The sequence below is a fragment of the Paractinoplanes ferrugineus genome (assembly GCF_016862195.1).
GTDB lineage: Bacteria > Actinomycetota > Actinomycetes > Mycobacteriales > Micromonosporaceae > Actinoplanes > Actinoplanes ferrugineus.
This window is the reverse complement of sequence record NZ_BOMM01000052.1, coordinates 115344-173014: the sequence shown is the minus strand read 5'-3', so window position 1 is coordinate 173014 and position 57671 is coordinate 115344. Positions and strand designations below refer to the sequence as shown.

Below are 57671 nucleotides of genomic sequence, written 5' to 3'. Positions count from 1 at the left end.
TCGCCTCTTCTGGCTCTGGGGCTGCGGCAGCCAGTAGAACCTTCGCGCGATCTAAGCGAACAAGTGACCTACTCCAAACTGAGTCCGATGCGTCAACCGTTGGCGCAAGTTCCACTAGAAGTTCGTTCACCTCCACTGGCAGACCAAGCGAGGAATAAGCAGTCACAGCATTAGCCATAGTTCGCGCATCGCTATACGCGTCGAAGGAAAGGCACGGCGACATGCCGCGCTTGATGCCATGGCTGGTGGCAATCGCGAACGCCTTGTCAATGGCGCGCCGGGTCTCGTGTGTATCACCAAGTTTCGCCAGAGCCCGAGCCTTACCGTTGATAATCAGCCGGATTGACTGTGGACCTTGCCGAGCGTATTTTTCGCCATCAACGGCCAGTTCATACGCTCGCTTAAAATCGCCCTCATAATATGCGCAGAAGCTCTCGGTCCCGCGGACCCAAGCCTGCAAGTCCATATCTCCAATGAACTCGGCCAAGCCGAACGACTCAACACAGTAAGCGCGGGCTAACGCGAACCTCCTCAGATTCACTGCCATGTACGCAAGCATTCCCGTCAGCCGCGCGCTTTGCCTGTAAAGTGACTCTATGTGACGTGGACGTTCGTAGCCAGAAAGGGCGGCGTTGGTCCAGGAGAGTTGACGACGAACGCGTGGGATAACATCATGCGGTCCGGCCGTCTCATATTCCTCGATAAATCCGCGGAGCATACGATCAACGTTTTCCAACCTTTGGTCGGTAACTGTCGAGTCGGTTAATTCCGCTAACCGTTCCAGCGGATCCAACGCGCTTTCGAGCGACGTTCTGGCCTCAATCCGCTCGTCGGCATCCCGAGCCGCGCTGATCGCGTTGCGACGCATTACCGGAAGCCTGCCCGCAGAAGCTGTGGCCGCCGCCGAGTCTTCTAATGGTACGTTCTCGTCGGCGGGTAAGGTCGGAGACTGTTTGCCGGAGAAACCCAGCTCGGCGTCTGAGTTGGCATGCAGAACCAACCGCAGAGCGGCTCTTCTAGGTGGCCGAGGGCATGTGACCACACCACGCTCAATCTTTCCAATATCGTTTGCATTGAGAATGAACGCCGCGCCGAGATGGGCGTTCGCGGCGTCTGCGAGTGCTTCACGACTGCCAAACAGACGTACCCGGGCATCCTTGAACAGCTTATTCGGCGTCAACCGAGGATTCGCCATCACATCTCCCGCGCTCTGCTGCCGTGGCGGTTGGCGCCGCTGGGTGACGTTCACTGTAGGCCACCGTCACGTCACAATCGAGGCCGCGTTCACGAATCGTCGCCAGAAGAGATGTGACCGCGGCCTTCGACCGCGGCTACGGCCTGGACCGCGTCGACCCAACATCGAGGAACCTCGGAAGGCGTCACATCAGCTTACTGCGCAGTCGTGGGAGGCAGTGGCACGGCCGAGTCTCCATCGGGACGGCGGGTAGCCGCCGTGTGGGGCGGGACCAGAAATTGGGCACGCTCCAACATGGCAAGTTCCGAGAGCGAGTCAGCAATAACTTGCTCCGCGACTACACCAACACCGTGTTGTACACCAACACCGTGTTCATACCACCCAATCAGCGATGTCTTGGATGGCCGCCGCCTGCCACGCCTGCGTCTGCGGATCCGAGTATCCCGGGTCATCGTGGACAGCGATGCCGTGCTGTGCCCCATCGACCTCGATCAGCCGGGTATCGGCGGGGATCCTCGTGACGTGTTCGCGGGAGCTCTCCACTGGGATGAACGTATCGGCGGTACCGTGCAACACCAACGTGGGGGCGAGGATTTGTCCGAGTGCCTGGTCTGGTCGTAGGTAGAAGACCTCGTTGAGGAGGGGGCGCCCGAGCTTGAAGGTGGGCGAGTGGGCCAGGAAGCCGTTCTGACTGAGCTCGAGGCCGGCAACCTCGTCGATCTGGTCGTTCGACCAGTAGGGCTTGTCGTCGACGAAGCGCTTCTTGTAGTTGATGAGGGGGTTGATCAGGACGAGCTTTGCGACGTCGTCTGGGTAGTGCGCCGTGAAGTAGGCGCAGATTCCGCCGCCGAAACTGGCACCCAGAACGTTCACCGGAACGTCCCCAGCGAGGCGACGTAGCTCCGTAACCGCCGCGTGGATGTCGTTCACGACACCCGACAGCGTTAGATCCTCCTGCCGGCCTGCGCTTTCTCCGTGGCCACGCAGGTCGAACCGCAGCGACGCCACCCCGCGCTCAGCGAGACCTCCCGCCAGCCGGGTGAAAAAGCCGCCTTCCTCCCGGGTGGCACCGCCACCGTGGACCAGCACGATGCTGGAGGTTAGGCGTGTCCCTGGCGAGTCAAAGGAGCCGCGCAGCAGCAGGCCATCGGCGCTTCGAAAGCTGGTCAGCGCAGTCTTGCTCACGTCGTCGTTGTCGCTCATCCCCGGTGTCCTCCAGCCGCGATCAGGTCAGCGACGGTAGGGTACCGCCGCCGAGCCGGTAACTTTCGAATCACATCGGGCGTTGAGTGACCACCGTAGGCCCCCACGCGTGCCTGCGAATTTGGTGGCTCTTGGAATCCGGGTCGATTGCCTACACTCATGGTTCATACGCTTCCGCCAAGTGTTGATGACAGGGGCCATGACTTCATCGCGACGGCATCCCAACGACCTCTTCCGCGCGGCCCGGCTCCGCCTGAAGTCTGCCCACGGCGACGGCCCCATGTCGCGAGAAGAACTCGCGGACCTGGTCAACGATGTTATGGACCCGCGTGATCATGATGGGCCGGTCTCCGCCAGCGACATCGGCAAGATCGAACGCGGAATCGTGTCGTGGCCGCGTAAGTGTCGGCGTCAGGCTTACCGCACGATCTTGAACGTGAGAACGGATGCGGAAATTGGCCTGATGAACCGCAGGATCCGACCAACCGACCAGATGCACAGCACCCAGCCCCTCCAGGCCATCCGATCCCGCACCGAGGGCGACGACACGCTGGCGTCGCCGCATCCCGCGCCGATCGATGACCAACGTGAATGTGGGGAAGCGCTCGCCGCTGGGGCTTCGTTGGAGCTGCCGGCTGCCGGGCTCATTGCCATCAGGGCGGCCTTGGACACCGCCGACCTACCACCCGACGGTCCGCTGCGTCCCGTCGCAGACTTGACGGCAGACGTCGCAGGGGTGACGCGACTGCGACTGGCGTCGAACTACATGCGTCTGTGCGCGGTGCTTTCGGATCTGCTTGATGACCTGCATCGCGCATACTCGTTCTGGCAAGGGCAGCGCCGAGTCGTGGTGGCCGCCTTGCTGGCCCAGACCTACCGGGCGGCCGACGCGCTAGCCGACAAGTCCGGCCGCTACGACCTGTCCGCCCGGCTCATCGGCATGATGACCGAGGCCGCACGTCAGTCCGGGAATGAGGTAGTTCTGGCCACTGCCTCGTACGTACGCGGCGAGTTGTTCTTCGCCAACGGTCGACCGGACCTCGGCCGAACCCTGCTGGAGCGCGCAGCGGAGCGGCTCGATCCAGACACGGACGCCGCCAGCAGCGCCGCGTACGGCTCCTTGCATATGCGAGCCGGCGTTCTCGCCGGCCAGGCGCGGCAGCTCGAGCATGCCCGTGATCACTTGGCCGAGGCAGCGCAGTGGGCGACCCGGGTAACCGAAGGCGAGTACAACGGCACCGCCTTCGGCCCCTCATCGGTGCGCATCCACGAAGTGACCCTTGCCGTAGACACAAATGACCCGGACACCGCCCTGCGTGTGTCACGCGACTGGGACCCATCCGAGAAGTTGTCGGCCGAGCGCCGCTCACACTTCTACATCGACGTCGCGCGTGCCCAGGCACAGCTCGACAAAGTCAACGCGGCCGTCATCGCCTTGTTCCAGGCACGGGCGGTCGCGCCTGAGCACACCCGGTTTCATCCACAGGTGCGCGAAGTGGTAACCCGCCTGCTCGACAAGCGTGCGGTGACTCCGCAAGTCCTGGAGTTCGCCCGATGGACCCGCATATCCGCTGAGATCAGCTGAGCGGTGGCCTGACCAGATCGGGGAGTTCGGCCAGCGAGTCGATCACCCATGTTGCGCTCTCGTTCACGGTCGGGTCGTCGGCCCACAGCCGACCCCAAGGTCCGCGCTTGATCAGCGCGGCCTGTAGGCCGGCGTCGCGGGCGGCCTTCACGTCGTAGTCGCGATGGTCACCGACGTAGACGATCTCGTGCGCGTCGCCTTGGGCGAACTCGACTACCCGCTTGAAAAAACCAGCCGCAGGCTTGGCTACACCCCATTCACCCGACGTAGCCAGATCATCGACCGGCAGTTCCAGTCCCCGCAGGAGCTGGGCAGCCCGCACAGTCTGGTTACCGGCGACGCCGACCCACACGCCGCGCCGGCGCAGCTCGGTCAAAGCCGGACGGACGTCGGGGTAGAGGTCGTGTTCGTCGATCTGTTCGCCAACGCCGGCCTGTTCGCGACGCTCGCGCTCGGCGATGAGGTCAAAACCCGGCTGCACGTACTGGAACGCTTCAGCATTGTCACGTCCTTGCGCAACGACGATCCCGATCAGGGCGGAGAGGGTATGCGGAGGTACACCGATCCAGTCGGCCCAGGCGTTGAACTCTCTGGTGTCGTCAATCAACGTTTCGCCGACATCGAAAACGACCGACCTGATCACTACTTGCATGCCTTTCGTTGAAGCGTCTCCCCCAGACGGTGCGAACCGCCGGGCTACTCGTTCTGCCGCTCGGTGGACTATGTCCGCGCCTACCCGGGGATCTTCGCACACCAGTTGGCAGCCACCAGTGCGCAAGCCACCGGACACCGCGCGACGACCTCAGTCGCTCCCGTGGCTAACAGGCCGTGCCCACGTAGTTTGTGGTGGCCTTGCCCGGCATGCCATTGAGCGACTTCCCGCTCGCGCTCCGGCAACACCATCCTTGCCTGGATCAGTCACTCTGCTCCTGATCCTGTGTTTCCGGTCGCCGCGGCGACCGCCGCCGTCAGTGATGCGCGGTCGTCCGTGGCAGCGAGGAGGACCTGCAAGAGCAGGCGGGCTTTGTATGGGTCGAGGATCCCGGCGGGGATGAGACCTCTGGCAATCAGGTCGCGTTCGGAGCCGGCGAATCCGTACGTGTTGGTGGCAGTGAACCCAGCGCCGGTACGGGAAGCGAGCACCACGGGGATCCTGTCGGCGATCTCCGCAAGGTGGGCTACCCACGTCTCCGGGACGTGGCCGACGCCGAACGCGGCGATGACAAGGCCGTCGATCTGGCTGGCCAGCAGGGGCAGGAGGCTGCCGTCGTCGCCGAGGGTCGCGGAGTAGAGCCCGACGCGCGGCAACGGCCGCCCGCGGTCTGGTGTGGCCGGGCGGTAGTGGTGCGCCGGCCGGTTGACGAGGCGTACGTGGCCCTCGACCACGTATCCAAGCGGTCCACCGTTCGACGAAACGAACGTCGAAGGGCTCGTGGTGTGACTTTTGCGGACCCGAGCTGCGGCGTGAATCTCGTCGGCGAGCACCACGAGGCAGCCCAGCCCGCGTGCGTCCGGGCTCGCGGCGACGGTGACGGCAGCCAGCAGGTTGGCGGGACCGTCCGCTCCGGCCAGCGTGGGGTTACGCATTGCCCCGGTGACGACGATCGGCGAGCCGGCGGCATTGAGCAGGTCCAGCAGGTAGGCCGTCTCCTCGATCGTGTCGGTGCCCTGCGTGATCACAGCGCCGACGGCACCATCGGTAAACCGCCGCATGAGGGTGTCTGACAACTCGAAGATGTCTTCGACCGTTAGTGACGCGCCCGGCCGACTGCAGAAACTGTGCACGTCCAGGTCGACGCCGAGGCCGGCAAGTCCCGGGACGGCGGCGACGAGGTCCTCCGCGGACAAGCTGGGGATGACGCCCCCACTACTTCCCTGAGCCATCGCGATCGTGCCGCCGAGACCAACAACGGCGACTCGCGGTGCCGTGGCGCTCTGAACAAAAGACACGAAGGTCTCCTTAAAGCTCCTAACACGATCTCTGGTCGGTCCAGTTGATCAGTCGGCGCCAGCAGATCAGAGCGCACGCGAGGCTGACGAAGCCGTCGTGGATGTCGAGGTGGCGTTCCCAGCGCACGGCCAGGCGACGGAACTGGTGGAGCAGGGCAAAGGTCTGTTCGACGACGTAGCGCAGCTTGCCCAGGCCTTTGATCCCGCTGGTCCTGGGCTTGGGAATGATCGGTTCGGTGCCGCGTTCGCGGCAGGCCTGGCGGAACGCTTGGCTGCTGTAGGCCTTGTCGGCCATTAGCGTCGTGAAGCGGCGTCGGGGTCGGCCGCGGCGGCCTGCGATTGGTGGGTAGCCGTCGAGCAGGTCCAGAGCACGGCTGATGTCGGGCACGTTCGCGCTCGAGGTGAGCACGTAGATCGGGGTGCCGTTCCCGTCGCAGATCAAGTGGTGTTTGCTGCCGGGCTTACCGCGGTTGACCGGCGACGGACCTGTTCCGGCGCCCCCTTTTTGGCGTCGATGTGACTCCCGTCCATCGCCGCCCTCGACCAGTCGATCCGGTTCGCCGCGTTCAACCGGGCCAGCAGGATCTGATGCAACTGGTCGAACACACCCGCATCGGTCCACCGCTTGAGCCGGCGCCAGCACGTCATTCCCGAGCCGAAGCCGAGCTCCTGCGGCAGGTCTTCCCAGCCGATGCCGGTATGTAGCACGAACAAGATCCCTTGCAGGCACTGCCGGTCCGGCACCGGCCGTGGCCCAGGCGACTTGCCCGGCCACGGCGGCAGCAACGGCTCGATCAGGTCCCACAGGTCATCCTCGACGATCCATGCCTTGCTCATGTCCGAGCGAACGAGACTGATCTTCACCTCGTTGCGCTGATCAACATCGATTCAACAGATCGTGTTAGGAGCTTTTAGGAGGGGCCGCATGGCGAGGTGTGGAGTCGAACGCGTCAAAAGACGAACTCCGTAGGTGTTCGGCGGGCTTAAGGAGGTTATTCAATCGGGAGGACGCCGGCTAGAGCTGCGGTAGCGATACATTCCGTAAGACTTCGATGACAGATTGCCATCGAAAGGGGTCGTTGGGTACCTGGGGGCGTAGTGCCTCTACATCGGTGAACCTGACGCCTGCGGAGCGCAGTAGTCGGAGGTGCTCAGCGAACGCGGGGTGTGATACGAGAGTCGCCTTGGCGTACACCGAAGCGAAAACGGGGACCTTGGCGCTCAGCGCTTCGTTGAGGATCGCCAGAGCAAGGGTGTCATTGATGCCGTTCGCCCAGGCGTTAATAGTATTGAATGTTGCTGGAACAACGGCGACAGCGTGAGCGATGGGCAGGGATTTCGGCGCGTTTGGATGTCGCTGCTGATGTAGAACCGGTCGGCCGGTCCGTTGCTCGATCTCGAGTTGCGAAATCCACGTCATTGCGGTCGGGGTGGCGATGACGTACACGTCCCATAGATCCGCGTGCAGCAGGTCGATCAGTTCGGTAATGCTCTGAGAGGGCGGCGCCGCGCAGACGACCAGGTGTAGGACGCGACGGGATTTGTTCGTTGTCATGCGGCTACTCCGGCCCGAATTGCGAGAGCACGCAGCCCTGGCGTCGCGGCTCTCCGCTCACGTGCCAACAGATTGATGATGAGCGACCTCGCCGGCGGATGCACCCGAAGCAGCTGCGGAGCTAGTTGCTCGGCCTCTAGCAGATGCAAGACAGCGGAGGCGTCCCCGCCCAGCTGCCGCCCAAACGCTGAGGCAAGATCGAGATGCACCTGACTACGACGACTGGCTAGAGCGACATGCAAACGAGTGGTGTCGAGTTTCTCGCCGAGGGCTATCGCGCGCTCGGGTTCGTGGCGGGCTGCGATGCCGATCTGGTGGATAAGCACGTTGGTGGGTCCGAAGGCGGTCCATAGCTCGTTGCGGTCGCCACCGAGGTCGACAGCTAACTCCCTGGCCACACGGATGTGCGCCCGCGCCTTCGGCCGATCGTCCAATCGAGCGGCGATGACGGCGGCGAGCAGGTTCAGCGCGCCGAGGGCGGAAATTTCTCTGGGGCCACGACGCCCCGGTGGCGTCACTTTGGACAGGCCGCGTTCTACGAGGCTTGCGGCGTCCTGTCCCCTACCGGGCATAGAAAGTAGCGCACATCCGATGGAGACAAGAGCAACCTGTAGGGGAGCGAAGCTGTTCGCCTCTACCACGCAGGCGCGAGCACGGTCAGCGGCTATCCACGCCAGCTCGGCATCGCCGAACTTGAGTGTCAGTTTCGAAACGGCCAGGTGTGCGGAGGCAACAGTCGTGTCCACGAGGTGGCGGTCGTCGTGTCGGGCCTTGGCCGCTAGAGATGACGCCGCACTCATCAGCGCGGGCACTAACGCAGCTGCCTCGTTGTACTGGGCTCGCTGGTATGCCTCATGTATTTCAGTAACCGCCTTTTGCACCTCAAGAATACCGGCCACGTCTCTCTCCGCAGCGGGTGTGTCTGCAGCAAGCACCGCTATGCGGACAGCTTCGGGAAGGCTCGAACGTGGACCCTCCTGATGCTCGGCTGGGCGCGCTAGTTCCTGTCGGAACGAAGACGAACCAAGTCCGAGAGAAGCCCCCATCACCGAGCCCCGTAGCAACGTCCGACGGTCGATATCAGCATCCTTTCCGTCGCTATCGCATCTGGCCGCATCCGCTAGATCCCGAGCATGAGTGTCAAAGAGTCCGATCTCCGCATCGGTAGCGACTTCTAACACCTTACGCAATGCGGCTCGCCTCGGGGCCCGCGGATGGGAAACGACGCCCCGTTCAATCTTGCCGATGTCGTTCGCGGTTATAAGAAACGCCGCAGCTAAATGCTGATTCGCGGCCTCAGCAAGCGCCTCGCGTGTACCGAATAGGCGTACTCGAGCGTCTCTGAAGAGTTTGTTGGGCGTATAGGGAGGCTTCTCCATCCCGTCTCCTGCCGTCTGCCGCTACCGGTGGGCCAAGGGCGCTATGTAGCGTTCACTGTAGGCGAACTACCGGTAGGCACAGGCGTGCGCCAGACGGTGGCGCCACGAACGACGCAGTTCCGGCCTCTTGCTGACGTGCCGCCCGCCTGATCACACCACCGGCCGACGAGTTGTTGAGCTGCCGAGTACGCGGAGCCCAGCCGAGCAGTGCACGACAAGCTCGCTGTGCCATGAATCGCACCGTTACGATCAGGCGAATGAACCTTGTGGCTTGGGACCTCGACGGGACGTTGATCCCTGCCGATCTGCGATGGCTGCGCCGCGCTATCTCCAGAACCTATGAGCTGGCAGAGTCCGCGGTCGTGTTTCCCGAGGCGAAGGTGCACGGGTACACGGACGATTCGATCGTGGTCGACACTGCCATCAGGTCGGGAGTGGAACGCGGAGCAGCAGAGGCAGGGATACCGCAGTTTCACCAGCTACTCAGCCAGGTCATGGCTGACGGACGCGACGAACTGGCCCGCGACCAACCTCCCTATCCTGGCGCGCAGGAGACAATCCGCTCGTTGCACGATGCCGGCTTTATCCAAACCGTGCTGACAGGCAACCTGCGGTCGGCCGCCGAGATCAAACTCACGGTGGCCGGCCTGGACGACGGCCTCGACCTCCGCATTGGCGGCTTTGGGTCCGACGCTCGCGACCGTTTCGACCTGCCAGCCGTTGTCGAGCAGCGCTTCTCGGCCGTGTACGGTCGCCGTCTGCGACCGAGCAGCACAGTGATCATCGGCGACGCGGTGAACGACATCGCCTGCGCACGCCATGCCGGCTTCCACGTCATTGTCGTCGCGCACCGCGTGACTCGCGAAGAGCTGGCCCACCACCAACCGGACGCGATCCTCGACAGCCTGAACGCTCAGCAGGTCGTCGCGGCCGTGACCGAGCTGACCAATCCGACCTGACGGTCTGGCTCCGTTGAGCCGCGCGGCGATTCGTCATCCGCTCGTTCGCCTCATCAGGGGTTGAGCACTCGCACGCCGGCGCCATCGATCGGCGCCGGCGTGCCCGTCACGACCGGCGGACAGCGATCAGCGAGCTATCGGTCGAAGTCGCCATCTTTCGCGCCGCCCACCCACGCGTCGAACTCGGAGTCAGTGAACTGCAGCGTTCCCGCGTCGGGACGCTTGGAGTTGCGGACCTTGACGCCGCCGCCCTCGAGGTAGCAGACCTCGACGCAGTCCGAGCCGCCACCGGAGCGGCCGGACTTGAACCACTGCCCGGGCTGCCGCCGCTGACCGGAATCGGCCGTCTCGTTGTTGGCGTTTTGGAATGCTGGTTGCAATGCGTCTTTCATTTCATCTCCTACTCAGGCACGCCTCAGCCGCTGCGGCGAGGCGATCAATGGAATCAGCTGGGCTCAGGGCTGACTGCCGCAACTCGGCTGCGAGATCGGTATAAACGGCTACCTTTTCCCGGTCATCCTTATTGCGGTTTTGAAAGATGAGGTCCTCAACGTTCGTGTCGACCACGACAACAGCCGGGTCCTCGGGGTCGGGGTAGGTGTATCGTGAGAATGCTGTACGAGGTTGCGAATGCTCGCTGAGTTCCGCCTCGAACGGTAAAACTCGAACCATGACCGAGCGCATGTTCAGTGCCGCGCCAATGAGGTGCTCGAACTGCTCGTGCATGATCTCTGCGGGTGCTGAACGGCGATGCAAGACGGCCTCATCGAGGATCACCTCGAGAGGCGTTGCTGACGTCCCGGAAAGGATGGCCTGCCGGCGCGTGCGTGCCTCCAGCATGCGCGCCGTCGAGAATCGGCGCGAGTTTGCACGCCTATCCGCATCGGCTCGGATGGTGGCGAACTTCTTCGTCTGGAGCAGCCCTGGGACGAGGTTCGGGTGATACTGCCAGATGAGTTTGGCACCTTGTTCGAGGTCGGCGGTACGCGCCTGCCGTGGGCCCATCTCGTCGTCGAAACGCTCCCACCAGCCCGGCTCAGCAGACCCGTTCGCCAGATCCATGACTTTCGCCAGTCGGTCTGGCCGGACATCGAGGTGTACCAAGAGTTGCTTAATGACTCCAGGATCTACCCGCTGTTTAGCGGTCTCAATGTGACTAATTTTCTGTCGCTGAATTCCCGTCTCGCGTGAGAGATCCTCCGTTTTGAAGCCAGCCTGTTGCCGGGCGTCGAGCATTTCTTCGGCAAGTCGCAGCCTGCACACGTACGGGCTGAGCGCCACGACCACACCTCCGATGACCAGTCTGGCGTGCATCTACCCAGATTCTTAGCAGACTTCAACGGCAATAGCGTAGTCACCTCGCCGCCAGTGATCTTCGGCTGACCAGGGCCTTATCTGCGTCTCCGCAGGTCAACAAGCAAGATTCCCCTCAGCATTCCCTTTTAAATTCCCCTCCAATTCCCTCGTTTCTGACCTTCCCACCCCGCTGGGGATGCGTGATCGTGGAGGCACACAAGCACTCATAGTCGGCAAGAACACACTTCCCTGCCGCAGTTGCTTTACCTAAGCCACGTACCTCTGCCTTCCATAGCCGCTCCGGGGCGGGCGTGCTTCAACGTGCCGCCCGCCTCGGAGGTTAGTCCTAAGCGAATCCGCTTCCTGCACGTCGATACCGGCAACGTCCCCCGCGAAGCGACGTAGACCGAAGGAGGAGAAGCCGATGCACCCGAAGCAACCAGCCCATCAGCTTTTCCTCGGCGACGTGCAGTCCCGCGGTGGTACTCCGGCCCAGCATCCGGCCGTGCCCGGCCGGAGTACCACCGCCTGTCCCCGTCCCGGATCCTCCCGACGAGAGACTCCCTCATCCATGCCTTCCCCCGCTTCGGCGAACACAGTTGCACCGCCAATCCGCTACCAATCGTTGTGGCGGACTGCTCACCAGATGACGTCGCGACACCAACGGTCGTCATCCGACGCGACACAGTGCGCCAACCCAGCATGTGACCTGGCCTTGAAATATCCCTGTGTCCCCGCTCGGACCGCAGCACGCCTTGCTGCCGTCAGCCAGGAACCGTGGCACCGCCGGTACACGGCGTTGCTCGACGCTCGATCATGTGAGACGGCGGGCAACCTCGACCTTCTCACCAGCGCCGGCGCCATAGGTAAGTCGCAGCAAATTCCGGACGGAACACCGTCCCGCTTCGCCGGCACCGAATCTCACACGGCGACAGTGCTGGCGGTGAGTGCATGAGCAGCACCGTTGTACCGGGCCAGGCGCGAATTCCGACGCGGCGTCGGTGGTTACGGCTGGCGGACCGACGGATCCGTACGAAGTTGATGCTGCTGGTGACGCTTCCAGTGGCGCTGGTACTGGCACTAACGGCGTTCACGGCGGTGACGAGCCTGTCGGCCACAGCGCAGACGGGCGTCGCCCGGCAGCTTGTCGATGTCGGGGTGACCGGCAGTCGGCTGTCGGAGCAGCTGCAGCGGGAGCGGGCTGCCGCCGCGTTGGTGTTCGCGCAGGCCAGCTCCCCTGAGGCGATCGAGGCGTACCGGCAGCAGGGCGAGGTCACCGACCGTGCCCGCGCCAGCTTTGTGGCGGCGGAAGTCGGACTGGACACCTCGACGGGCCCGGCCACGGTGTTGCGGCGCCTCGATACACAGTTGGCAGCGTTGCCGTTGTTGCGGGAGCAGGTCCGCAGCGGTAGGGATGCGACGCAGAGTCTGGTGGTGTTCCGGTACGGGGCGTTGATCTCCGGGCTGCTGGGGTTCGGGCAGGCATTGAGTCAGACGGACGTCGACTCCAGCACCGCGGACCGGTTTCGGGCGGTGTCGACGTTGGCGCGGAGCATCGAGGCGCTCGGTGTTTTGCAGGTGACGGTGGTCCCGGCGCTCAGTGCGGGTGAAATGACGCCGGCGGCACAGCAGCAGGTCATTGCCGCGGACGCGGCTTTCACCGACAGCCAGGAGAGTTTCCGGCAGCTCGCCCCGCCGGTATGGCAGGCGCTGCTGACGTCCCAGCCGGGCGGCAAGCAGATCCTGGCTGGGGAGCGGCTGCAGGGCGTGGTGGTGCAGACCGACGCCTCCCAGCCGCTGGACCTGGGGGTGCGGCCGGCTGGGTGGGTCAACGCGATGAACGCGCGCATGCAGCAACTGCACCAGCTCGAGGATCAGCTGCTCGGCGAAGAGCTGGCTGCGGTGACCCGCGAGCGTGACCGGCAGCGCCGAGACACCCTGGTGCTCGGCATTCTGGTGCTGACGTGTCTGGTGACGGTCGCGGTGATCGGCTGGTGGGTGACCCGCTCGATGACAGCACCGCTGGTGCGGGCAGCCGGTGAGGCGACCGGTGTCGCGTTGAGCCGGCTACCCACGATGGAGCGCCGGCTCAACGAGCGTGGCGTCTCCCGCCAAGAGCTGGACGAAGCGATCGAGGTGGCAGCCCGGCCGCTGCCAGTCCCTGGCCATGACGAGATCGGCGTTGTCATCGCCGCGTTCAACGACGTCCTGGCCATCGCGGCGCGGATCGCGGCGGGACAAGCGCAGTACCGCGAGATCGTCGCCGAGGCGTTCAAGACGCAGGCGTATGAGCAGCAGCGTCGTATCGACGCGATCACGGCGAGCCTGGACGTGCAGGAGAAGTCGGAAGAGGATTCCCAGCGGTTGCAGCGGTTGTTCCAGCTCGACCAGCAGGTCACGACACTGCTGCGCAGTATCGGCACTCTGCAGTTGTTCGCCGGCGGCCGGGTCGGACGGCCACGTCAAGAACCGGTACGACTCACGGACGTGGTCACCGCCGCGGTCGGCCGCGTCGAGGGTTACGAGCGGGTGGAACACGCCAAGGTCGAGCTGGAAGTCATGGTCTCCGGGGACCTGGTCGATGAACTGATCCACCTGCTCGCGGAACTGCTGCACAACGCGCTGCGGTACTCCGCGAAGAACCGGCCGGTCGAAGTGACGGCGAGGCCGAAACAGGACCGCCTGTATTTGGAGATCCGCGACTACGGGCTGGGCCTGAACGCCGAGCAGCAACAGGACATGCAGCACAGGATCGAGAACTTCACCCTGGACGAGTTCACCGCCCGCCACTACGGGCTAGCGACGGTCGGGCTGATCGCCACACGACGTGACATCACTGTGCGGCTGAATTCGCTGGCCAAGGACGGGACCAGCGTGGAGATTGCGGTCCCGTCGCCGTTGTTCTGGCGCCAACCCGTCGCGCTTCCCCCGCCCCCGCCACCCTCGCCCCCGCCTGCGGCACCTCGCGCCGTCATGAGCAGGCCCGAAGTCACCATGCAACTGCCCGCGGTGTCCCCGCGGACCCGCATGCCGACGGCCGTGGATGCCGCAACGCCATCGCAGGGCCTAGCCGTCGCCGAAGGCCCGCAGCCGGACTGGCCGATGCCGAGAACCGCCGCGCCGATCTACGACACAGTCGCTGCCGGTCATCCCCTATTCAACCCCGGAGCATCGGCAGATCAGGTCTTCAGTCGACCGGTCACAGTGGAGTTCCTGCCGGCCAAGCCACCGCCGCCGCGACAGGCGGCGACCACGGCAGGAGGCCTGCCGGTCCGTGTACCGGGCCGCACCGCATATGACCCACCGCCTGCCTCGGCCGTCATCCCGCAGCAGCGTGACCCCGAAGCGGCAGTCGCGCAGTGGTCATCGTTCGGCGCCGGCTCCGCCGACGCCTTCGCCGTCCCAAAATAGCCGCCATCCTCACAGATTGGTTGTGTCATGACCCCCGCGACAACCGCACCGATCGGCCTTCGCCCTGACCTGAGCTTCCTGCTCACCGATTTCGAACAGATGGTCCTCGGAGCGTCCCGCACGGTCGCGGTGTCCGTCGACGGTCTGGTGCTGTGCACCAGCGACACGGTCGACTCGCGGGAGCAGGCCGAGTACCTGGCTGCCATCTGCTCGGGTATGGCATCGCTGGTCATCGGCTTGGCGCAGCAGCTGGGCGCCGCCGCGGCCGCCGACATCGGTGTCCGTCTGAGCATCGGCTTCGTGATGATTGCCGGCCCGTTCGGCAACGCCTATCTCATGACGCTGGCCCAACCCCAGGCCGACATGGGCGCGGTCAACCGGGACCTGCTCAAGCTCGGCGAATCCGTGCGTGCCGCGCTGAGCCCCGAGCAACGCCGGTAGTCGCTGACCCCACACCGATGGCACGGACTTCGACGCTTCCCCTAGCAGGGCCCGGTTCCCGCGAGCCACAAGTACCCGGTTCCACCCACCCCTCGCATCTGAACAAGGAGACACCGTGACATCGCGAACCCCTCGGCGAACTCGGCTACGGCCACGCGGCGCGGGACTGCCCCGCATGGCCGCCGCCACCGTGGCTGTGCTGGCGCTCACCGCGGCGGCGGGCTGCTCCGGCTCGAGCCTCGACGACAGCACCGCCAAGACCGACAACGTGATCACCATCGGACTGATCTGGCCGAAGACTGAGCCGTACAAGTCCCTCGGCGACGACATGGCCGAGGGATGGGATCTCTACCTTGCCCTGCACGGCGGCAAGCTCGGCGGGCACACCATCACCACGGTGACCGCCGACGAAGGCAACGACGAGGCGACCGCCCGAAACTCGGCGCGCAAGCTGCTCGACGCCGACAAAGCCGATGTACTGGTCGGTACCGCGTCGGCGGTGCCGAGCGTGGCCATCGCCCCGGAGGTCACCAAGCGCAAGGTGCCGTTCATCGGCACCGGTGGGCGGCCCTCCACCCTCGCCGACATCTCGTACGTATGGCACACCTCGTGGCTGTCCCGCGAGACCGGCGCGGCGGTCGCCCCGTACCTGGCCCAGACGGTCAAAGGCCCGGTGTACGCGATCGGCCCGGACTACCAGGGCGGCAAGGACCAGATGGGTGGCTTCACCGACGCCTTCGCCAAGGCCGGCGGGAAACTCGCCAACCCCGACGGCGCCACCGCCTGGACTCCTTTCCCGGGTACGAAGGACTACAAGCCGTTCCTGGCCAAGGTCCGCAGCAGCGGCGCCAAAGCCGTGTACTGCTTCTACGCCGGTGGCGACGCGGTGCAGTTCGTCAAGGACTACCGCGACTCCGGCCTGGGCAACATCCCGCTCTACGGGGCCGGATTCCTCACCGAAGGCGACGCTCTCACCGCCGAGGCCGGCACCGCCGACGGGATCTACACCGTGCTGAACTACGCCCCGACCGTCCCGGGCAGCGCCAACGCCGCGTTCGTGCAGGACTTCCAGGCCAAGTACAGCAAGGCCCCGACGCTGTACAACGTCACCGCCTGGGACGCCGCCCTGCTGCTCGACCAGGCCATCGCCGCAGCCGGCCCAGCCCCGACCGGTGCGTCGATCAACGCCGCGATCGCGAAGATCGGGCAGCTCAACAGCCCGCGCGGGCTGTGGCGGTTCAACGCCAACCACGAACCCGACGATCAGTTCTTCCTGCGCCAGGTCAAGTTCGACGGCCGGGCCCGCGGCAACGTCGTCATCACCACGCTCAACCCCCAGAGCTGAGGACCCCATGAGCAGCACGACCAGCACCGCATACACCTTCGACAACAGCACCCGCGACGCCCGCGACCAGGTCCAGCATCTCGCCGGCATCCTCGACCCGCACACCTTCGCCGTCCTGGACGACCTTGCTCTACCGGCCAGGGCCGTCTGCGCCGACCTCGGCGCGGGAGCCGGCACAGTCGCCGCACGACTGGCCGAGCGGACCGGCCCGGACGGCCACGTTGTCGTGATCGACCTGCAGCCGCAGCACGTGCCCACCCACCCGCGGATCACGATCCGGCAGCAAGACCTGGTCACCGCCGATCTAGAACCTGACAGCTTCGACCTGATCCACGCCCGGCTGCTGCTGATGCACCTGGGCCAGCGCGAGCAGATCCTGCACAAGCTGGCGGCCGCCCTCAAGCCAGGCGGCGCGATGGTCATCTCCGACTGGGCCACCGACCATCTCGACGACATGTTCGTCGACGGCCCCGATCCGATCCGTGAGGTCTTCTCCGCGTTCCAGCACACGATGATCGCCGTCTGCGAAGGCAACGGGATGGACTCCACCTGGGCCCGCCGTGTCCCCGCGGTGATGCGCCAAGCCGGCCTGACCGGTATCCGCGGCGAAACCTACAACCGGCTCTGGAACGCCGGCGAGCCCGGCATGGCGCTGCACGCCTCCAACAGCCGCCAACTCGAGCCGGCACTGCTGGACGCCGGCATGACCCGAGACCAGCTCGCCCTGCTCCGCGACGCCATGACAGCGCCCAAGACACCGTCGAAGGTCATGGCCCGCAGCTGGCCCATGCACACCACCGTCGGCTTCCGCCCCGCCGCCTAACCACGCTTCGACCACAGGAAAGGAGAGCGCCGCGGTGTCCACCCTGGCGTCCTACGCGGTGACCGCGCTCGGCGGGCTGGCCTACGGGCTCCTGCTGTTCGTACTCGCCGCCGGACTGGCGCTGATCGTCGGCGTCATGAACGTCATGAACCTGGCCCACGGCGCCTCCTACCTGGCCGGCACCTACCTGGCGTACCTGCTCACCGACGGCACCCTGGCCAGCCTAGGGATCGCCGTACTCGCCGGGATCACGGTCGCCGGATTGGGCGGAGCCGCCCTGAGCGTGCTGATGCGCCCCCTGAAAGGGCACACCGAGCAGGCCGTGGTCACCCTCGGCCTCGGGTTCATCGCCGCCTGGATCTTCACCCGCGTCTCCGGCGGGACCACCCTGGTACCGCCACGGCCGGCGATCCTGGACGGGCACCTGAGCGTCGCCGGGCACGGCTACCCCGTCTACCACCTGAGCTTCATCGCCGTCGCGGCAATGCTCGCCGCCGCCATGCACGCCATCCTGCACCACAGTCTGACCGGAATCCGGCTGCGCGCGGCCGTCGACGACCCGCAGATGGCCGACGCGACCGGCCTGTCAGCGGCCCGCATCCGCACCGCCGCCCTCGCCGTCGGCACCGTCCTGGCCGTCACCGCCGGAGTGCTCGGCGCGCCGGTCCTGAGCCCCGGTCCCGGCGTCGACAGCACCGTGCTGACCTTGTCCCTGATCGTGCTCATCCTCGCCGGACCCGGGGTTCGCATCCGTAACCTGCTCATCGCCGCGATCAGCGTCGGCATGATCCAGACCCTCGGCGTAATTACCTTCCCCACCCTCGCGTCGTTCTCGCTGCTCCTGGCCGTGATCGCCGCCCTCATCATCCGGGGACGCCACGGCCTGCAGGCGGTGGCCACGGCATGACCACCATGACCAACCCCGCCCCCGACACCTTCACCACCGGGTCCGCAGAGCGGCGGGCCACCGCTGACCGGGCCGCTCGCCGATGGCGCCACGCGCGCCGGGCTCTCGGCGCCGTCGCCGCGCTGGCAGCCATAGCGCTGCCCGCTCTCACCGGGCCTTATCTGATCACCCTGGCCGCGACCGCGATCGTGCTCGCCCTCCTGGCCATGAGCACCCAACTCCTCGCCGTCGCCGGCCTGCCATCATTCGGGCAGACCACGTACCTCGGCATCGGTGCCTACACCGCCGCCCTGCTCGCCGCCGCCGGCATCACCAACGGGCCGGCGCTCCTGGCCGCCGCGGCCGGGACCGCAGCGCTCGCCGCCGCCGTCCTCGCGCCGTTCGTGCTGCGGACCCGCGGCGTCACCTTCCTCATGGTCACCGTCATGATCCAAGGCCTGGCCGTAGCCGTGGCCGTGCATTGGACCTCGGTGACCGGCGGCGACGAAGGCCGGCACACCCCGGCCGTCACACTCTGGCCTGGAGACCCCCTTACCAGCACACCCGTCATCTACTGGTACACCCTGACCGCATTCGCCGCCGTCGGCGTCGGCACCGCCTGGCTGATGCGGTCCCGGCTCGTCCTGCTACTGCGCGCGCATGCCGGCCACGAGCCACGTATGACCGCCCTCGGTCACCGCGCCACCCTCGAACTCGGCGCCGGATACGCGGCAGCCGCCGCGATCTCCGGGGCCGGCGGCGCCCTGCTGATCACCATCAACACCTACGTCTCCCCCGCAGACATCAGCTTCGGTGTCGCCGCCGCCGGATTCGCCGCCGCCGCCCTAGGCACCGCCTTGGCCGGGTTCCCCACCATGACCGGTGCGCTGGTCGCCGCGGTCGCGATCGTCGTGGTGCGGGACTGGGCCGGCAGCGACGGCACCGGCCCGCTGCTGCTCGGCCTGCTCCTGCTCACCGTCCCCTACCTACGCCCCGCCGTCCTGCGCCTGCGGGCACGACGGGTCAATCGGCCGGGGGCAGCCGCATGAGCACCGTGCTGCTGCACCTCGACGAGATATCGCGGCGCTACGGCGCGGTGACCGCCCTGCACCCGCTCAGCCTCACGATCCCCACCGGCGCCCGACACGCGATCATCGGCCCCAACGGGGCCGGCAAAACCACGCTGCTGCACCTCATCGCCGGCACCCTCGCCCCTACCGAGGGCCGAATCGTTTTGAACTCCCGGCCCATCACCCGGCTGAGCCCCGCCGCACGCGCCGACCTCGGCGTCGGGCGCACCTTCCAGCACCCCGCCGTCGTCGACCAGCTCACCGTCGCCGACAACGTCGCCCTCGCCATCCGCCGGCGCCTCACCTTCGCCGTCCACCAGCGGGCGGGACACCGCGCCCTGCGCGCCGCGCGGGTCGCCGCCGCGCTGCAGCAAGTCGGGCTGACCGGCGAGGCCGCGACCCTCGCGGGACAGCTGCCGTACGGGCGACGACGCCTGCTCGAGATCGCCGTCGTGCTCGCCGCCCGCCCGCGACTGCTGCTGCTCGACGAGCCCAGCGCAGGCCTCGACCCGGCCGAGATCAGCCACCTCACCGCGGTCATTCGCGCCCTGCCCGCCGAGGTCACCGTCGTGCTGGTCGACCACCACCTCCCGCTGGTCTTCGACCTGGCCGACACCATCACCGTCCTGGCCTCTGGGCAGCACGTCGCCACCGGCGGCAGCGAACAGATCCGCAACGACGCACTCGTGCGTGACGCCTACTTCGCCGACACCACGCCAGCCACCACCCGCGCGCCCCGCAAGGGTGCGCGCCCGACGGTGCTGGACATCGAGCAGCTTTCGGCCGGATACCACGGCGCGCCGGTTCTCGACCAGGTCGACCTCACGGTCTCCGCGGGAACGGTCCACGCCCTGCTCGGCCTCAATGGCGCCGGCAAGTCCACCCTCATCAACGTCGTCGCCGGGTTGCACCCTGCGCGCGCCGGCACCCGGATCCTCCTCGACGGCACCGACCTGCGGGCCAGCCGCACCGCCCGTCACCGGGTCGCCCTCGTGCCCCAGGGACGGCGGCTCTGGACCGCCCTGACCGTCAGCGAGCATCTGGCCATGGCCGCCGCTGCCGGCCGTCGCTTCGGCGCCGGGGACGGCCCTGGCAGGGATGTCGCGGACATCCTCGACATGCTGCCGGTTCTGCGCAACAAGCTACGCCGGTACCCGGCACAGATGTCCGGCGGCGAACAACAGATGCTCGCCATCGCACGAGCTCTGCTCCTGCGCCCGCGACTGCTGCTGCTCGACGAACCCAGCGAAGGTCTGGCCCCTCAGATCATCGACCAGCTCACCACCGTCATTACCGGTGTCGCCAACGACGGGGTCGCGGTCCTGCTCGCGGAACAGAACCAGCGTTTCGCCCGCGCCGTTGCAGACCAGATCAGCGTCCTCGACAGCGGCCACATCGAGTTCACCGCGACCACCGCCGTCCTCGCCCGGCCCGACGCGCAGGCCCGGCTCGCCGAGCTCCTCGGCGTCAGCACCGCTGGGACCGTCGCATGAACCCCGTCAATCCGCGTCCCACGCGCTACGGGCTCGAGCCGCTGCTCAATGACACCCGCGCCGACCGATGGCTCAACTCCACCGGCCGCACAGCGCAGACGGCGGCCCCGGCTCGTCCCACCGCGGACGATATGCGCAGCGGGTGGCAACACCACGTCGAGCCGCTACGGCGGTGGGCCTGGACCACCGTGGCCGTTGCCGCCATCCTGATCGCGTTCGCCGTTGGCGCCACCGTTGCCCACGGTCGCTTCGCCACCCGCTGCGCGCCGTCCGTATCGGCCATGCCGGTGGCGGTGACGCCATGAGCCGCTCTCGCCGCACCCGCTCGACGACCGCCAGCACTCCGGCGCATATCCCGGGCGCGAGCACGGCACGCAAGGACCCCTGGCCAGTCACCGCCGCGACCGACCGGCCGTACACCTCAGCCGCGACCGCTCGCTTAGCCGAGCACGATCCGGACGTCGCGCAGTGGGCTGGCTTCGTCACCGAGCTCCTCGCCATCGGCTTCGACGCCGCAGATCTGGTGAGCATCGCCGCCGAGGCGGCAGCCGACCGCGACTATCCACACGACGTCAGGGACCTGATCTCACGACGCGCGTGCCAACTCGCCCAGCATGCCTGCCACCCAACCGCCGCCGCGGCGCTGTCCGCGACGCGTACCCGCGCCCTCGTGCTGGACGACGCCGGCCACCACCAGCAGGCCGCCGAGCTCTGGGGTCAGCTCATCATCCAGCACCACGACGCAGGCCAGGCAGGCCAGGCCCAGCAGGCCCGCGTGGCCCACGCCACCTGCCTGCACCGCCAAGGCCGTTGTATCGAAGCCCTCGACCAGATCACCCTCGCCTGGCAGACCGCCACCAAAGCATCTGACGACGACGCGCCGACGGTGGCCACGGTCCTGCAGCTGTACCGGCTGATGCTCGACGCCTGTCACCCCCGCCCCGGAACCGCAACCACGCCGGTAAGCCCGCCCCAGCCGGACATGATCGCGGTCCCCACACCAGTCGCCGACGCCGGCGAACATCAGCAGATCTGCGCCTACCGGGCGCCCGCGCGCAGCCGAGCCCGCCGATGACCCCCGACGAGCAGCAGGCCCTGGCCGAATCGGTCCCCCTGGCCCGCCAACTACTGGCCAACGGAGACCGCGAGGGCGCCGTCGCCCTGCTGGATCTACATCTGAGCAAACTGGATCCGGAGCTGGCGCCCGACGACCGGGTTCTGCTGGAAGCCGCCGCGCTGCACTGCGCCCTGACCGGTGACCTGCGCTGGCTGCACTACAGCATCCGCGCAGGCCACAACATGCCACGGCCACAACCACGGCCGCTGTCCCCACGTCACGGCGAACCCCGCATTACCGGCCACTCAGGCGACCTGGCACCCGAGCCCGGCCGGCGCCGTTCGCCCGACAACGCTGCCGTCTCGGATACGAACCCGCCGATGCAAGTGCTGAGCGACGCGCAGACCTTGCACGTCCAGGGCCGCTGCGGCGAAGCCATCCGCACCGCCACCCGAGCGCTGAATCTCTGGCGCAGCCAGTTCCACAGCGCCGAAGACGCGAACGGCGGGGCGACTCTGCTGGTGTGGCTGGTCGCCCTGCTGTGTGCCTGCTGCCGCGATGACGACGCCGAGGCCCGTCTGCTCGCCGACGAACTACTCCTCCCCGAACCGGGCACGCCCGAACGCGAGGAGTTCGCCGTCTACGGCATCACCACTCTCACCAGGGCCTGCACCACGCATGACGACATCTGCGCGCGCGGGCAGCTACCGCCGTCGCTTGCCGAGCTCGGCGCTTCCGCGACTACCGGTGCAGCTGCCCGCCCATGGCACGAGCGCCGCGATCGCTGGTGGCGGCTGCTTCTCACCGGTGCGCCATGACCAGCATCGGTCACCGTCTTCCGCTCCGTTACCAACTTCGAGGCAGCTCATGACCCACGACGCACCTCATTTAGACACCACTACGGCGCACCCAGCACGCCGCTACAACTACTGGCTGGGCGGCAAGGACAACTTCGCTGCCGACCGCGCCTCCGCCGACGCCATCGAACGAGTGTTTCCCCACATCCGCACAGCGGCCAGGGAAAACCGTGCGTTCCTGCAACGCGCCGTGCGGATCCTTATCGCAGCGGGCGTGCGGCAGTTCCTCGATATTGGCACCGGCCTGCCCACTGCCGACAACACCCACGAGGTCGCCCAGCAACTCGCCCCGGACGCCCGCGTCGTATATGTCGACAACGACCCTCTCGTCATGGTCCACGCCCGCGCGCTGCTGACGAGCTCCCCCGAGGGGCGCACGGCCTACATCGAGGCTGACCTACGCGAGCCGGCCAGGATCCTCGGCCACCCGCAGCTGGCCGGCACTCTCGACCTGTCGAAACCGGTCGCCTTGATGTTGGTGGCCACCCTGCATTTCTTGTCCGACGACCAGCAGCCCTACACCGCCGTCAAGCAACTCGTGGACCGGCTTGTACCGGGCAGCTATCTGGCCGCCACCCACGCCACCACAGACTTCCTCGACGCCCAGACGCAAGCGGCATTGGTCGCACAAAACAACGACATCATCGCCCGTGACCGCGAGCAGTTCACCCGCTTCTTCACCGGCCTGGACCTTGTGGAACCGGGTGTCGAGGTCATCACCAACTGGCGACCCGATCCCGGCGTCACCATGCCACCGCCCGAGCACGTCTCGATGTACGGCGCCCTCGCGCGCATCCCCGGCATCACCAAGCCCGGCGACTCCCGATGAGCGGCCAGCCGCACCTCGCTACGGGAACCAGCGGAGGCCAGAACCCACCCGCTGCGCTGGCACGATACGCCCCGAGGTCCGCACCTGACGAGATCCGGCTCGTCGAAGCAGCCTTGCACTGGATCGCCAACGTACGCGGACCAAGCCCGCTGGTTAGCGGCTGGGCGCAGTACGCCGCGGCGGCGAGCCAGCGGATGCGCCCTTCAGGTGACCTGCTGGTCCAACGGGCCGCGCTCGCTGACGCCGCCATCCGCGCGGGGATACTGCCTTCAGCCGACGGCTCCTGCCGGACGGCGGCCGCTGCCGCAGCCTTGATCGCCGACACCGGCCGCGCACCAGCCGATCAGGAGTACGTGCTCGACGGCCTGCACGCCTATGCCAGCGTGCACGAGCGGGGCTTCTGCGCCGTCGCTCACTCCGGACTGCGTCACATGCGCATGCCCGCCGAATCGCATGACGGACCGCGCTTCACCCTCTTGGCGACCCTTGTCGTGTCCGTCGCACTGCTCAGCGCCTGTGGCCGCGATGATCTCTGCGCCACGATGCTCGACGTGCACGCAGCGCAGCTCGAACCGGCTGGCACCTGCGGCCGGGAACTGTTCGCCACCTTGGCCCTCGACCTCACCGACTGGATCCGCGAGTCGCACCGCGGCGTGTGTACGCATGCCCGCAAAGAACCATCCGATCGGCACCGGTTCTCCGCTTTGCTGCACGGGGAGCCACCCGCCCGGCATCACAGCCCCCTCGCGGCCGGCAGCCGTGCCGCATCAGTGCCTGCGGCAGGAGCTCACCCGGCCGCACCTGCTGAGGGCGCTCCGTCCCTGTCTTTGGACGGAGTCCTGTATGGACTCAGTGCTCATGCTCAGACACTGCGTCACCGCCAGCTGCTGCATGCCAGGCCAACCAGCAGCAACGTCTGGCTGGTCTGCGACACCTGCCGGATCGCTCTGCGCCTGGGCGCCTCCGTCGTGCGCACCGACCTGCCCGACACGTTATCGGTGCCCATCATCACTGCCGGCAGACCCGCGTGGCAGCACCGCACTGTCAGCCGAGCGATGTGGCGACTGCTCAGCGACCACTGCGGCCACGAGCTGCGGGTACTCACCCAGGTCTCGCCCGCCTGGCGCAAGTACGCCGTCACGCCCACCGACCTGATCAGTCAGCCGGGCACCGACCCCGCTCCCGAGATCACCCTGGACGCCTACCTCACTGGCTGGCCAGGCCAGTCCTCGATCACGCATTTCGGCGGTGCAAGGCCGGCGCCGGCAGAGCAACCCGTCGACGGCGAAGTCAGCCTTGTCTGCCTCACCTGCCGGCTCGACGTGGTGCTCGGTCGCGTGAGCGCCTCGCCCGGCGCAGCCATCACCATCGGCCGGCAGCTTGCGGCAGACCATCCCACGGCGACGACCGCGGTGATCCGGATGCTTACCGAACACACCGGACACGACTTGATGATCTTCACCGACAACAGCCCCTGGGACTTCTACACCGAGGCCGGCGACTGGGGCACCACCGTCGAGACCGACAACGACAACTGGCCCCCCTTGATCGGCAACATCACCCACCGGCAGTACGTCGACGGCTGGCCCGAAGCACCCACACGCCGCTACTACCGCGGCAGCGACCCGCTCGACGCGTCCCATGCTCCCGCACCGCCACCCGGGCCGGCGTCGTGAAGCCCTCCCCGGCCGCGCTAGGCGCGGTAACGATCACCCCTCCTGCGCAGCACCTTGTCGACCCGCTGCCGCCGGCAGCGGGGCAGCCCACGCGTGCGACCGGCGTGCCTGGGCCCAACCCCTCCATCAGTAAGGACCGTAGTGACCGTACGTACATGGCTGGCCGGCATTGCATCCGCAGGTCTGGCCCTGACCACCCTTGTGACTCTCAGCTCGCAGCCGGCCGCGGCGGCCGGCGACGAACCTGGGGTCATGATCATCGGCGGTAACGATGCCACCGAGAACTACTCGTTCGCGGCGCGGCTGCTGACCACCTACGCCGGGCTCGGCGTCGCCCGGTGCACGGGTAGTTTCGTCACCGACCGCGGCCGGATCGGCGTGGCGACCAACGCGCACTGCGTCAGCGACCTGGACACCGGTGCAGCCATGCCGGCTTCCACGGTGCAGGTGCAGGCCGGCTCTACGCACCTGGACCAGCTCACCACTCTGCAGGCAACCCGGGTCGAGGTCTTCCCGACCTGGGACTGGGGCACCGGCGACGACCCGTTCGCCGACGTCGCCGTGGTGAACGTGACGATCCCCGCCGGTCTGCGCATCACCGCGGTGCCGCTCGCCGACTGGGTACGCGCCCGCCAGAAGGTTCGCCTGCTCGGCTGGGGCAAGACTTTCTACGAGGCGACCGAGCCGCCCGCGGTGTTGCAGCAGCTCGACACCCGGCTGACCGCCCACAGCGCGTGCGCGACAGCCGGCATCACCGCCGGTGAGCTCTGCGTTGCCCCGGCCGCCAACGGCGGCCAGGCCTGCTTCGGTGATTCCGGCGGCCCGGCGCTGGGCCGGCGCGGTCGTTCGTGGGTGGTCCTCGGCGGTGCCAGCCGCGGCACCGACGAGAGCACCTGCACCGGGCCGCTGGTCTACACGGACTTCGTCTACTACTCGCGGTGGATCGGCCGGCAGCTGGCCGGCGAACACACACCGCGTTCGCCCCGGCACGTCGACCCCAGAGCCGCTCGGAGGTTCTGGGGTCTCGCCGGCTAACCCTTGCAGGGCGGGGTGCCCCAGCGCCGTCCGGTCGGGGCACCCCGCCCTCGGCAGCCCAGCCCGCGCTAGCAGGCACAGATTCATCTGGAGATGTCCGCAGCAACCGGCCCGCAGCCACCGTCGCGGCCACGGATCCTCTCAGCCTCAGTCACCAACTGGCATTCATCACGAACGGGAACCCAGCATGACAAACCGATCAGAGACGACAGCGACCGAGAGGCAACCCACCAGCCTCGGGACCGCCGCGAATCCGGCAGGTGCGCGATGAGCACCGGATCGAGGCCCGTTGCCGGCGCCGACGCCGCCTACTTGCTGATCGGCAGCGATTCGATCTCCGTGGGGTGCGATCTGCATCCGGACTTCACCGAGTCCCACGGGTTCGACGAGGGCCGCCGGGTGCCGGCGACGTGGGTGGTCAGTGTGTTGGCCAGCCATCTCAAAATGCACCCGGCGCCGCCCCAGGAGCCCCCTGCCGAGGAGCCGGCCAACCCCACAGCCACCGCAGTGTCGAAGCTCGACTCATTCGGCCAGACAGTCGCAGCTCACTGCCGTTGGGCCATGGCCCACAACGACGGCGACCCGAGCAGCACATGGCCAGGTCCCCTGCAGCTGGCGGTGGCATTAGTCCTCGGCAACCACCTCTACCTCAGCGGCATGGGGCCTGGACCGGGCTATACCCCTCAGCAGGCCCTGACGTTGCTGTTCGAGGGGATGCCACACCCACCATCGGACGCCGACGCCTGGATCCAGGCCATTCGCGCAGAGAGCAGGCGGCCCGGAGGTAGGGAACAGAGCGGTCTGGTGCTGCCGTCTGCCTATCTGCGGCTCGAGCACTGACGGCCGGCGAAGAAACCTGGTGTCCTGAGCGCGGACCTGCAGCGCCCGCCGGCCCGTGTCAGCGTCGGCCATGGGCACGAAGGCGGCCCTCTGGGACCTCTGGCCTGAACAGGGCCGGCAACTGCTCGGACGAACGGGCACCCCTCGCCCGATCGCGCACCGCTCGGCGGAATCACCACGCCGGTACACCGCACCTCCCCTGCTCACCGTTGTCGCATCCATGCCAGCCAGAAGGAATTGTCCATGACCCAGCAACCGCGCTCCTCCCGCCGCCGCATTTACCTGGCCACCACGGGCGCGGCCACGCTGGTTCTGCTCACTGTTCTGGTCGTCCGGACGCTGACGTCCTCTGCGCCGGCCGTTGCGCTCACCGACACGCTGATCGGGCCACCGCCGGCGACCGCGTCTGCCGAGCCTGGCGCCTGCACACCGCCTGATCCGCTCACTCCACGGCAGCTACGCGAGGCCGCTCGGGCTCCGGTCGTGGCACCGGCGCCTCTGGGAACCGCGCGTCCCGCCGCTGCCCCTCTTCGCGCTCTGGCCAAGAGCATCACTGCCGGCGCCTGCGACACCAGTGGCCGGTACGACTACGTGCAAATGCGGCAGTGGGTGATCGATACCCGCGCCGCAGGCGGCCGCGCCACGCTCACCACCGCGCTGCTGCAATACGAACACTGGTTAGCGGCCGACGGCTCCGGGCGCGCCATCGCGGTCACGACGCGCACCCCGGCCGCCGAGAACCCGCCGACCGACGACATCTATCCGCCCGGCGCCAGCCCGGTGACCCCGGGACCGATGCCCGCCGATGCGCGCCTGGCTCACGACCGCCTGAACAGCATCACAGCGCTGGCGGCAGGCCCGCACGCCGCGCTGCAAGCAGTTGCCGACCTCAACCAGTGGCAAGTCCCCGGGCGTGCGGCCCGCGCTGCTCTGCTGAACGTGCTGGCCGACACCGACAGCCTGACCTATCACGGCACCGTCACCGACCGCGCCGGACGACCGGGATTCGCGGTCGCCGCGACCAGCAACAACGGTGCCAGCCGCGATCTGCTCCTCATCGACCCGACCAGCGGGAACCTGCTCGCCCACGAACAGACAGCCCTGCGAGACCCCGGCAAGCTGGGTATCACCGCGCCCACCGTCCTGTCCTACACCCTGTACGTCGCCCAAGATCACACCGCCACGGTGCAGCAGCGATGACGACCGGCCAGCGCGACATCGCCACGGCAGCGACGGCGCCCACGCCGTCGCTCACACCACCGGGCACAGCCTCGTGAGCACGCCGTCCGCCGTCCGCTGGTTCCTGGGCATCCACCTACCGGCGCCAGCAGCCCGGTCGGCGGAGATCAGCGCCGGTGGGACGCAGCCGTCGCGGGCCGACAGCCAGGCCCAGACGGCGGGGCTGGCCGGCCTGCTGGCAGCGGCGGCGTGTGCGCTGACCGCGCAGCGGATCCTGCTGGTCGCTGTTCCGTGGCTGGTCCTGACCGAGACCGGCAGCCCGACCGCGACCGCACTGGTCAGCGCCGTACAGGTCACGCCGATTCTATTCGCCAAGCTGTTCGCGGGCCCGCTGCTGGATCGAGTCGGCGCCGCCCGGATCGCGGTCGCCGGTGATCTGACCTGTGCCGCCGGGATGCTACTGCTCGCTGCGGCCGGGTCACCGCCGTTGTGGCTGATCGTGGCGGTCATGGCCGCGGTCGGTGCCGCGCAGGGCCCGTCGGCGGCGGCGAAAACCGCCGTGCTCGCCGAGGTGACGAGCACCGTGCCGCGGCCCACGCAGTGGGGAACCGGCCTGATGACCACCGTGGAGCGCTGCGCCACCACGCTCGGCCCCGCACTCGCCGGGCTGCTGATCGCTGTCGTGGGCGGCCAACGCCCGCTCTGGCTCGTCGCCGCCCTGTTCGCCAGCGCGTCACTGTTCGCCCGCACCTACATCAGCAGCGCGCCGGCGGCCGCACGCCACGGCTACTGGGGCGAACTCGCCGACGGTGCACGTTTCCTGTTCCACGACCGTTCGCTCACCTCGCTGCTGGTCATGTACGGCGTCACCAACTGGCTGGACGAGGCCCTGCTCGTGATACTGCTGCCGCTATGGGCCCGCGCAGGCGGCCACAGCCCGGCGGTGATCGGCGCGGCCATCAGCATCGCCGGCGCCGCCGCGATCGGCACGGCGCTGCTCGCGGCGTACGCCGGCTATCGTCTGCCGCGCCGTGGCACCTATTTGGTTGCCGCCATCATCTCCGGTCCCACCCGGTTCGCCGCTCTGGCCGTAGGTCTTCCACCCGCTGCGGTCCTGGCCGTGTTCGCGGTTTCGGGGCTCGGTTCCGGGCTGCTCAGCCCGCTCGCCGACGCCGTCCAGCTCGAACGGATCCCTGCGGAGTTGCGAGGCCGCGTCTTCATCCTGAGCAGGGCCGCCGCGTGGATCGGCATCCCGGCCGGCGGCATCACCGGCGCCGTGCTGAACGCCTGCGTCGGCCTGAGTGCAGCGCTCTGGATATGCGCGGCCGGGTTTCTCGCGGCGGCCGTCTACCCCAGCTGGCGGGTCATCTGGAATCCGCCGCCCGATGAGCACCGTCGAAGCTCTCGATACGGCTGCCATCCCTGAGCGGGCACACCACCACGGGGTCAGCCACCAACGCGGCGACGCGACCGAAAACCGACTACGCAGATCGCCCGCACCAGCCAGCATCGGCATCCGCATCCGCATCCGCATCCGCATCAACCAACAGTTACCGAAGGGACCTCAAGGTGACCATCCTGCTCCCGACGATCACCTACAACTACGAAGGTGGCGGCTTCGACAAGGCGACCCAGCGCCACCACTTCAAAGGCCTGCAGAACACCCTCACCCGCGCGCCGAACCCGCCGGCCCTCATCCTGTTCTGCGAGGCCAAGCACTACGAAGCATCAGGCAACATCGGTCTCTACCAGGCCGCCGAAGCCATCACCGACGTCTTCGGCGTCCCCTTCGCCGCCCTGCTCGGTCGCGGTGACCGCGGACCGATCCCACCGGCGATCTTCTACGACACCAGTCGCCTCATCCCACGGTCTTTCATCGACCGCAGCGACCCTGACCCGTTCACCGACCAGATCAACATCTGCCGATTTGCCGTCCTCGATAGCCGCGACGGCACCGGGCGCCGCCGGGAACTGATCGCCGCCGTCGACCATTTCCCCGGCGAATCCCCGGACGCACGCGTCAAGGCCGCCAGCCGCCTCCATCGGTGGGCGAAAGACCCGACCCCCGTCATCCTCGGCGGCGACCTCAACGAACAACCCTCCGGCGATCACTACCCGGGGTGGGAACCCGACCTGTGCACGCCGTTGGTCCGACGCCGCAAGGCTCGCCAAATCGACGGACGATGGGTCCACTCCACCGACGCGCTCGACAGCCTCGTCGGCCACTGGAACCCCGACCGCGCGAGGCGCGAGGACAGCATCGGCTACCACCTAGTCTCCGAGCTCGCATGGCAGGCCAGCGGCCGAACCGCCGCCATCGAACCGACCGTCGTCGACAAAACCGGCGAAATCCGTCTCACGATCGACCACCTCATCGCCAACGACGCAATGCGGCCGCATGTTGCCGCCGGCACCTTCCGCACCTTGCCCGCCGGCGCAACCGAGGACGAGGCATCTGACCACATCGCCGTCTATGCCGAACTCACCCTCTGAACCAGCGCCGGCCACCAGCCTGGCGGCAACGGGAAGGACCGACCTCGTATGGAGCTGGACGAAACGCCTCGAGGACCGGCTCACCGACCCGGCGAACCTGCAGCCATACCTGCTGGCCATCGCATCCGAAGGACATCCGCTACCGCCACGCCGCAGGATCTATGCCATCGCGGACGTTGTCGGCGTCGAGCCCGGCGATCTAATCCTCAGCGTCCAGAAACAACTTGCGGGCGACGAACAAGCAGTAGCCGTTGCCTTGGACCAGCTCGAAAACATGGTGGCTTCGCGATGTCCACCCTCGGGTCCCGCCATCTAACTTGCCGGCCTTGAGTCCGCGGCATCTCGACCCGATGCAGCAGCGAATTGCACCACATCGCCACTGGCTGACGTGCAGCCTCACAACGCCTACATCTGCTGCGAACCACCACCGACCCCGAGAGGACCGGCATGCCCACTGACGTACAGCAGCACCGCTCTGCCCGACGGCATCGCTTCGCGTACACCGACAAGTTCCGGTCGCTGACCAGCAGCGACCGCGAGAAGGAGTTGACGCTGCTGAAGAAGCTCTACGAGCAAGACCGGCTGACGATCCGGCAGATGGCGTCCTTGGTCGAGGCATCCTACGGCTTCATGCAAAAACGCCTCGCCGACGCTGGCGCATCGACCAACATCACGAGAAGGAAAAGACCACCCGTCTCGGCCGAGGCAGCCGCCACCGTGGCCGCCTTGCCCACCCGGCTCCGGACGCGTCCTTGACGCGGGTGATCGGTGTCGATGCCTACGCTCTCGGCTGGGTCGCCGTTGAACTGCACGACGGCGCCTTCGCCCGGGCCATACTCGCGACCACGCTGTACGAGGTCGTCGTCAACGGCTCCGGCGCGGCGGTGATCGGCGTCGACGTTCCCCTCGGGATGATGCCCGACCGGTGGCGGGTCGCAGACGCGCTCGTGGCGGAACAGCTCGGCCCGCGCCGCGGCAGCGTCTCCCGGATCCCGCCGGAGCCGGTATGGAATGAACCAAATTTTGCTGCCGCGAACAAGCGGTGTCGTGAGTTGACCAGCCAGGGGCTCAACCGGCAGGCATGGTCTCTGCGCCGCAAGGTGCTTGAGGCCAATACCCTCTGGCAACGGCATCCCACCCTGTTGTTTGAGGCACACCCGGAGCTTTCCTTCCGCACCATGGCCGGTGAGCCGCTAGAGCACGCTAGGAAGACCTGGGCCGGGCAGAACCATCGACGTCAGCTGTTAGCTTGCAACGGTATCGATGTCCCGGACAATCTCGGCCCTGCCGGTCAAGCACCCGCCCACGACATCTTCGACGCAGCAGCGATCGCCTGGACCGCACATCGCAGAGCAACTGGCGAGGCTTACAGCAGCCCCAGTCCGCCGGAAGACAACGGCAATGGTGTCTATGCCGCAATTTGGGCCTGAGACTTCCGCCGCGGTCTTTGCGTCTCCCGACCAATGCCGCGGCCATGAGCGGCCATCGTGCTGCTGAATGCGGTCCAGGGGTGCCCAGCACGTAGGCAGCAGAGCTTCCCGCCAGCTCTGCTACCAACACCCGCCAGCCGTCAGATCGTCTAGAGACTTCGACCCGTAGAGCATGCGCCTCCATTCGAACATGCGTACGATCACTACATGGCTCGTGATGATCATCGGCACTGGTGGAACGGCAGGTGGGGTCCCGTCCAACGGCGCGACGTGTACCTGCGCACTGCAGGCGATCAGTACGTCGTGGAAGCACGGGAGGGCGGCGCGGCGGGCACCTCACGGACGTGGCAACCACCGGCCGAGGAAGACGCGCTGCAGCTCGTCGATGAGCTACTCAACGATCAACACGGCTGGCGCGAGCTCACTGTCCGTCCGACCTCTGCTGAAGATCGAAGCCCAACGCCGTAGCTGATCACACCCCAAGACCTGCACGTTAGTCCACTGCGGTGAGGGAAGCGTTGTCGGCGGCAGATCCGTGCGTTGGCTGGCGATCGTAGACGGCTCGAGACCGTGGACTGGTTATGGAAATGTGCTAGGTGTCGGCCAAGAGGTGGTCGTACGGTTGCCCGGTCATGTTGAAGGCAACGGTCGCTGAGGAGTTGGTGTGGGCGGGTGTCACTCGTCCTCCGGTTCCGCTCGTCTACTTTGACCTGAACCACTACATCCAGCTGGCCAAGGCGAGCCGTTCGGCGGCCGGCCACGCGAGCGAGGGTGGCCGACCTATCGCCGTGCTACCCGGGTACGCAGACCTCCTGGACGCAGCTCGCCGCGCGAAGGCAGAAGGACGAGCGAGGTTCCCGCTCTCTGGCATTCACTTCATGGAGGTCGCGCACGCTGTGCCGAGCCCACGTCAGCGCGGCCACGTCGCCGACGTCATGGAGGAACTTTCCAACTTCGGCTACCTCCTCGGCCGCCCCTTCTTGGTCCAGCTGGAAATCGCTGCTGGCCTCGACAAGATCTACAACAGCCCATCTAGCTACGCCCCAATGCCGCTCTTACACAGCTCTGCCCTTTGGGCGTTCGGCCACCTCGGCGGGTTCAAGTTCGTCGACGAAGCCGGAAACGATATCGAGCCCCAACTCCGCAAAGAACTCGGCGACGAAGCATATGAAAACCGCCTGGCCGAAATGAACTATATTCGCGAACGAAAGCTCCTCGAAGGCCCCCAAGACCGCGAGATCGCCGACCTTCGTGAGCGCGGATATGCTCCCGAGATCTACGCGACCGGCGCTCAGAGCCGCCTGGATTTCGAGCTGGAAACCTCAACCATCTTGAACGACAAATCGGCCTGGCGACGCGGTCGCCTTCGCGATCTCATCTTTGGTCGCGATGTCGCCCACGAGTGGATGACCCTCTTCGTCCTCCATCTCAAGCAGCGCGAACATGATGGACTACGGCACGACCTCCTCGAACCCGCAGAAATGATCAACCTCTGGGCTGCCATGCCCCAGGTCCAGGTCGCCATCAGCATGAAGGCCCACTATCATCGCAATCCTTCACGAGTATGGCGAACCAACGATATAGCCGACATCGATGCCCTCGCAGTTGCCTACGCCTACTGCGACGCACTCCTCACCGACAAGGAAGCACGGGCCGCACTCGTCGGCTCCTTAGAATTGCGCACCTTCGGTGCACATCTTCCGACCAATGCACGGGAGATGGCACAGTGGCTCGACGATCTCCCAATCCTGCCGAATCCAGACGGCCAGGTCCTACATCTATTGCCGCGTTCGGGCTGAAGTTGTCGGCAACGGGCGGCTGTGCGTCTTTACCACGCAATCAATGGCGACTAACGCTGAATGGCACCGCATACCATGTTTCGGGCGGTTAGGGCCGTCCTGCCCTCCGCTGAACCACGCGCAAAGAGCAGCGCCGAACTGAATCTGCAGTGGGCCACACACATCTCGGCATGAGCGGCCGCCGGCGACACATTCCAGGCGAGACTTAGTCTGTGAACGGTTTGCGTCAGCTGATGACGACCGGCTTACGCCGGAGCCGGCGCAACGATGCGCGTCGGCGTTCGCTGCGTCGGCGTACTGCTGCCTGCTCCCGCCGATAGAGCCGGCGGGACGCCCGGTCGAGGTAGATCCCCGGGAACTGCTCCGGGGCGGCACCGCTGGGTGCTGGCAGCGGAAAAAGCTGCAGGGCTTGTTTCACGGGTACCAACGTTCGGGTCCGGGCGCACCGCGCCAGAACAGCTGCTCCTTCACCCACCGACCCGAAGATCGCAGACAGGCTCAACAGGATAAGCACGATGGGGATACCAGCGAACAGTGCGGCCATCAGCAGACCTGTGCGGGGCGCGCCGTTGCTCCACCATGCCGCTACCAGCATCCATGACATCGGCAGCACGAGTGCCGGCAAGGCCACTAGCCAGCCCAGGTCCTTGACCGTCAATGGGGTACACGGCCGGCTCGGGCACCACCACCGGATTGGTGCATCGCACAACGCCAGGTACGCCCACTGGTTCACGGCGACCAGGGTGCCATTGTCACGCATGATGAACAGGGCAACGCGCTGGTCGCTGCGTTCGGCCCACGCCTTTGCCGCGGCCGTGTACCCGTAGGAGGCGAAGAACAGGCATGTCTGCCCCGGCTCGGCAGCGCCGGCGAGGCGCTGTACGTCCCGGATGCCGACCAGCTTTGTTCGCCACCGCTTCACCTGAGCTACCGCCCCGGCCGAAATCACGTCGATGCCGTTGTCGTGGCCAACCGCGGTCAAGACGGCATCGGTGTACCCAAGTCGGTGCAGCCACCGGCCCGCCGTGTTCTCCGCATCCCGTTCGGAACGGATCAGGACGGCGTACGCCTCCGCTCCCAGTTGTGGGTCGCATGTGTCGAACCAGCCGATCATCGGCCGACCGTAACGCCCGGGTACGACATTCTCGCCCGGCGTTAAGGACGGCGGCCAGTTTGACCCGCGACCACCCTCCGTTCCCGTCCTGCACCCAACCCCTGCCGTGCCGGTCCTGAACAACTGCCCCTTCGGCTGACCTGGGCATCTGCCTCTGGACTCTGACGACAATCCTTTCCGACGTGCCCAGCTCAGCCCGATCAATCGGTTTCCAGCCGGCCGGCCCGCGCCCCGTCGTTGGTCCGGCTGGCTGTTGGTACCGGCCGGTCTGGGGACGCGGCACGGTCCCGGCCGGTCTTGACGTCATCAAGCCACGGCCCGGCGAACGCCCCGCGTCGTCGTCGGTCGCTATCACCTCTGGCCGTGGAACAGCGGTAGGGCGTTGTTGCGGGAAGCGGGGCGCCGGGACGGGCTGGACACCGCCGGCACCCGGCCGGGTCATGTCGTGCCGTCCCTGCCCGGACGGCACCTCACCGCGCCGCCGGGCCTCCGCTTTTCTGGAGGTGCCATGACACCGCCGACCGGTAAACGACGGGCCTTCTACGTCGATGCAACCATGCAGACCGAGAACGGATTCATTCCCTCGGTCGTCACTGAGGACGAGCCGGGCCATACCCCGATGCGCGGCAGCGGGCCGCTGGCATCACCGTTGTTCTGGGGCGACGACCTCGCGACCGCCCGCCAGATCGCTGAGCAGGCGAATACCGATCTTGGTCTCACCGATAGCGACGTCCGTGACATCGTCACGTCGTCGTTTCGGGCTTCCGAAGCGATCGCTGAAGCCGGGCGACTCATCCGCTCGATGGTTTCCGAAGCCGTTTCGTACGACGTGGCCAGCGGCGACGATCCGAGCGCCGGCTGGTTCTTACGCCGGGTGACCTTGACCGACGGCGACGTCATCGACCAGGACGACCCGACCCTGGCGATCGTCGACAGCGCTGTCGCGTCCTGCCTGTCCCAGATCGCCTGGGGGGCATGGGGCGACCGAGACGCGGACAGTGTGCTGCGCATCGACGTACGCACCGGTCGCTGGCTGCGGGAACGATGAGCGCTGCGCGGCGGCGTACCAGCGCCCCTGATGATCGCCGGCAACGACAGCGGGAACCGTCGAAGACCGCCGGGACCGTGACGTCTGACCAACTGGCCCTCTGGCCGTCCGACTCACCAGCAGCTTCTAACGCACGATCACCTCGCGCCGCCAGGCTTCTGACGCAGAGCAACCGCCGGCTGAAGGACATCGGCGTGTGGACGTGGACCCTGCCGGCGTGGTCCGGGCGGCTTCCGGACGGGCGCACCTACAACACCTGTCCATCGGCGGGTATCTGCCGGCAGGTCTGCTACGCCCTTCACGGCGCCTACCTGTGGCCTGTCGTCCGCAGCCGCCACCAGGCGAACTTGCGCCTGGTGCTCGATGATCTGCCGGGCTGGCAGCAGGCGATGATCAATGAACTGCAAACGCCCCGGTTCGCGGGTCGGTGGGTCAGAATCCATGACTCGGGTGACTTCTTCTCCGACGACTACCTGCGCGCCTGGACCGGCGTCTGCCGGGCTTGTCCGGGAGTCAATTTCTATTGCTACACAAAGGAAATCGACCGGTTCCGGCGTCTGGTGGAGCCGGATCCGCCCGACAATCTGCATTGGGTGTACTCCTACGGCGGCGTTCAGGACCACTCGCTGAATCCGGGGGTGGACCGAGTCGCCGACGTGTTCCCCGACGAGGACGCGATCGACCGGGCCGGCTGGTCTTCCCAGCGTGCGTCCGACCTGCTCGCTGTGCTGGGCCCGCCGCTGGTAGGGATGTCGGCCAACCGCATTCCGGCGTTTCTGAAGCGGATCGCCGGCCGCCGGTTCAGCACGTGGCAGGCCGCCGACACCGCAGCCCGTGCTGCTCAGCGCGCCGTACCCGCAAGGCCCCGACGAACGCCGTCATGACGGCGTCGCGCACCGGTCCGGCCAGGGCCGCTAGAGACGAACGGCGGTGCTGGCCAGGCACGGTGGCACGGCCCGGGGCGGGCGCAAGCCGGTCCGAGAACATCTTGGCCTTCGGCCAGAGATCTCCTCGTCCCCGATGGCTTGCCGCCCGCCGATCCGGGCCGGCCCCGGCCGGCAAGGCCAGCACGCGCTCGCCGCCTCGGCGTGGACGGCTGCCGACCGTCCAGGTCGGCACGTCCGAACCCGTGGAGTTTTTGCCGCAGCGGCGCGAGCGGGCTCTCGAATCCGGCTCCAGCGGGGTGATCACCGACGGTCCGGAACCAGTCGGGCGGCCTCCTGGCACCTATGTCTCCTCCCGCCCCATGCGCGGCCCGAGGGCTGCTCCACGGGGGTGGGCCTACCGTGAGGGGCAGTTCCTATGCGTAAGACCCTGGTTGTCGGCCTTGCCGCAGCTGCGCTGGGCGCGGTCGCTGGCCGGCTCAGCGCGACGCCGACCATTCGCGTCCTGCGTCGGCAGAACGACGAGCTGGCCGAGCAGGTCCGCAGCGACCGGCTCACGGGCGTACTGAGCCGGGCCGGACTCGAGCAGGCGTACAGCGCGGCCAACGGCCGTGAGCGGTTCGTGATCGTCGTGGATCTCGACACGTTCAAGTCCGTGAACGACGAACATGGTCATCCCGCCGGTGACCGGGTGTTGAGCGCGCTCGGTGCGCGCCTGGCCGACCTCGCGTCGCGGCACCACGGGTGGGCGGGCCGCCTCGGTGGCGACGAGTTCGCTCTGATCCTGGCCGACTGCACCGCGGCGGAGGCGTTGCAGGCCGCGACGTACGCGGTGGCCGCCATCGTCACCGAAAGCCGCACCGGGCCGGTACAGGTTCGTGGCAGCGCCGGGGTCGCCTACGCGGCGGCCGCCACCTCGTGGTCCAGCGCATTGACCGACGCCGACATCGCGCTTTACCACGCGAAGCAGCGCGGCACGGTCACGCTGTTCGAGCCTGGCATGACCTATCCCCAGCGGCCGGCGCCTCGTCGGCGGGCCCGCGACGTACGCGCGACGAACTAGCTGCCGTACCTGCCGGGGTGCCGTGGGTGACCGTCTTCGAGACGCCCCGTCCCGGGCAGCTCGGCCCGCCCTGGCAAAGCCTTCTGTGCCCGGGGGTCGCGCCGCGAGGCCATGCGCCAGCGGCTGCCCGCGCGAACCAGCTCTCTTGTTCCGCTTCCCAGTACCACCTTGGGTGGAGGTCTCCTGATGATGTTCCACGTCACCGTCTACCACAACGCCGATGGCCAATTCACCTCCTTTCGCCGTGAACACCAGCTCCTTGCGGCCTTTGCTTTTTCCCGGGCCCTGCCGCAGAACACCACGGCCGAGGAGCTCGCGGAGTGGACGTTCTGCCTGTTCAACATCGACCCGGACATGCTGGTGGACAGCTGCCCGACGCTCGACACCGCCTCGGCGTTCGAGCTTGCTTGCCGCTATCGGCTTCAGCGGCTGCGGTCCTTGTCGGTAGGTGACGTCGTGCGGGTCCGCACACCAACCGTGGTCTGCTGGTTGGCGTGCGATGGCCTCGGCTGGAGCGCCATCGCGCCGCCGTCGAACGTGCACGCCGCTTCCGACAGCACGATCAGCACGACCTCCGGCAGCGATCAGCAGCGCACCGAGCCGTAGCCGTAGCCGGACACACCACCGACGGTCGCGTGCGCCCTGCGACGCAGCGCTGCGACCGCAGTTGCTGCGTCGCAGGGCGCGCCCCGCAGCCGCAGCCCCTCTCTCGGCTTGCCACGCAGCCCTTTTCGGTTCCTGAAGACCGATCCGACTCCAGCCTGCGGCCTCACACGGCCGCAGCACCTCCGTAAGCGTTCACGAAGGGACAACTCGATGAGCAACCGCGCCAACTCTTCAACGCCCGGATCCAACTACGAGGCGGACCGAATCGCCCGTGCCGCCCTGACTCTGCTGACGGAGCCCGGTCACCCGACGGTCTGGTCCATGGTTCATCAGCACGGCGCACCGACGGCACTGGACCGCCTGCTCACCGGTGATATCGCGGACCCGGCTCTGCGCGCGGCGGTGAAGGCCCGCACGGCTCGAGGTGACGTGCGCCGTTCCGCACAGATGGCATGGCGCCGTACGCAGCGGCTCGGGGCGCGGCTGGTGGTGCCCGGCGACAGCGAGTGGCCGGCACCAGTGGATGACCTGGCCCAGCTCGAACCAGGCTCCAACGGGCTGGTCGCCCAGAACACCGCGCCGCCGTTGTGTCTCTGGGTTCGCGGTGATCGGTCACTGAGCGAGGCTTTCGCACGGTCCGTGGCGGTCGTGGGAGCGCGGGCGGCCACCGCGTACGGAGTGCAGGTCAGCACCGATCTCGCCTACGAGCTCGCCGCCCGGGGGTGGAGCATCGTTTCCGGCGGCGCTTTCGGCGTTGATGCGGCCGCGCATCGGGGCGCCTTGGCCGCCGGTGGCCTGACCGTCGCCGTGCTGGCCTGCGGGGTCGACCACCCTTACCCGGCCGGCAACTCCGCGCTGTTCGACCGGGTCACCGCTGACGGCCTGTTGGTCAGCCAGTGGCCGCCCGGTACCGAGCCGCTGCGACACCGCTTCAGCATCCGGAACCGCCTCATCGCTGCCGCTGGTGGCACGGTGATGGTTGAGGCTGCGGCACGCAGCGGAGCCGTGCAGACGATCAGCCGGGCACTGGATCTGGGCCGCCCCGCGATGGTGGTTCCTGGTCCGGTCACCTCTGCCGTGTCGGCGGGCTGCCACGGCATTCTGCGTGCCAACCCGGCTGCCCGCCTGGTGACATCGGCCGGCGACATCGTCACGGAGCTGAGCCGGGCCGGCTACTGAGCCCAACACCCCCACTAGCAGCATCGGCAAGCGGGTCCCGCCCGGATGCCAGCCATGCCGCGGGTTGTCCGGCACGTCGCTGTCAGCCGGTGGCCGTCGCTGCCCGCAAGCGCTTGTACCGGCCCCGTCCCAGGCCGGCAAGGGCGCTGCACCCGACCCACCCGCCATCGCGATCACCGCCGGCTGAGATGCGGCAGCGGGCGTGCGGGCCGGTCTGGACCCTGGCCTGCCTCGGGCCGTCAGGGCCAGTCCACGCACGGGGTCAGCGCGACCCCCGGGTGCCCGCCCTTGACCAAGGTCCCGCGATCGGTGGCTTCTCCCCGATCGCGGGACACCGGCGAGGCGCTTGCCGCAGATCGGGGTCGCGACACCTGCCACACCGCTCAGGAGTGTGATTGCTGTGCTCGACCCTGCACCGTCAGTCGTTCACGGTCCGGCTGACCTGCTCACCACCATCCCGTACGTGCTGGGACACCACCCTCACGACAGCATCGTCGTCGTGTTCGTCACCGGCGACGGGCGCCTCACCTGCGGGCTCAGTGTCGACCGGCAGGCACCGGATGAGTTCATCATCGACCAGAGCAGCACCGCCGCCGCCCGCGCGGACGCCAACCGCGCCTTCATCGTCGGCTATGGACCACTGTCGGACCGCAACCGCCTTATCGGGCTCGCGGACTCGCTGCACATGGCGGTCACCGTCAAGGCATGTCTGCTGGTTGATGACGGCAGGTACTTCTGCCTTAACGGCGGATGCCCGTGCACACCCGAGCACGGCGCCGTCCTGGATCCCGCCGGCAGTGTCATCGCCGCGGAGATGACGCTGAGCGGCCGCGTGGCACTGCCCTCGCGGGAGCACTTCGACTCCTTCATCGAGCCGGACCCCGACGCGCAAGCCCGCACCTCCGCCGCCCTGAACAGTGTGATGGAACTCCTGCCGGATCCGGTGGCCGTCGTGCACACCAGCTTGGACATCGCGTCCGCCGGCGACCGGCTCAGCGACGAGCAGGTCGCGTATCTGGCGGTGGCACTTCAGGACAACAACGGCCGCAGTGCGGCATGGGTGGCGACCACGGGTGAGACCTGGCAGCACAACCTGTGGCTCGACCTGGTCCGCCGTGTGCCCGAGCACTGCGTGGCGGCACCGGCGAACCTGGTCGCCTGGAACGCCTGGCGGCGCAGCGAGCCGGCGCTGGCCTGGGCCGCACTGTCCAAGGCCGTACACGCGCTGCCCGACAACACCATGTCGCACCTGATCGGTGCCGTGCTCACCGCCGGGATCAATCCCGCGACGCTGCCCTGGCCGCTGCCCGAAGGCACGGACCTCGAAGTCCTCTTCCGGTAGCGGCCTGTTGCCGGTGTCTCAGCGCCCACGGCGCTGAGACACCGGCTCCTGGCGCGCCCGTGTCCGGCCGCCGACACCTCCATCGGCCGCCGGTCACCGCTGCGTGCTCGAACTCCGGTCCTCACGCTGCGCCCTTCCTCCGGCCGCTGGCCGCTGGCCGCGCCCAGGCGCACGGCCGGAGACCGGCCTCTGACTCATTCAAGGAGACTGTTTCGTGGACGACTTCGCACCCGCGGATGTCGCGGATCATCACTCGACCGCCGCTGTTGCCCAGTCGGTGGACACGCTGGCGTACCCGATCTCACCGGAATACGTGAAGTCGTGGACACCCGTACGCGCCCTGTGCGAGCTGATCGCCAACGCCCTCGACGAGGACCCCGCCGCCCGCATCTGGTGGGCGGACGGTGTCCTGACCATCAGCGACGACGGCCCCGGCATCCCCGAAGAGGGACTGGTGCTGGGTTACTCGACGAAGACCGACGCTCAGATCGGCCAGTTCGGCGAAGGCAAGAAACTCGCCTGCCTCGTCCTGGCCCGCACCCCTGAGGTCGGTCCGGTGCGCTGCGACACCGTCGGCTACGGGTTCACCCCAGCCGTCGAACGCCGCCGGCTGCTCGACGGCATCGTGCCGTCACGATCCACCGACGGCACCGAAGTCCTCGTCTACCGCCTGCATCGCAGCGACCGCACCCGCGGCACGGTCTTCACCGTCGCCTGTTCCCAGGACCTCGCCGACCAGGCCACCAGCCGGTTCCGGGCGCTGAGCGAGCCCGGCTACCAGCAGCCGCCCGGTTACGGCGCGTGCGTACTCGGCGGAGCGCCAGGCCGGGTGTGGATCGGCGGCGTACTGGTCTCGACCATGCCGGGCTTGCTCGCCTCCTACGACCTGCCCCTGGACGCCAAGGGCCTGCAGAACCGCGACCGCACCGTCATCGAAGCCGGCGCCCTGCGCGACGCGATCCGGGCCATCCTCGCCAACAGCGAGGACCAGCAGGTCATCGACCGGTTCACCCAACACGTGCTGGGCGGCGGGAAGTTGCGCGAGCCGGAGCAATACTTCGCCGACATCCGGATGCCCCTCGCCCGGGCCGCGTGGCGGACGTGGGCGCGCACCCACCTGCCCGCCCTGTGCTTCTTCACCACCTCGGGCAACGAGGAAGCCAAGCTCGACCTGGCCGACAAGGGCTACACCGAACTCACCGCCTCAGGTCTGCCCCACGAACAGCTGTGGGCGTTCATGGACCGTCTCGGCGTCGAAATCGCCCGGACCCGGCGAGTGCGCCACTACGAACGCACCCGGGACACCACGACGTGGGTTCCCCTGCGGCAGCTCACCGCCGCCGAGCGCACGGTGCTGGACGAAACGCAGCAGCTCGTCCGGCGAGCGATCGGCGCGTTCGCGCTGGACCGGGTCCGGGTGTACTCCGACAGCGACGAGTCACCATGCTCCGACGGCTTCTACCACCCGCGCACCGGCGACGTCGCCATCCACCGTGCTGCGCTGACCAGCCGGCACCGGGCCCGGCTCGTCCTGCTGCACGAGGCGGCGCACCGCGTGGCGCACCGCGGCGGCGGCCGGTGGCTGCCCGTCGGTGACTATCACGACCGCACCCGCGGCTTCGAGCACATGCTCAGCGACTTCGCCGCGGTGCTGCTGGACTACCTCGCCGCCGGTACCGCCCTCCCCGAGCTGCCCGACGCACCAGCAAGCATGTCCCGCGCCCTGCGTCTCGCCCCCGCCGATGATCCGGCGGTGCCGGCCGTACGCCGCGAACTGGCCCACCTGCTCCTCGACCAGCTGCCACACGCCCTGACCGCCGGCAGCTTCGCCGACGAAAAGGACCTTGTCGCCTCCACCGGGGTCCACCCGGACTACTGGCGCACGCTGACGCATCCGAAAGTCGCCGGGCACCGCCAGCAACGCGGCGGCCGGGCCTGGGACTACGACAAAGTCGCCCTGCTCGCGCAAGCCGCCGGTGTTCACCCGCCGGTCGTGTGGCTCGGCTACCACCTGTGTGAAGGCCCGATCTACGGCCGCGCCCGCCGACTCCCCCTGCCGACCGACGATGTCCGCGGCTGCTCGTGCGGCATGGCTGACTATGGTGCGCCCGGTCACGATGGCCACCCCAATGCGGGGCAACCACCCCGCGCGGGCCACCAGCGCGTCCCCTGGACCAAGAAGATGCGCGAGGCCACACTGCGCGCCTGCGCTGACCTGCAATCCCTCGGCGACGAATACGCCGAGCAGATTCCCGCTCTGCAGGCGCTGCTCGACGGGCGGACGACCGCGGTCATCGGTGACGACAGCTGGCACACCCCGGCGCGGGCACTGCTGGCTGTGGAACGCCGGCGTCTGCGGCTCGACATCACGCCGGCATAACGGCGGACGTTCTGCATCTTCGCCGCCTACCGAAACTCGGCAGGAGGATCTCCTGGGGCTCTGCGGCCGGCCCAGCTGCAGCGATCAGCGCCGCAGCGTAGGCCCAATTTCCCGACCGGATTATTCAGATCTGCACGGAGGAAGACATGTTGCTCAGGCTGGAACGGGTCGAGGCGCAACACGACGTCACGGTCCTCGACGCAACGGAAACGTTCGTCATCTCCAAGGACGTCGACGAGCCCGATCGTGACGGTACGAACCCGATCATGACGACCAACGACGGAACGGCATTCATCTCGCTGGTACCGAGGGGCAGCTGCACGGCTGGTTGAACCGCGCTGGCAGACAGCTGGGGGTTAAGACCGGTGGTCCGCCCATCGTGAGCGTCCTCGACCTGGCTGTCTCCGGATCCTCGGACACCGATTGAACAGCACTTCTGACACCGCTCGATCGTAGGTGGACCTCGTGTCCGCGAGTTCCGGATTCTGGCGCAAACTGTGTGATGACGATGATCGGACTACTCGGCCCCTGAGATCAGCCGAACCAATCGCCGGTGTCGTCGCCTTCGTCAATGCGGTGGATTTTGCAGTCTGCTGTCGGTTCGGTTTCATCGACACGCCATGCGGAGTGGATCTCCCCATCAAAATCGAGGACGTTCGGGGCACGATCCGCGGCGTCTTTCGCGTCCTGCCACGATGGGTATGGGCCGATGGCAGCGAACCGGTATTGGGAACCTGGTGCAAGGCCAGCCCACAGCCACACCCGGGTCTGACCGTCGTCTACGTCGTCGTCTGCGGTCACTAGAGCCTCCAGCCGTCGAGCATTCGCAGATGAACGTACCGGTGACCCTGCCGTCCGCGCATCCAGCAAAGGTGGCCAAACTGCCGCGCACGGTCTCCTCGCGGCTGACGGCCCGGAAGAGTGTCACGGTGACGCCTTCCCGAACGGCCGTCTCTGACTATCACGGGCCGCAACGTCTCGTGTGCGGGCGACTGCGCGGGATGGGACTAGGCACGGTCCCGCCCGCGCGGGCCGTCTTCAAGCCACCGGCCTGCTTGCCCCGCAGCGTCGGCCCAAGGGCTAACGACTGCACCGAGGTAGCCAGGCCCCGGGCCGGGGCTTGACCCCGGCACCACGCCGGGCGGGCCGGGTCGTGCCGTCCCTCCCGGCAGCCACCACAACGGTCGGCGGCCGGGACCCGTACTGGCTACGGAGGCCGTCCTTGACCACCATCGATGACCACAACCGCGACGCACTCGCGGATCAGCCATCTCCTCTCACCCATCCCCAACCCGGGCGCCGGCCCAGCTCGGCAACCGCGCACCACAGCACCCGACCGGCGCGGAGAACAGCATGACCGCGTTGAGCCTGGCAACGTTGACGCCCGACGGTGGCGTCTGCCGAGAAGTGCTCGTGCAGGTCAGCGCGATGCCTGGGGGCCGCAGCCTGATCGCGGTCGGCCAGGACGGCACCTCCTATCCCGAGCTGCGCGACCGCGTGTACGCCGGGATCACCAACACCAGACTGACCTGGCCGGATCTCCACGTCCACATCACTCTCACTCCGCCGGAGTCGGAGTGGGGGTCAGGGCCGGTGCATCCCAGCACTGATCTGGCGGTCACCGCAGCGGTCCTCGCCGCCACCGGCCACCTTCCGTCCACCGCGCTGAACGAGACGATGCTCCTCGGCGAGGTCGGGCTCGACGGCGCAGTACGCCCTGTCCCAGACACGCTCGCCCTGGTCGCCACCGCCGCTGACCAGGGATACCGCACGGTCGTGGTACCAGCTGCCAACGCCCGGCACGCGATCCTGGTGCCCGGGATGCACGTGGTCGCGGTCCAATCCCTGTCCGAACTCGTCACCTGGGCCACCACCGGCATGGAACCGGCGCTACCCGCCCTGCATGCCGACGGTGCAAGCGCAGGTGACGGTGCAGCTCAAGCGGCCCCGGACTTCCTGCCGCCGTGGTTGTCGCCGGCACGGTTCGCCCTCGAGGTCGCCGCCGCGGGCCGGCACCACCTCAACCTCACCGTCGCACCGGAGGTTCCGGTACCGCTAATCGGCGAGTGCCTACGGTCTCTGCTACCGGACCTTGACGATCGTCAGGCCGTGGAAGTCAGTGCGCTGTATGCCGCCGAGGGCCACCAGGTCGACGCCCTGCTCCGGCGACCGCCGTTGCAGGTGCCGGGGCCTGCGACGTCGGTGACCACCATGATCGGCGGACGACGACCGGGCGTCGCCAGCCTGGCGCACCGTGGCGTACTGCTGCTGCACAACGCTCCTGACTTCGCACCGGAGGTCCTGCACGCGTTGCGTCAGCCCCTTGATCATCAGATCGTTCAGGTGGTTCGCGCTCGAGGCATCATGACGTTCCCGGCCGACGTTCAGCTAGTCGCCACGTCCAGGCCGTGCCCCTGTTCGACGGCCCACAGCAGGACCGGCGGGTGCAGCGCGCCGGCCCGGCGGCGCTACCGCAACCAGTTGCACTCGATCGCCGATCGCCTGGCCATCACCGTCGGCATCGACGCTGGGGCATCCGATGACGCCTCCGACGGTGAGTCGTCCGCAACGATCGCGGCGCGCGTCGTCGCGGCCCGAGCGGCTGCCGCCGAGCGGTGGGCGCCGCAGGGCTGCTCCACCAATGCAAAGGTTCCCCTCGAGGTCCTGCAGCAGCCCGCGTTTCGCCTACCGGTGCCAGCCACGAGCAACCTGCGGCGCATGGTCGATGTCGGCCAGCTGAGCATCAGGGCGTACCGCGCGGTTCTGCAGCTCGCGTGGACGGTCAGCGACCTGCACGGCACCGGGCAGCCCGATAAGGGAGCCGTCGACACCGCCGTCAACCTCTATCTCCCGGGGCGACACACCCACTGATCCACCGGCTCCACCTCGTCGAAGCCACCACTCATCCCGTCTGTCAGGGCGCCCACCCATCCGGTGGGCGCCCTGTTTCGATGTTCAGGAGTCCGCATGCCCCTCACACCCTCTGTCCGTAAGGCACTTTCGTGGCTGCGCGCCCACACCCGGGCGGCGCGTGTGGCCGCCCCTGAACTGACCGTCTGGGCTGATCTGACCAGGCTCGATCAACTCGTGAACGACGCCACCAACGCCGATGACGTGGCAACTCTGTTCGCCTTGATGGACCCGCGCGGCCGTGACTTCGGCACTGACGTCGCCGCCTTCATCGACCACTGCTGCGAGCAGCAGATTTTGCGCATCGCCGCACCGGTCACCGCCGTCGGTATTGAGGCGACCGTCAGCGGCGACTACCGCGACGGCGGTTTCCTGGTCATGGTCACCATCGCCGACCGGATCACCCTGGCCTCCGGCCAGCTGCTCTCCGGGGTGTTTCTTAATGCTGACGATCTGCCGCGACAGGTCCTCGCCGTGGTCGTCGACGTCGCCGACCACACGTACCGCGAATTCCTGCACACCAGGGCCTCCCTCACCGAGACCCCGTCATGACCACCCACCAGCCCCCTGCCCGGGGCCGGTTCGGTCTGGCTACACCCGCCAACAAGACAGGCGAGCCTCGTGACCTTGAACGTTCCGCGCCAGTTAGCGCAGGTCATCATGGCTGACCACCCGTGTCATCAGCACCGGACCGGCCAGCACACCACCGCATGCATGACCGGCATGTGCGGCTTCTGCGACACCGACCTGAGCACCACCGCCTCCGGTGAATGCCGCAGCTGCCTGCTGATCGTGTGTGAAAGCTGCGACGCCGGCTACGACGCCGACCTCGGGCCGATCTGCCAGCCCTGTCAGAACGCCGGTGGCACGCAGGCGAACACACCGCCGGAAGGCCCCTGGGAACGGCGCCGACGCTGCGTGTTCGACCTCGACCTGTCCTGCGGTCACGTCGTCACCTACGCAGTGACCGGCTGGTATCCCGTGTCGGTCGCCTGCTGTGACCGACTCGGCGGCATCGTCCTGGACGGAAAGTACGTCGCCTACTGCTCACAGGTCGACTACGTCCGGCGGCGCTCAGAGCGCTACCTCGACTGTCCGGCAGGGACTCCCCCTCGCCCGAGCCGCGTTTTGCGTCGACGCTCCCGCACCGACGACCCCTCACCATCGTCCTATCCGGGGTGGCAGACCAGCAGTGGACGATTTCCGGCCCGGGTCGGCGCCGTCGCAATTCGTGGAGCGTCGGCGCTGCACTCGTCCTGAGCCGCCGATCGAAGACATACGGGGTTGCAGGGAAGCTTGGAGTGCCATCGCCAACCCGTGCACTGGTCACAGCCCGTGACGGGAGCTGAACACCGTTGAAAACGTACATCTGGCCAGCAAGTCCTCGTGAGTGACCACCGCCTTCTCGGGTTCTCCGGTGCCTCGTCGGTGGCAAGGCGGGGGCGGCGGTGCTGGCCGGGCACGGTGGCCGACCCGGCGCCGGGCGCAAGGCGGTCCGAGAACATCTTGGCCTGCGGCCACAGATCTTCTCGTCCTTGCCGCCTTGCCGCCCCGGCCGGCCGGGCACGGCCCCGGGCACCGGCGGGCCAGCACACGCTCACCCCGGCCGACCACGGCCCAGTGGGCGTGCCCGCCAACCGCCACCGTGATGGTGGCGGTCCCGCCTGGAAGGCTCCCTCTCTATGGCTCAGCCGACGCTCGCCGTGGCACCCAACCGCCACATCGGTATGAACAGCCTGATCACCCAACTCAGAGATCAACATGCTCGGTCGGTGGACGTCTACGCTAGCGCGGACACCATGCACGCCGACGGCGGCAAGCTGATCATCGCCCGCACCGCACCGGTCCTGAGCTCGGCGGGTGTGGACCTGACCGCGGGTAGCTTCGCTCTGTCCGACGTCGCGCTGGGCGGCGTCGCCAAGAAGCTCGACATCCCCGGAACCTATCTGCGCCGGCTGGCCGCCGAGAACGTGCCGCTGCTGGACACCAACGTCAACAGCTGGCTGGAACGCGACGACCGCCGATTCCTGGTGCGCTGCCTACGCCGAACCCCAACCAGCGGTGACGGCACCGCCCGAGCGTTCCTGTCCGACCGGTACCTGCGTATCAACAACCTCGACGTGCTGATGGCAGCGATCAAGGGCATCGAGCAGGCCGGCGTCGCGGTGCAGATCGCCTCCTGCGACCTGACCGACCGGCGCATGTACGTGCGGTTCGTCTCCCCCGACGTGCAGGTCATGGCACCGGAACTGCTGCGCAACTACCGCAGCCCGTTCGACGGGCGCCGTGGCAGCGACCTGCCGGTCATCTCCGGCGGGTTCCTGCTGCAGAACTCCGAAACCGGGGAGGGCCGGTACTCGTTGGCCCCGTGGCTGCGCATCGAAGTCTGTCGCAACGGCCAGACCGTTGAACGCGGCGCGGTCGGACGCACCCACATCGGTGCCCGCATCACCGACGAAGACGGCATCGTCGACCCCTCGGCCGAGACGATGCGCAAGCTACTCGACCTGATCACCGCCCAGACTATCGACACCATCCGCGCCTACCTCAACGTCGACTTCGTCGCCCACGCGGTCGCCGACCTGGAACGCGCCGCCGGCGTCACGGTCCGCAAGCCGGAGGCCACGATCAAGGTCGTCTCCCAGCAGCTGCATTACACCAAAGATCAGCAGGACGCGATCCTCGCGCACTTCATCGCCGGAGCAGACCTCAGTGCCGGCGGGGTCATGCAGGCCGTCACGTCCGTGGCGCGCAGCATCGAGGACGCGGACGCGGCCTACCGGATGGAGACCACGGCGTCGAAGGCGCTGCAGCTGGCCGCCGCAGCCGCCTGAGGTAACCCCGTCGGCTTCTCCTTATCCGCCGTTGCAGGGCGCCCACCGTTTCGGTGGGCGCCCTGTCCTGCGTTCCGGAGGTCATCTGATGCCGCCCCAACGGCACCACACCCCGTCTGCGGTCACCGCCTCGCGAATCCCACCGGGCCATACCGGCCCCGAGCACCACCGCACCGCTGATAGGCAGGCTTCGCGGTTCGCGTGCGGCATCTGCGGCAGCCCCCTCGACCGTTACGCCGAACTGCCCTCCGGCACCGTGTCCTACGAACATCCGCTCTGGAAGGACGCAGACCACCCGCCCGTGCCGGTGGCGGCCGACGCCGTCGAGGCCACCTATGTCTGCGACTTCTGCACCGACCCCCAAATCCTGTTCGTCTACGCGACGACCCGGCGGGTCCTGGTGCAGGTAGAAACTCCGGACGGGTCGGTAGTGCGTGACTACGGCACCCGCTGGGCGGCGTGCTTTGAGTGCGCCGCCCTGGTCGAAGCCCGCCACCTCACCGGCCTGCTGGACCGGATCCTTACGCACGGCATGGATTTCGCCGCGGAGGTGGTGGTGCACCTGTCGGCCATGCTGCGACAGGTCCTGTCCACGCTGCGGCCCGGCCGTGCCCTGAGCGTCGACGGGCGCTGGGAGGCATCCCCTGTGCCGGCTACGACGTTGCCGAAAGTGCGTGACCGGCTGGCCGCCCTGATCGCCGGTGATGTCGCGTTGCCATTCGGGCTCAGCCACGACGCGGTGCGGACACCGCTGGCGGAAAGTCTGGCGATCGCCCGGCTGTACTGGGTCGACGACGAGTTCACCGTCCTGACGCGCAACGCAGCCCAGGTCCTCCCGCGGCTGGGGTTCGTGCCCGGTGACCTGCCGGCCGCGCACGGCTTCGTCGCGTGGGCCCAGCCGGTCGACGCCCGCCGGCGGTGCGTGGCGGCGTCGTGGAGCAGTCACGGCGACGCAGTGCAGCTCGTCGGCTACCGCAGCATCGGTGACGGCCTCGCGCCCGTGCCGTTGCAGCAGCTGCGCACAGAGGTCGGCTGGTTGATCCCCGTCTTCGCGGTCACGCTGCGCCCCGGGCAGCCCGTCACCGCCACCCATCCTGCGGCGGCGCTGGTGACGACGTGGCGACTCATCCGCCAGCGCCTCGCCGAGCCAACCCCGGCGAAGGTCGACACGTCGATTCGCCGGGCCTACCAGCGCGCGCGGCGGCCGGAGCCTGAGGTTGCGCTGGTGCGGATCCGCGGCACGCGATCGACGTCTGCGCCGGCCTTGCCCGGCAATGCCGGTACGGGGAGCGAGCGTGAGCGTGATTTCCGCTGGTGGGTGACGCCGCACTGGCGCCATCAGCCGTACGGACCGGGCCGGTCGCTGCGGGACTGGATCGTGGTCCGGCCGCATCTACGGGGCCCGCAGAACAAGCCGATCAGGGCTACCACCACCGTGCGGGTGCTCGGCACGCTCCCGCCACGGCCTGACCTCACCGCGTAGGCGCCGGCCGGAGCCCAGTGACGCCGGTCCGGTGAAGACTCGCCGGCCTCCCCGCCGGGCGGGAGGGGGTGACAACCGCTGCCGACTGGCCGGTCACCGCCCCGCACCGGGCGTTACCGCGCCAGCGCGACGCCGAAGGCCGGCAGGTCAACGCCGCCCATCAGCAGCGCTGACGACCCGGCGCACCCCTGCCATCCCCTTCGTTTCACGAAAGGAGCCCTTCGATCATGACCGACCCGCTGCCCGACACCACCTACCGCAGCCCGCAGGACCTGCTCGGCGCCGTGCCCTATCTGCTGGGCTACCACCCGGTCGATGAGGTCGTCGCGGTCTATCTCGGCGCCGATCACCGCATCCTCGCCGTGGCCGCCGAACCCATCCGGTTTTCCGCCGAGACGCTCAGCGAGCACCTGATGCTGCGGGCCCCTGCCGAACCATGTGCGCAGGTCGCGGTGATCGGCTACGGCCCACCGGCGATGCGACCCACCCTGGCCACGATGGGCCGCATCATCGACCTGTTCCTGCCCTTGCACACGCTGCTGTGGGTCACCGGTTCCCGGTGCGTGTGCCTGCTCGACGGATGCTTGTGCCCGGCCAGCCGCGGCATGGACATCAACCCGGCCATCAGCCCGGTCGCCGCGCAGCTCACCGTCGACGGCATCGTGGCCCTGCCCTCGCGGCAGGCCCCTGACCACGCTGGTCGCCCCGGACCTGGTGTCGCAGGCCGAGACGGAGGCCGCGCTGGCGGTCCTGGCACCGGATGTCACCCTCACTGGGCTGCTCGACGACGTCCGGGCCACGGCCAAGAAGGGCCGGCGGCTCACCCCCGAGCACCTGGCCCCGCTGGCGATCGCCTTGACCCACCGCGACGCCCTCGAAACGGCGTGGAACGCCGTGTGCGCGTGCATGTGGCAACGCGATCTGTGGCTGGATGTGACCCGCCGCGTCCCTGACCGCTACGTCGCCGGCCCGGCGACGCTGGCCGCCTGGTGCGCCTGGCGGCGCGACGAACACGCGCTGGCCACCGTGGCGTGCAAACGCGCCATCCAAAAAGGTCCCGGTGACCGGCTGACCCGGCTGGTGACCAGCGTCGTGCGTACCCATGTGCCCGCGCACCGCCTCCGGCGACCAGCCCCGCACTGATCCCCGCCGCCGTAGATCCGGCGCTGACCAGCAACCGGGCCTACCAGCGCAACCGGTGCCAGCGGAGACCCAGCCGCCTTGAAGAGCTGGACCCGTCGTCAGCTTGTCGGCTGTGGGTCGGGTGCCGGCGTGGGCCGGCCACTGATCCTGGCCGCCCGCGTCGCGCCCCGCAAGCCCACCCCTAACAGCCACCACCTGGCCGATGTGCCCGCCGGGGTGGGCCCTGCGGGTCACGCCGATCGGCCGGCCCTTGGCGGATCAGGCCAGCCCCGCTCGGGCGCCCGCCCGAGCGAGCGCACTTCTCATCACTGCTCTATGTGGAGGTAGTTCCATCGTGACCACGATGACCAACGACACCGAGGCTTTCCAGAACACCGACGACGCCGCCGACGAGCCCGACACCACCGCCGGCACCGACCTCGTGGCGACCGGTCCAGCACTGATCGGTGAGATCGCCGACGAACCGGTCCACCTCAACACCGGCGAGGGCGGCGCCCCGTTGCCGTTCCGCGCCGGGCTGCTCGACGCCCGCTTTCTGCACGAGCCGCAGGGCTTCAAGCGCACGAAGCTCGGCGACCTGAGCGATCTGATCGCCTCGGTGGGCCTGTTCGGCGTCCGCGCCCCGTTGGTCGTGCGCTCCCTCGGGTTCTTCCCGCCCGTCGACGCCGAGGGCAACCTGGTCGAGGACGGAGAGCCCGTCGAGCACTTCGCCGTCGTCGACGGGCTGCGGCGCCGCATCGCGGCTATCGAGGCCAAGCGCTTCGAGCTGCCGGCCTTCATCGCCGACACCGACGACGACATCCAGCTCATCCTGCACATGCTGGAGGTCAACGACCACCACAAGGACCTCGAGGGCATCGAGCAGGCCGACGCCTACCAGATGCTGCTCGACCTGGGTCTGAGCGAACAGCAGATCGCTGACGCCCGCCGCACCGACGTCGCCCGGGTCCGCACCGCCGTCAAGGCCCGGGCCCTGCCGTCCACCGCGCAGCGCGCCCTCAACTTGGGCACTCTCACCCTGGACCAGGCCCTCGCCTTGGAGGAGTTCGCCGACGATCCGGACGCCCAGCGCAAGCTGCTGGACAAGCTGGGCGATGAGTACGCCTTCAAGCACGAGCTGTCGCGGCTGCGGGACAAGCGCGCCTACAACCGCAACCGCGACGTCGCCAAGGGCCACCTGATGGTGGCCGGCGTCGACGTGACGCCCAAGCCGCGCGGCTTCGGCTACGACGGCAGCGCGGCACCCGCGGATCTGCTCCTGGACGCCGACGGTCAGCCGGTCGACGTCGAGGCGGTCATGACCCAGCCCGGCTTCCACGCCTTCGTGGAGAAAGACGGCGGCCGGGCCCGCACCGTCGTGTACTGCGACGACCCGGACCAGCGCGGCTACACCCGCCGCAAGGAGGTCACGGCGGCGTACCGCGGTCTGAGCCCGGACCAGATCGCCGCCAAGGAGCTGGCCGAGCAGGAGGCCAAGGACCGCCTCGAGCGGCTCAAGCTGGCGGCGACCGTACGCCGGGAGTTTGTCGTCGAGAAGTTCGGCACCGCCAAGGGCGCCCGCGCCCTGTTCGTGGCGGCGCTGCGGGCGGCCACGCTGGGCACCGCGATGGGTCGTTCCGCCGACCTGGAGGAGCTGTACCAGGCCCTGGGCGGTTCCGACAACGACATCCTCGCCGGCGCCGGCGAGGACCGGCTGCGCCGCAGCCTGGTCGCCAAGTACATCTGCGCGCTGGAGTACAACCTGGACAGCCTGACCCAGCCGTACCGGATGTGGATCGACAAGCAGTCGGCCGTCGCGTGGTACGACGAGCTGCGTGAGCGCCGGTACCCGCTGACCGAGGACGAGCAGGAGCTCTACCAGGGCTGGACGGCGGAGTCGGCCACGGAGGAGGACGACGAGGACGGAGACGGGGACGACGACCAAGCGGAGGACGGCACTGCGGAAGACGGCTCTGCGGAAGACGGCTCTGCGGAAGACGGCTCTGCGGAAGACGGCTCTGCGGAAGACGGCTCTGCAGAGGACGGCCAGCCGGAGGACAGCACTGCGGACGAGGTCCTGACCCCTGACGTCGTGCTGGGTACCGACGCCGAACAGATGCCCGGCGCCGACGAGCAGGACGAGGTCATCGAGGTGCTCGCCATGAGTGGGGACGCGGGTGGAGTGGTGATCGAGGCACCGTTCGACCGCACCCTGGTAGGCGCCGACGACACCCACGAGCGGCACGACGCCGACGAGCTCTCCGACGCAGCCTGATACGAGCACCGCGCTGCGTCCGTGGCCCGGACGACGGGGGACGCAGCGCGGTGCCTCACCAGCACAGCAACCGCGCCTTGGTATCGCAAGACCGGGGATAGGCGTCCTGGCCGCTTCGCATATTCACGGCTGATGCCGATGGTTCCCGTTTCCTGAGTGCCAGGCCCGGTTCCCCGGCCGAGCTGTTCGCCATCAGCGTCCTGCGACAGCCTCCAGTCGGCGGGTCGCTTCGCGCTGACCCGCCTACCAGAACCTGACATCTACGGTCCCGGCCCGCTCTTGGCGGGCCGGGACCGTCCTTTTCTCGGAGTTGCGCCATGAATCCTTGGTTCACTGCTACCACCCCTACGCAGGACGTCAGTACGGTTCGGCGTCCTTTGACATCCGCCGAGCTGGACACGCTCCGTCGGCAGATCCACAGTGACGCTGCCGGCCCGCAGGAGTTGGTCACCGCTGTCGTCACCGCGGTGTTCGACGCCCTCCTGACCGACCAGGGTCGGACGTACCGCGACCACCAGGATGATGCGCTGTTCGACCGCAGCCGCTACGCGATCCCGGTCAGCCAGTGGACCGCGATCGTCACCACCGTCACCGACCGCGCCTACACGTGGGGCGCCGCCACGTCCACCGGCATGAACCTCGCCGCCCTGCTACCCGGTAGTTACGACGACCCGGCCGTGCCCACCCCGCTCCTGCAGCCCATCGGCGGCAGCTCCCACCTGGTCCGCCTGGACATCAGCCGGGAGGCCACCGCCACCGTCGCCTCCTGCCAACAGCACCTGATCGAACTCGCCGACGCCTACGGCACCGGCAGCGACCACTACCGCAACGCCGCCGCGAGCTGGTCGCTGCAGCTCACCGCCCTGATCAGCGCCCCACCCGGCGTCCACCGGGTGCTGCACCCCGACGGACCGCTGTCGCTGTATGTCAGCACCGACGACGCCGGCCACTACGGCATCGTCTTCGAGCCCCTCGCCCGGCACTGCACCGTCGCGGGCTGCTACGCGGTGACCGCGGCAGGCGGGCAGTGGCAGCCCAGCTGTCCCGATGCCGTCGTGATCGACCACGAACACCAGCCCAGCCACCCGGCCGACGGCCCGCAGCCCGGCCGGTGGACAACCCGGCCCTGACCGCGCGCCGATAGACACCCCACCGGCGACCCGCTTGCCCTGCGGCGTACCCGCAGCAGCGAGCACTCCGACACCGCCACGGCGGTCCCGCGCCGTGGTCGCCGACCGTGTACGGCCGGCGACCACGGCGCCCGCGTGACGGTGACCGCCGCCGGTCACCGTCACCAACCCGGCCTCCACCACTGGCCACCACCGTCCACCAGCCGCGCCGGCGGACGAACGATCCCCCTCGGCCTGTCCGCCTCCGCGGTCGTCACACCACCGTCACCCAAGGAGCCGTCGTGCCTCACCCTTCCCGTCCTGCACGCAGACCTGGCATCTGTGATCCGCGTTCGGCGCCGGCGCCGCGGTCGGGTCACCGTTGCCCCGCCGCGCCCTACGGCAACGTCGTGTCCCACATGCGCCTCGCCGGCCGGCCCCAGCAACCGGCGCGTTCGAACCCCCGCCTGCTGGTTGCAGGTCGCCGGCCACCCGACCGTGACAGCACCACCAGGCGGACTCTGCACGTGTTCCCTGCGATCCGGACGTGCCTGCGTTGTGCAGGTGGGCGGTGAACGCCTCCTGGCCGGCCGATCCGATCGCCAACAGTGATCCGCGACCACCGGTCACCACGGCGGACCTCGTGGCCGCGGCGATCGGCTACGCCGCGGCTGGCATAGCGGTGCTGCCGCTGCACACCCCCAGCGCAGCTAGCGGGTGCAGTTGCCGAGCCGGTGCGGCCTGCGGCTCCCCGGGCAAGCACCCCCGTCTGCGTCGCGGCCTGCACGACGCCTCCCGGCAGCCGCAGGTCATCCGGGCGTGGTGGTCGCGGTGGCCGCACGCGAACATTGGCCTGGTCACCGGAACGGTGCTGGACGTCTGCGACATCGACACCGCCGGCGGACTGCATGTCGTTCTCGACCTGCTCGACGTCATCCGCCCGCCCGGACCGCTGATCCGTACGGGGTCCGGGTGGCATCTGTGGTATGCCGCCGGTGAGCTGCCCAGCCGGGTGGCGATCGCACCCGGGGTGGACTGGCGCGGTCGCGGCGGCCTGGTCGTCGCCCCGCCGTCGCTGCACACCACTGGAACCCGGTACACGTTCCAGCAGCCCTGGCAGCACCCCGAGCTGCCGGATTGTCCACCGCAGCTACGCGCCCTGGTCCTTCCTCCAACACCCGCGCCGGTCAGCCCGCCGCCAGCCCCAATCACGGACCTGGACCGCTACGTGCAAGCGGCGCTCGATGGCGAATCCCAGCGCGTGCGCCGTGCGCCGCGGCCGGTCATCAGCGGCGGCCGGCGCGTCAGCGGCGGTGGTCGCAACGACGCCCTGAACCGGGCCGCGTTCCGGCTCGGGCAACTGGCCGCGCACACCCCCATGGACGAGACGGCCGTGCGGCGCGAACTCACCGAAGCTGCCCTGAGCACGGGGTTGGGACGCGCTGAGGTCCAGCGCACCCTGTCGTCTGGGTGGCGAGCCGGGCTGCGTCATCCCCGGCGTCTCGGTGACCGCCAGAGTGCCCCCGGGCGTCGGGTCAGCAGGGCGCCGGCGCACACCTGGCCGGGACCGCACAGCTGACGCCCTCCTGCTCGGCCGTCATCACCGCGAGCAACCAGCTCGGTCTGGCCAACGGTGGGACGACGTCCGCCCTCGGTGCGGGCGGCGAGACGACGTGCCGCTCGGCCGGCATGTCCGAGATCTGCGGTGCGGGCTCCGCGCCGGCGCAGTGGCGGCCCGGACGGGCGGGCAACGACAGCTGTTCCGCGACGGCGGCGGGCAGCGGTCCTGGCATCCCGGCTGGGCCGGTCCGTGGACGTCGGCTGGTTCCGCTGCTGAGGGACCCGAAGGTCAGCCCACCGGAGGCCAGGGGTGCAAGCCCCGGCAGAACATCTTGGCCCACACCGTCTCGCTCCGCTCGACACCAAGATCTTCTGACTCGATCAGGGCTTGCATCCCTTGGCCCACGTGCGGGCTCTGACCGGCCCCGTCAGCGCGGCCCCGCGGCGCCCGGATCACCCGATCCGGACGGCGTGCATGGGCCGCACCGCATCACCTGAACGGGAGTCAGCACATGTCGCAGTTCACCCTCACCTTCGAGGGCAACCTCGCCGCCAAGCCCGAACTCGAATACACCGCCACCGGACAGGCGCTGTGCCGGCTGCGGGTCGCCCACAACCGCCGCCGCAAGACCGAGGGCCAGTGGGTCGACACGACCCCCATGTGGGCCCAGGTCACCGCCTGGGGTGAGCTCGCCGAACGGTGCGCCGAGCTGAGCAAGGGCGACACCGTGGTCGTGAACGCCCGCGACGACCTGAACGTGTGGCCGTTCATCCGCCAGGACGGCACAGCCGGCGGCGTCCTGGAGGTCACCGCCGAGAACGTGTCGTTGTCCATGCGCTTCGCCGGTGCCCAGCCGGTGGCTGACGACCGGCCGGCGACCAACGCCTGGGACCCCACCACCACTGAGCCCACCACCGCTGAAGCAGAGCGCGAGCTGCAGGACGCCTGACCGCCTCCCGGGGCCGGTCACCCGGC

At 68.1% G+C, this 57671-nt stretch carries 50 protein-coding genes and 4 pseudogenes (1 of these 54 only partly in view); 42 read left to right on the top strand and 12 right to left on the bottom strand.

From position 1 onward, the window contains the following. A protein-coding gene (locus Afe05nite_RS30180) for an NsdA family TPR-like regulatory protein (RefSeq protein ID WP_203820631.1) crosses the window boundary here: on the bottom strand, positions 1-1249 show its 5' portion. The gene continues 158 nt to the left of window position 1, outside the view; the window shows 1249 of its 1407 coding nt (coding positions 1-1249); its start codon is at positions 1247-1249; the stop codon falls past the left edge of the window. A 318-nt stretch (positions 1250-1567) separates the two neighbouring features. Next, positions 1568-2398 (bottom strand): alpha/beta hydrolase, encoded by an 831-nt coding sequence (locus Afe05nite_RS30175; RefSeq protein ID WP_203820630.1) that lies wholly within the window; start codon positions 2396-2398, stop codon positions 1568-1570. A 199-nt stretch (positions 2399-2597) separates the two neighbouring features. Between Afe05nite_RS30175 and Afe05nite_RS30170 the strand changes: the two genes are divergently transcribed. Continuing rightward, a complete protein-coding gene (locus Afe05nite_RS30170; protein WP_203820629.1) occupies positions 2598-3983 on the top strand; it encodes a hypothetical protein in 1386 nt (461 codons plus the stop codon). Here the strand turns inward: Afe05nite_RS30170 and Afe05nite_RS30165 are convergent. From Afe05nite_RS30165 to Afe05nite_RS30145, 5 genes are all read right to left on the bottom strand, one after another. Further along, positions 3976-4626, bottom strand: coding sequence for an HAD family hydrolase (locus Afe05nite_RS30165; protein WP_203820700.1), 651 nt, complete (start codon positions 4624-4626; stop codon positions 3976-3978). The two genes, Afe05nite_RS30170 and Afe05nite_RS30165, sit on opposite strands and share 8 nt — an antisense overlap. Before the next feature lie 275 nt (positions 4627-4901). Beyond that, entirely contained in the window at positions 4902-5933 is a 1032-nt protein-coding gene (locus Afe05nite_RS30160) for an asparaginase (protein WP_275407521.1), read from the bottom strand. Between the two features lie 19 nt (positions 5934-5952). Further along, positions 5953-6770, bottom strand: a protein-coding gene (locus Afe05nite_RS30155) for an IS5 family transposase (RefSeq protein ID WP_203820698.1) whose coding sequence is annotated in 2 segments (ribosomal slippage) — positions 5953-6425 and positions 6425-6770 — 819 coding nt in all. Because the reading frame shifts where the segments join, the coding sequence is not laid out codon by codon here. Positions 6771-6948: 178 nt separating this feature from the next. Then, positions 6949-7488, bottom strand: coding sequence for a flavoprotein (locus tag Afe05nite_RS30150; RefSeq protein WP_203820628.1), 540 nt, complete (start codon positions 7486-7488; stop codon positions 6949-6951). Further along, positions 7485-8867, bottom strand: a complete 1383-nt coding sequence (locus Afe05nite_RS30145) for a hypothetical protein (protein ID WP_203820627.1) — start codon at positions 8865-8867, stop codon at positions 7485-7487. The genes Afe05nite_RS30150 and Afe05nite_RS30145 overlap by 4 nt, the downstream gene beginning before the upstream one ends. A 257-nt stretch (positions 8868-9124) precedes the next feature. On the opposite strand from Afe05nite_RS30145, the gene Afe05nite_RS30140 reads away from it, so the two are divergent. Then, entirely contained in the window at positions 9125-9826 is a 702-nt protein-coding gene (locus Afe05nite_RS30140) for an HAD family hydrolase (protein ID WP_203820626.1), read from the top strand. A 134-nt stretch (positions 9827-9960) separates the two neighbouring features. Here Afe05nite_RS30140 and Afe05nite_RS30135 read toward each other — a convergent pair whose 3' ends face one another. Further along, the gene (locus Afe05nite_RS30135; protein WP_203820625.1) at positions 9961-10218 is read right to left on the bottom strand and encodes a DUF397 domain-containing protein; all 258 of its coding nucleotides are present in this window, start codon (positions 10216-10218) and stop codon (positions 9961-9963) included. Between the two features lies 1 nt (position 10219). Then, complete coding sequence (locus Afe05nite_RS30130; RefSeq protein ID WP_203820624.1) at positions 10220-11140, bottom strand: helix-turn-helix domain-containing protein; 921 nt, start codon at positions 11138-11140, stop codon at positions 10220-10222. 1023 nt (positions 11141-12163) lie between these two features. On the opposite strand from Afe05nite_RS30130, the gene Afe05nite_RS30125 reads away from it, so the two are divergent. From Afe05nite_RS30125 to Afe05nite_RS30025, 21 genes are all read left to right on the top strand, one after another. Continuing rightward, positions 12164-14533 (top strand): sensor histidine kinase, encoded by a 2370-nt coding sequence (locus tag Afe05nite_RS30125; protein WP_203820623.1) that lies wholly within the window; start codon positions 12164-12166, stop codon positions 14531-14533. A gap of 27 nt (positions 14534-14560) precedes the next feature. Next, the gene (locus Afe05nite_RS30120; protein WP_203820622.1) at positions 14561-14974 is read left to right on the top strand and encodes a roadblock/LC7 domain-containing protein; all 414 of its coding nucleotides are present in this window, start codon (positions 14561-14563) and stop codon (positions 14972-14974) included. A 175-nt stretch (positions 14975-15149) separates the two neighbouring features. Next, positions 15150-16319, top strand: a complete 1170-nt coding sequence (locus Afe05nite_RS30115) for an ABC transporter substrate-binding protein (protein ID WP_203820621.1) — start codon at positions 15150-15152, stop codon at positions 16317-16319. 7 nt (positions 16320-16326) lie between these two features. Next, complete coding sequence (locus Afe05nite_RS30110; protein ID WP_203820620.1) at positions 16327-17142, top strand: class I SAM-dependent methyltransferase; 816 nt, start codon at positions 16327-16329, stop codon at positions 17140-17142. Between the two features lie 34 nt (positions 17143-17176). Beyond that, a complete protein-coding gene (locus tag Afe05nite_RS30105) occupies positions 17177-18049 on the top strand; it encodes a branched-chain amino acid ABC transporter permease (RefSeq protein ID WP_203820619.1) in 873 nt (290 codons plus the stop codon). After that, positions 18046-19077, top strand: coding sequence for a branched-chain amino acid ABC transporter permease (locus tag Afe05nite_RS30100; RefSeq protein WP_239118291.1), 1032 nt, complete (start codon positions 18046-18048; stop codon positions 19075-19077). Before Afe05nite_RS30105 ends, Afe05nite_RS30100 begins: the two co-directional genes overlap by 4 nt. Next, positions 19074-20591 (top strand): ATP-binding cassette domain-containing protein, encoded by a 1518-nt coding sequence (locus Afe05nite_RS30095; protein ID WP_203820618.1) that lies wholly within the window; start codon positions 19074-19076, stop codon positions 20589-20591. Before Afe05nite_RS30100 ends, Afe05nite_RS30095 begins: the two co-directional genes overlap by 4 nt. Then, a complete protein-coding gene (locus tag Afe05nite_RS30090) occupies positions 20588-20896 on the top strand; it encodes a hypothetical protein (RefSeq protein ID WP_203820617.1) in 309 nt (102 codons plus the stop codon). The genes Afe05nite_RS30095 and Afe05nite_RS30090 overlap by 4 nt, the downstream gene beginning before the upstream one ends. Next, the gene (locus tag Afe05nite_RS30085) at positions 20893-21666 is read left to right on the top strand and encodes a hypothetical protein (protein ID WP_203820616.1); all 774 of its coding nucleotides are present in this window, start codon (positions 20893-20895) and stop codon (positions 21664-21666) included. Before Afe05nite_RS30090 ends, Afe05nite_RS30085 begins: the two co-directional genes overlap by 4 nt. Then, a complete protein-coding gene (locus Afe05nite_RS30080) occupies positions 21663-22466 on the top strand; it encodes a hypothetical protein (RefSeq protein WP_203820615.1) in 804 nt (267 codons plus the stop codon). The genes Afe05nite_RS30085 and Afe05nite_RS30080 overlap by 4 nt, the downstream gene beginning before the upstream one ends. A gap of 49 nt (positions 22467-22515) precedes the next feature. Next, on the top strand, positions 22516-23334 hold the full coding sequence (locus Afe05nite_RS30075; protein ID WP_203820614.1) for an SAM-dependent methyltransferase: 819 nt from the start codon (positions 22516-22518) through the stop codon (positions 23332-23334). A gap of 113 nt (positions 23335-23447) precedes the next feature. Continuing rightward, positions 23448-25010: a hypothetical protein gene (locus Afe05nite_RS30070; protein WP_203820613.1), complete on the top strand. Its 1563-nt coding sequence runs from the start codon at positions 23448-23450 to the stop codon at positions 25008-25010. Between the two features lie 141 nt (positions 25011-25151). Next, positions 25152-26045: a S1 family peptidase gene (locus tag Afe05nite_RS30065; RefSeq protein ID WP_203820612.1), complete on the top strand. Its 894-nt coding sequence runs from the start codon at positions 25152-25154 to the stop codon at positions 26043-26045. Positions 26046-26312: 267 nt separating this feature from the next. Beyond that, complete coding sequence (locus tag Afe05nite_RS30060; protein WP_203820611.1) at positions 26313-26885, top strand: hypothetical protein; 573 nt, start codon at positions 26313-26315, stop codon at positions 26883-26885. 243 nt (positions 26886-27128) lie between these two features. Further along, on the top strand, positions 27129-28085 hold the full coding sequence (locus tag Afe05nite_RS30055; RefSeq protein ID WP_203820610.1) for a hypothetical protein: 957 nt from the start codon (positions 27129-27131) through the stop codon (positions 28083-28085). Between the two features lie 73 nt (positions 28086-28158). Further along, a complete protein-coding gene (locus Afe05nite_RS30050; RefSeq protein ID WP_239118290.1) occupies positions 28159-29490 on the top strand; it encodes an MFS transporter in 1332 nt (443 codons plus the stop codon). Between the two features lie 143 nt (positions 29491-29633). Next, the gene (locus tag Afe05nite_RS30045; protein WP_203820609.1) at positions 29634-30557 is read left to right on the top strand and encodes a hypothetical protein; all 924 of its coding nucleotides are present in this window, start codon (positions 29634-29636) and stop codon (positions 30555-30557) included. 447 nt (positions 30558-31004) lie between these two features. Next, on the top strand, positions 31005-31313 hold the full coding sequence (locus Afe05nite_RS30040) for a helix-turn-helix domain-containing protein (protein ID WP_203820608.1): 309 nt from the start codon (positions 31005-31007) through the stop codon (positions 31311-31313). Between the two features lie 5 nt (positions 31314-31318). Next, positions 31319-31987 (top strand): DUF429 domain-containing protein, encoded by a 669-nt coding sequence (locus tag Afe05nite_RS30035; protein ID WP_239118301.1) that lies wholly within the window; start codon positions 31319-31321, stop codon positions 31985-31987. 207 nt (positions 31988-32194) lie between these two features. Continuing rightward, positions 32195-32455, top strand: coding sequence for a hypothetical protein (locus Afe05nite_RS30030; RefSeq protein WP_203820606.1), 261 nt, complete (start codon positions 32195-32197; stop codon positions 32453-32455). Positions 32456-32619: 164 nt separating this feature from the next. Next, a complete protein-coding gene (locus Afe05nite_RS30025; protein ID WP_203820605.1) occupies positions 32620-33786 on the top strand; it encodes a hypothetical protein in 1167 nt (388 codons plus the stop codon). Between the two features lie 226 nt (positions 33787-34012). Here Afe05nite_RS30025 and Afe05nite_RS30020 read toward each other — a convergent pair whose 3' ends face one another. After that, the gene (locus tag Afe05nite_RS30020; RefSeq protein WP_203820604.1) at positions 34013-34900 is read right to left on the bottom strand and encodes a restriction endonuclease; all 888 of its coding nucleotides are present in this window, start codon (positions 34898-34900) and stop codon (positions 34013-34015) included. 508 nt (positions 34901-35408) lie between these two features. Between Afe05nite_RS30020 and Afe05nite_RS30015 the strand changes: the two genes are divergently transcribed. The 8 genes and pseudogenes from Afe05nite_RS30015 (at position 35409) to Afe05nite_RS29980 (ending at position 43734) form a co-directional block, all read left to right on the top strand. Next, positions 35409-35948: a hypothetical protein gene (locus tag Afe05nite_RS30015; protein ID WP_203820603.1), complete on the top strand. Its 540-nt coding sequence runs from the start codon at positions 35409-35411 to the stop codon at positions 35946-35948. Between the two features lie 92 nt (positions 35949-36040). After that, positions 36041-36832 (top strand): GP88 family protein, encoded by a 792-nt coding sequence (locus Afe05nite_RS30010; protein WP_438869151.1) that lies wholly within the window; start codon positions 36041-36043, stop codon positions 36830-36832. Between the two features lie 418 nt (positions 36833-37250). Beyond that, a complete protein-coding gene (locus Afe05nite_RS30005) occupies positions 37251-37895 on the top strand; it encodes a GGDEF domain-containing protein (RefSeq protein ID WP_203820601.1) in 645 nt (214 codons plus the stop codon). A 186-nt stretch (positions 37896-38081) separates the two neighbouring features. After that, on the top strand, positions 38082-38501 hold the full coding sequence (locus Afe05nite_RS30000) for a hypothetical protein (RefSeq protein ID WP_203820600.1): 420 nt from the start codon (positions 38082-38084) through the stop codon (positions 38499-38501). A 210-nt stretch (positions 38502-38711) separates the two neighbouring features. After that, positions 38712-39674 (top strand): annotated as a pseudogene (dprA, locus tag Afe05nite_RS29995) (DNA-processing protein DprA); the annotation flags it as partial. A 352-nt stretch (positions 39675-40026) separates the two neighbouring features. Beyond that, positions 40027-41022 carry a DUF4192 domain-containing protein gene (locus Afe05nite_RS29990; RefSeq protein ID WP_203820598.1) on the top strand — a complete coding sequence of 332 codons (996 nt, stop codon included), beginning with the start codon at positions 40027-40029 and terminating at the stop codon, positions 41020-41022. Between the two features lie 214 nt (positions 41023-41236). Then, entirely contained in the window at positions 41237-43402 is a 2166-nt protein-coding gene (locus Afe05nite_RS29985) for an ATP-binding protein (RefSeq protein WP_203820597.1), read from the top strand. A gap of 146 nt (positions 43403-43548) precedes the next feature. Then, positions 43549-43734: a hypothetical protein gene (locus tag Afe05nite_RS29980; protein ID WP_203820596.1), complete on the top strand. Its 186-nt coding sequence runs from the start codon at positions 43549-43551 to the stop codon at positions 43732-43734. Between the two features lie 202 nt (positions 43735-43936). Here the strand turns inward: Afe05nite_RS29980 and Afe05nite_RS29975 are convergent, their stop codons facing one another. Then, positions 43937-44203 (bottom strand): hypothetical protein, encoded by a 267-nt coding sequence (locus Afe05nite_RS29975; RefSeq protein WP_203820595.1) that lies wholly within the window; start codon positions 44201-44203, stop codon positions 43937-43939. Positions 44204-44755: 552 nt separating this feature from the next. On the opposite strand from Afe05nite_RS29975, the gene Afe05nite_RS29970 reads away from it, so the two are divergent. From Afe05nite_RS29970 to Afe05nite_RS45245, 8 genes and pseudogenes are all read left to right on the top strand, one after another. After that, positions 44756-46273 carry an ATP-binding protein gene (locus Afe05nite_RS29970; RefSeq protein WP_203820594.1) on the top strand — a complete coding sequence of 506 codons (1518 nt, stop codon included), beginning with the start codon at positions 44756-44758 and terminating at the stop codon, positions 46271-46273. A gap of 96 nt (positions 46274-46369) precedes the next feature. Then, the gene (locus Afe05nite_RS29965) at positions 46370-46864 is read left to right on the top strand and encodes a hypothetical protein (protein ID WP_203820593.1); all 495 of its coding nucleotides are present in this window, start codon (positions 46370-46372) and stop codon (positions 46862-46864) included. 69 nt (positions 46865-46933) lie between these two features. After that, positions 46934-47572: a hypothetical protein gene (locus Afe05nite_RS29960; protein ID WP_203820592.1), complete on the top strand. Its 639-nt coding sequence runs from the start codon at positions 46934-46936 to the stop codon at positions 47570-47572. A 512-nt stretch (positions 47573-48084) separates the two neighbouring features. Then, positions 48085-49146 carry a DUF932 domain-containing protein gene (locus Afe05nite_RS29955; RefSeq protein ID WP_203820591.1) on the top strand — a complete coding sequence of 354 codons (1062 nt, stop codon included), beginning with the start codon at positions 48085-48087 and terminating at the stop codon, positions 49144-49146. A gap of 88 nt (positions 49147-49234) precedes the next feature. After that, positions 49235-50629 carry a hypothetical protein gene (locus Afe05nite_RS29950; protein ID WP_203820590.1) on the top strand — a complete coding sequence of 465 codons (1395 nt, stop codon included), beginning with the start codon at positions 49235-49237 and terminating at the stop codon, positions 50627-50629. Between the two features lie 227 nt (positions 50630-50856). Beyond that, a pseudogene (locus tag Afe05nite_RS44995) lies at positions 50857-51255 on the top strand (DUF4192 family protein); the annotation flags it as partial. A gap of 88 nt (positions 51256-51343) precedes the next feature. Then, positions 51344-51772, top strand: coding sequence for a DUF4192 family protein (locus Afe05nite_RS29940; RefSeq protein ID WP_203820589.1), 429 nt, complete (start codon positions 51344-51346; stop codon positions 51770-51772). Between the two features lie 202 nt (positions 51773-51974). Beyond that, positions 51975-52850, top strand: a pseudogene (locus Afe05nite_RS45245) (ParB/RepB/Spo0J family partition protein); the annotation flags it as partial. Positions 52851-53747: 897 nt separating this feature from the next. On the opposite strand, the pseudogene Afe05nite_RS45240 reads toward Afe05nite_RS45245, so the two are convergent. Next, a pseudogene (locus tag Afe05nite_RS45240) lies at positions 53748-53987 on the bottom strand (hypothetical protein); the annotation flags it as partial. A gap of 416 nt (positions 53988-54403) precedes the next feature. Here Afe05nite_RS45240 and Afe05nite_RS29930 point away from each other — a divergent pair. The 3 genes from Afe05nite_RS29930 (at position 54404) to Afe05nite_RS29920 (ending at position 57645) form a co-directional block, all read left to right on the top strand. Beyond that, the gene (locus Afe05nite_RS29930) at positions 54404-55156 is read left to right on the top strand and encodes a hypothetical protein (protein ID WP_203820587.1); all 753 of its coding nucleotides are present in this window, start codon (positions 54404-54406) and stop codon (positions 55154-55156) included. Positions 55157-55706: 550 nt separating this feature from the next. Then, positions 55707-56714 (top strand): bifunctional DNA primase/polymerase, encoded by a 1008-nt coding sequence (locus Afe05nite_RS29925; protein WP_239118288.1) that lies wholly within the window; start codon positions 55707-55709, stop codon positions 56712-56714. 493 nt (positions 56715-57207) lie between these two features. Beyond that, on the top strand, positions 57208-57645 hold the full coding sequence (locus Afe05nite_RS29920; RefSeq protein ID WP_203820586.1) for a single-stranded DNA-binding protein: 438 nt from the start codon (positions 57208-57210) through the stop codon (positions 57643-57645). Positions 57646-57671: the final 26 nt, after the last annotated feature.

What these genes read in the sequence shown, in the direction of transcription:
- Afe05nite_RS30125 (WP_203820623.1), top strand. Translation starts at nt 12,164, where the DNA reads ATGCTGCTGGTGACGCTTCCAGTGGCGCTGGTACTGGCACTAACGGCG.
- Afe05nite_RS30060 (WP_203820611.1), top strand. Translation starts at nt 26,313, where the DNA reads ATGAGCACCGGATCGAGGCCCGTTGCCGGCGCCGACGCCGCCTACTTG.
- Afe05nite_RS29980 (WP_203820596.1), top strand. Translation starts at nt 43,549, where the DNA reads ATGTTGCTCAGGCTGGAACGGGTCGAGGCGCAACACGACGTCACGGTC.
- Afe05nite_RS30085 (WP_203820616.1), top strand. Translation starts at nt 20,893, where the DNA reads ATGAGCCGCTCTCGCCGCACCCGCTCGACGACCGCCAGCACTCCGGCG.
- Afe05nite_RS30030 (WP_203820606.1), top strand. Translation starts at nt 32,195, where the DNA reads ATGGCTCGTGATGATCATCGGCACTGGTGGAACGGCAGGTGGGGTCCC.
- Afe05nite_RS30140 (WP_203820626.1), top strand. Translation starts at nt 9,125, where the DNA reads ATGAACCTTGTGGCTTGGGACCTCGACGGGACGTTGATCCCTGCCGAT.
- Afe05nite_RS30025 (WP_203820605.1), top strand. Translation starts at nt 32,620, where the DNA reads ATGTTGAAGGCAACGGTCGCTGAGGAGTTGGTGTGGGCGGGTGTCACT.
- Afe05nite_RS30115 (WP_203820621.1), top strand. Translation starts at nt 15,150, where the DNA reads ATGGCCGCCGCCACCGTGGCTGTGCTGGCGCTCACCGCGGCGGCGGGC.
- Afe05nite_RS30000 (WP_203820600.1), top strand. Translation starts at nt 38,082, where the DNA reads ATGATGTTCCACGTCACCGTCTACCACAACGCCGATGGCCAATTCACC.
- Afe05nite_RS30110 (WP_203820620.1), top strand. Translation starts at nt 16,327, where the DNA reads ATGAGCAGCACGACCAGCACCGCATACACCTTCGACAACAGCACCCGC.
- Afe05nite_RS30020 (WP_203820604.1), bottom strand. Translation starts at nt 34,900, where the DNA reads ATGATCGGCTGGTTCGACACATGCGACCCACAACTGGGAGCGGAGGCG.
- Afe05nite_RS30015 (WP_203820603.1), top strand. Translation starts at nt 35,409, where the DNA reads ATGACACCGCCGACCGGTAAACGACGGGCCTTCTACGTCGATGCAACC.
- Afe05nite_RS30135 (WP_203820625.1), bottom strand. Translation starts at nt 10,218, where the DNA reads ATGAAAGACGCATTGCAACCAGCATTCCAAAACGCCAACAACGAGACG.
- Afe05nite_RS29970 (WP_203820594.1), top strand. Translation starts at nt 44,756, where the DNA reads ATGACCGCGTTGAGCCTGGCAACGTTGACGCCCGACGGTGGCGTCTGC.
- Afe05nite_RS29920 (WP_203820586.1), top strand. Translation starts at nt 57,208, where the DNA reads ATGTCGCAGTTCACCCTCACCTTCGAGGGCAACCTCGCCGCCAAGCCC.
- Afe05nite_RS30130 (WP_203820624.1), bottom strand. Translation starts at nt 11,140, where the DNA reads ATGCACGCCAGACTGGTCATCGGAGGTGTGGTCGTGGCGCTCAGCCCG.
- Afe05nite_RS30005 (WP_203820601.1), top strand. Translation starts at nt 37,251, where the DNA reads ATGCGTAAGACCCTGGTTGTCGGCCTTGCCGCAGCTGCGCTGGGCGCG.
- Afe05nite_RS30055 (WP_203820610.1), top strand. Translation starts at nt 27,129, where the DNA reads ATGACCCAGCAACCGCGCTCCTCCCGCCGCCGCATTTACCTGGCCACC.
- Afe05nite_RS30100 (WP_239118291.1), top strand. Translation starts at nt 18,046, where the DNA reads ATGACCACCATGACCAACCCCGCCCCCGACACCTTCACCACCGGGTCC.
- Afe05nite_RS29950 (WP_203820590.1), top strand. Translation starts at nt 49,235, where the DNA reads ATGCCGCCCCAACGGCACCACACCCCGTCTGCGGTCACCGCCTCGCGA.
- Afe05nite_RS30170 (WP_203820629.1), top strand. Translation starts at nt 2,598, where the DNA reads ATGACTTCATCGCGACGGCATCCCAACGACCTCTTCCGCGCGGCCCGG.
- Afe05nite_RS30040 (WP_203820608.1), top strand. Translation starts at nt 31,005, where the DNA reads ATGCCCACTGACGTACAGCAGCACCGCTCTGCCCGACGGCATCGCTTC.
- Afe05nite_RS30095 (WP_203820618.1), top strand. Translation starts at nt 19,074, where the DNA reads ATGAGCACCGTGCTGCTGCACCTCGACGAGATATCGCGGCGCTACGGC.
- Afe05nite_RS30150 (WP_203820628.1), bottom strand. Translation starts at nt 7,488, where the DNA reads ATGACAACGAACAAATCCCGTCGCGTCCTACACCTGGTCGTCTGCGCG.
- Afe05nite_RS30145 (WP_203820627.1), bottom strand. Translation starts at nt 8,867, where the DNA reads ATGGAGAAGCCTCCCTATACGCCCAACAAACTCTTCAGAGACGCTCGA.
- Afe05nite_RS30075 (WP_203820614.1), top strand. Translation starts at nt 22,516, where the DNA reads ATGACCCACGACGCACCTCATTTAGACACCACTACGGCGCACCCAGCA.
- Afe05nite_RS30175 (WP_203820630.1), bottom strand. Translation starts at nt 2,398, where the DNA reads ATGAGCGACAACGACGACGTGAGCAAGACTGCGCTGACCAGCTTTCGA.
- Afe05nite_RS30090 (WP_203820617.1), top strand. Translation starts at nt 20,588, where the DNA reads ATGAACCCCGTCAATCCGCGTCCCACGCGCTACGGGCTCGAGCCGCTG.
- Afe05nite_RS29965 (WP_203820593.1), top strand. Translation starts at nt 46,370, where the DNA reads ATGCCCCTCACACCCTCTGTCCGTAAGGCACTTTCGTGGCTGCGCGCC.
- Afe05nite_RS30120 (WP_203820622.1), top strand. Translation starts at nt 14,561, where the DNA reads ATGACCCCCGCGACAACCGCACCGATCGGCCTTCGCCCTGACCTGAGC.
- Afe05nite_RS30080 (WP_203820615.1), top strand. Translation starts at nt 21,663, where the DNA reads ATGACCCCCGACGAGCAGCAGGCCCTGGCCGAATCGGTCCCCCTGGCC.